Here is a 57,671-nt window from a genome sequence, read left to right on the forward strand (position 1 = left end):
GCAGCCGGGGTGGCGCTTCTGTGACAAGTGCTTCGGCCTGTTCTTCAACGGTGACCCGGCGAAGAAGGGTCGCTGCCCCGCCGGGGACGCGCACCACGCTCAGGGATTCCTGTTCGTTCTTCCGCATCGTCCATTTCCGAACCCGTCAACGAAACTTCACTGGGTAGGGAGTTACGTCGAAGTGGACGGGTCGGGCTTCGAACCCAACCAGCCCGTCCAGATCGACTACCAGTTCAAAACTTCCACCGGTGGCGCGGCAGGCGATCCGCAAAATGTGGCAAGTGGTTCGACGGGGACTTTTTCCCACCAAATCCACGTCTACCCGGACACAAGTTCGGCGCTGGTCCGCGCCATTGATCTTGGATCGGGCGAGATCGTGCTGAACACATTGGAGAACTAAAAAGGGCCATCCCAGATCCTTCACGCTTCGATCAGGCGTGATCGTGGGCTGACCTCCCACCCTTGTTGATGCCGAGTTTTGCCGGTCAGGCCGGGTGCGGCCGTGGCGGGTGCCCCGTTGCCGCGCGGGGCAGACGTCCGGTCCACGCCCGGAACGGCATTTCTCCTGGTCTGCGGGGTGGGAGGTCGGTGGCTTCGGGTTATCCGGGGGCGGGCAGGGCGCAGTGTGTTGATCGCCTGGACGGCGAGTGGCGCCCAGGGGTGGTGGGCGGCGAGGTGCAGCACGGTCTGGAGGGCGTAGCGGGCGTGGCGGGCGAGCCAGCCGGCGAGTGAGAACAGCCGGTGGCAGAAGGCGGGCGATCGGCTCGCCGGCGTTGTCGGGCAAGGTGAACCCGACCGAATAGCCCACCCGGCGCCGGTGCAGCCACTCGACGAAGGCGTGGGTGCCACTTCCCGAGTCCGCGCGGACGAGCACCGCACGGGACCGGCGCAGCCGTCTGGGCAGCTGGCCGAGCGCGGCAGTGGTGCCGCCGACAGATCTTCGAGATGGCAGTGAAATCTGCGGTGGCGCGTGGTGACCTGGACGCCAATCCGCTCGCGGGTCTCGACTGAAGGCCGCCGCGGAGAAAGCCCCGGATCTTGAGGCCTTCTACGCCACGATCTACCATGCCGCGCTCCGACCCGGCGAACTCCAGGAACTGCGTCTCAACCAGCTGACGCTGCCGGCGTCCGGCTGGGGTGAGGCGCTTGTGGACGCCAACAATCCCGAGATTTCGCCCCGCTGGTCCGATGCTCCGGACGGGCCGCGGCAGGCGCGCGAACTCAAGCACCGGGCGAAGGGGGAGGTGCGTCAGGTGCCGTTGAACCCGCCGCTGGTCGCGATCCTGCGCCGCCATATCGACACGTTCGGCGTTACCGCCGACGGCAGACTGTTCCGGTCGGGACAGGACGGGCCGGTGAAGGCGATCCGGTACATCGCCAGGTGGCGGCAGGCCCGCGAGATCGCGCTCACGCCTGCCAAGCAGGCGTCACCGCTGGCGCGACGGCCGTACGACCTGCGGCATGCCGCGGTGTCGGGCTGACTGAACGCCGGCGTCCCGGTCACCCAGGTTGCGGAGCGGGCGGGCCACTCCGTGCGGGTGTGCCTGCTTGTCTACGCGAGGTGCATCGCCGGTGGGGACGAGGCCGCTCGGCGGCGGATCGACGCGGCGCTGGCCGCCGAGGCCGGGACGGCCGACGTGGTCCCGGCCGCGCGGCCGCCACGGTCTGGTCCACGAATAGGCCACGGCGAGCCGGACACGACCGGACCGGGCCGGCTGCAGCCGGACACCAGCCCGCACTCGGCCAACGACGTACCCGCACCCGAATTGGAGCTCTGACCAGCGGCAATGGGCTCTGATCAGGAGCGGGCGAGGTGGCGGCTGATCACCATGCGCTGAATCTGGTTGGTTCCTTCAAAGATTTGCATGATTTTGGCTTCGCGCATGTAGCGCTCGACGGGGTAGTCCTTGGTGTAGCCGGCGCCGCCGAAGACCTGGACGGCGTCCTCGGTGACCTTCATGACGGCGTCGGTGGCGACGAGCTTGGCGATGCTCGCGGCCTTGCCGGCGGGCAGGCCGGCGTCGCGGCGGCGGGCGGCGGCCAGGGTCGTCGCCCGGGCCGACTCGACGGCTGCGGCCATGTCGGCGAGCAGGAAGCCGAGGCCCTGATGGTCGATGATCGCCTTGCCGAACGCCTGGCGCTCCTTGGCGTAGGCGACCGCGTCGTCGAGGGCGCGCTGCGCCAGGCCGACCGCGGCGGCGGCGATGCCGAGCCGGCCGGCGTCCAGGGCCGACAGGGCGATCCGCAGGCCGTTGCCCTCCGTGCCGATGAGCCGGTCGGCGGGCACGGGGGCCTCGTCGAAGCCGATCTGCGTCGTCGGGGAGGCCGTCAGGCCCATCTTGCGCTCGGGCGGGTGGACGTCCATGCCGGCGGTGCCGGCGTCGACGAGGAAGCAGGAGATGCCCCCGGAGCGGTCCGCCGAGGTGCGGGCGAACACGGTGTAGAAGTCGGCGGCGCCGCCGTGCGTCACCCAGGCCTTCGTCCCGGACAGCCGGTAGCCGCCGTCGGGGTCGGGGCGGGCGGCCGTCGTCATCGCGGCCGGGTCGGAGCCGGCGTGCGGCTCGGACAGGCAGTAGGCGCCGAGGAGCCGGCCCGACAGCAGCCGGGGCAGCAGGGCGGCGCGCTGGTCGTCGGTGCCGTGGTAGGCCAGCGGGAAGCAGCTCAGGCTGTGCACGCTCACCCCGACGGCGACCGACGCCGACCGGTAGGCGATCTCCTCCAGCACCTGCAGGTAGACCTCGTAGGGCTGGCCGCCGCCGCCGAACTCCTCCGGGTAGGGCAGCGCGAGCAGGCCGGCGTCGCCCAGGACGTGGAAGACCTCGCGGGGGAAACGGGCCTGCGCCTCGTCGTCGACGACGCGCGGCTCGATCTCCTTCTCGCCGATCGTGCGGACGAGGTCGATCAGCTCGCCGGCCTCGGGGGAGGGGAGTAGGCGGTCGGCCGGCATGACGTGCCTCCAGGGATCGCACCGAGGGACCGGGAGTCGCCCGGGGCTCACCGTGCGACTGGAAACGACAGTACCGCACGGAGTACCTAGGTACTGTCCAGTGCTGAGGTAGATTGATCGATCATGACGGTGAACTGGGACGTCGACACCTGGTCGGCCGCGACGGCCGGTGGACCGAGGACCAGCCGCCAGTCGACCCTGTTCGACGCGCTCGTCGGGATCTTCCTCGCGGAGGGGTTCGCCCGGTTCACCCTCGCGGACCTCGCCGGCCGGCTGCGGTGCTCGAAGTCGACGCTCTACACCCTCGCCCACAGCAAGGAACAGCTCGCGGTCGCCGTCGTTGTGCACTTCTTCCGCAGCGCCGCCGAACGGATCGACGACAGCCTGCGCAGTGCGCCCGACCCGGCCGATCGGCTGCGTCGCTACCTCGACGGGGTCGCCGCCGAGCTGCGCCCCGCCTCCGCGGCCTTCCGCGCCGACCTTGCCGCGTTCCCGCCCGCCCGCGCCATCTACGAGCGCAACACCAGCATCGCCGCGGCGAAGCTGCGCACCCTGGTCGCCGAGGGGGTGGCCGTCGGCGTCTTCCGGGAGGTCGACGCGCGGTTCGTCGGACAGGTCGCCACGCTCGCGATGGTCGGCATCCAGCAGGGCACCATCGAACGTGAGACGGGCCTTGTCGACGCCGACGCGTACGCCCAGCTCGCCGGCCTGCTGCTGCACGGTCTGGCCCGCCGGGACGGCGATGCGGCAAGCGGGCAGCAGATCAGGTCGGTCCCGGCGCTCACCGCGCCCGAGACCGCCGAACAGGCACCGACACGTCCTGCGCGCTCGGCGCCCGCCGACCCGCGCTCGGTGCCCGCCGACGATCGTCTGCGGACAGGCGGCTGAGCTGGGCGGGACGCTCTGGCACCGGATGAGAAGCCGGGCCGGCCCCGCCCTCGCGGACCGCGGTCGCGGGGGCGGGGGCGGGGCCGGTCGGCTCCGGGTGAGCGGGTGAGCGGGTGAGCGGGCGCGGTCAGCTTGCCCGGTCCCCCTTGGCCAGGTGGTTCCAGGTGGTGGGGCCGACCTCGCCGTCGACGAGAGCGTGGACCACTCCCTGGTAGTGCCGCACCCAGGCGGCGGTGCGCGGCCCGAACTCGCCGTCCAGCGCCAGCTTCGGCTGGTAGTGGGGGTCGAGCGTGTGGGAGGCGTCCTGCACGGCGTGGACGGCCTGGCCGCGCGAACCGGAGCGCACCGGCACGATCAGCACCGGCCAGGTGCGCTGGCCGACCTGCCCGTCGGGCGTCAGCCCATGCCGGGTCTGGAAATCGCGCACGGCGGCCGCGGTCCGCGGTCCGAAGGCGCCGTCAACCGGGACGCGCAGGTCGTGCGCGCCGAGAAGATACTGCACGAGCTGCACGGTGAGTCCGGCGTCACCGGACTTCTGAAGGGGCCAGACAAGTGCCATGAGGAGATCTCCCGTGTCGCGTGAGTGAAGGCGGATGGATGGTTTGGAACACTGCCAAGCCTGCGCTCGAAACCAGATTTCCGCCGCATTTCGTCGTGCTCGCGACACGCGGGAATTAGTCCGTACTTCTCCTTTCTTGTGGCCGCCTCGGACGCGCGGGAATGCCGCGACATTCTCGTTCGCACGGCAACGATTTCTTGCCGGCCGGCCGGCCGGCTGAAGCGAAGCGGGCGGGCGGGTTGGTTCAGGTCGGCTCGTACGCGGTCAGCGGCGGCGCGGGATAGGGGTCGAAGCCCGGGCGCCAGCCGGCGGCGAGTTTCCGCGTGGCGATACCGTCGGGCGCCCAGATGTGGCAGGTTCCGGTGAGGGCCGCGGCCTGCCGCCCGCTCACCACGGGACCCGAGCCTCCGGCCCGGTCTCCCGTCTGGGCGTCCGCCGTCTGGGCGTCCGCCGACGCGGGCGCGTCCGGGGGTTCGGCGCCGGGGGTGAGGCCGCGGCGGCGGGCATCGGCGGCGCTCAACGTCGCCTGGATGATGGCGGGGCCGGCGGCGCGGGCAAGCTCGTGCAGATGGGAACAGCCGTGGACGCCGGACACGGTCTCCCGCAGCGCGCGGGTGAACCCGCGGCGCACCGACAGCCCGACGAGGCGGTCGAAGCTCGGCCTGATCAGCGGGCACTCGGTGTGCGGGAAGGCGTTCATCCCCGACTCNACGGCGACGATCGTCAGGTCCGCCGTCCGCACGTGCAGGGCGAGCTGCATGTCGTGCAGCAGCACCCGGGCCGGGTCCGGATGCCAGGGCCGGGTGTCGCGCAGCCTCGCCTGGGCGATCAGCAGGTCGTCGGCCTGGTGGACCTCGATCTCGATCGTCCTGCGGTGCACCGGCGGCACGGCTGCTGGCATCGCGACTCCCCTCGCGCTCGCCCGGCGGCCGGCGCGCGGCCCCGGGGCTGGTCCGGCGGTCGGACCGAGGCCGGCTCACGGTGACCCGGCCCGCCCGGCCCACGCGGACTACGCGGCCTACCCGGCGGCGGCCGGGGCGGCGCCTCGGGGGCCGGGCGGGGACAGGTCGGCGAGCTGGGCCCGCACCCAGGCTGTCACGTCGCTGGCCGCGGGGTCGGCGGTCAGCGACGTGAACAGCACCGGGCGGGGGCCGCGGGCCGCCGCCGCGTCGCGGGCCATGACGCCGAGATCCGCGCCGACCATGGGCGCGAGATCCGTCTTGTTGATGACCAGCAGGTCGCTGAGGGTGACCCCGGGGCCGCCCTTGCGCGGCACCTTGTCGCCGCCGGCCACGTCGACGACGAAGATCTGCCGGTCGATCAGTCCGTAACTGAACGTCGCGGTGAGGTTGTCGCCGCCGNACTCGACGAGGACGAGGTCGAGGGGGCCGGTGTCGGCCTCCAGATCCTCAACCGTGTCCAGGTTGGCGGTGATGTCGTCGCGGATCGCCGTGTGCGGGCAGCAGCCGGTCTCCACCGCGCGGATCCGCTGCGGGTCCAGCACCCCGGCGCGGCGCAGGAAGTCGGCGTCCTCGGTCGTGTAGATGTCGTTGGTGACGACGCCGAGACGCAGGCTTGGCGCGAGGGAACGGCACAGCGCGGCGACGAGTGCGGTCTTGCCGCTGCCCACCGGGCCGCCGACGCCGATCCGCGGCGCCCGCCCGAGCGGCACCGGCCCCCCGCCACCGCCGTGCGCGTGCGGCGGATGCAGTTCGTCGTGACCGAGATGCATCGTCGGAGGCCTCTCAGGTGGGTGCGGTCGGGGCCGGGCGGTGGGCGGTGGGCGTCAGGCGGCGTGTTGCGCCGGGTGCGCCACGCCGAGCTGGGCCTGGTCGAGGAAGGCGCCGGGCATCGCCGCGAGGTCCGGCCGGGACGGCGCGGCCCCCGAGCGGACCAGCAGGTCCCCGAGAGCGGCGATCATCACCCCGTTGTCGGTGCAGCGCTTGCGGGCCGGGATCCGCAGCCGCAGGCCGGCCGCCTCGCACCGCTGCGCAGCCAGGGCCCGCAGCCGGCTGTTCGCCGCGACCCCGCCGACGATGAGCAGGTCACCGATCTCGTGGTCGCGGCAGGCGCGGATCGCCTTGGCGGTGAGCACGTCGACCACCGCCTCCTGGAACGACGCGATCACGTCCCCGGCGGGGACGGCGGAGTCGGGATGGGCCTCCACCCAGCGGGCGACGGCCGTCTTCAGCCCGGAGAAGGAGAAGGTGTAGGGCGCGTCGGTGCGGCCGGTCAGGGGGCGTGGGAACGCCAGCGCCGCCGGGTCGTTGCCGACCGCCTCGCGGTCGACCGCCGGCCCACCCGGGTAGGGCAGGCCGAGGACCCGGGCGACCTTGTCGAAGCATTCGCCGGCGGCGTCGTCGAGGGTGTCGCCGAGATGGACGATCGGGTCCCGGGCCAGGTCACCGACGCGCAGCAGCGACGTGTGTCCGCCGGAGACGATCAGCGCGATGAGCGGGTCGGGCAGCGGCTCGCCGTCGACGAGGTCCGCGGCGAGGTGGCCGGCGAGGTGGTGCACCCCGTAGAGCGGCACGTCGAGGGCGGTGGCGTAGGCCTTCGCCGCGGACACCCCGACGTGCAGCGCCGTGGCGAGGCCGGGGCCCGCGGTAACCGCCACGGCACCGATGTCGGCGGCGGTCAACCCGGCCGACGCCAGCGCCGCGCGCACGCACGGGACCAGCGCCTGCACGTGGGCCCGCGCCGCGATCTCCGGCACCACACCGCCGTAGCGGGCGTGCTGGTCCATACTCGTCGACAGGGCCTCGCCGAGCAGGACGCCGTCGCGGACGAGCGCGACGCCGGTCTCGTCGCAGGACGTCTCGATGCCCATCACCACCGGGCTGGGCTGCACCGGCATCGTTCNTGGCCTCCCTCGGACGGCGGACCGCCACCGTCCCTACCCGCGCTGGTCGGTACGACAGAGCACATCCGTACGCCAGTGCGACTGTGTCCGACAGCATGGCTGTGTCTGAACAGTGGTTCAGCGTCCGACAGGGCGAACTGCCCTGTGGTGTGAGATTACGCCGAGCCTCGGATAGCGAGTCGGCCCAGGTCAGCGTGGGTGGCCCGGCGGATCGGCCGCGGCGGCGCAGGTCCGGCACAGGCCGGTGAGCGCGGCGTGGTCGGGCTGCAGGCGGAACCCGAGCTGGCGGGCGAGCCGATCGGCGACGCCGTCGAGCAGATCGGCGGGTACGTCGCTGATCTCCCCGCAGCGGCGGCAGCGCACGTGCAGGTGGCCGCTGCCGGTCAGGGACGAGGCGAGATGGTAGACGGCGGGCCCGTGGTCGGGATGCACGTGGGTGACCAGGCCGAGCTCGCCGAGAGTCTCCACCGCCCGGTAGACGGTGGTGCGGTGCAGCCCCGGGACGATCTCGTCGGCGCGGGCGAGGACATCGTCGACGGAGAGGTGTTCGCTGGTCCCGGCGAGGACCCGCAGCACCGCCCGGCGCGCCGGGGTGACCCGCTCGCCGAGCGCCCGCAGCTCGGCGATCCCGGCCGCGGCGAGGTCAGGGCGGCCGGGGCCCGCCTCGTGCGCGGCGGCGGCCGGCGCCGCGGCGGTGCCGACGGGCCGGCGGTCCCGCATGACGTCCACCTCCGGACAACGATCGGCCGGCCGGCGGTGCTCCCGGGCGATGACCCCGCCGACTGTACCGATCATCCCTGCCCGTCCCGATCCGGTCGCCACGCGGCCCGGCGGTCATTGTTGCGGGCAGGTGACCGGCGTCTGACCGGCGTCCGGCGGTGGGCTCCCGGCGGTGGGCCGGCTTATGACACAGTGTCCGCCATGGCCGTGCTCCCCATCCGTACCGTCGGCGACCCTGTGCTGCGCACCCCGACGGCGCTCGTGACGACGTTCGACGCCGCCCTGGCGCGGCTCGTCGACGACATGATCGACACCATGTACGACGCGCCCGGTGTGGGGTTGGCCGCCCCGCAGATCGGCGTCGGCCTGCGGCTGTTCGTCTTCGACGTCGGCTACGACCCGCGCGACGTCACGGTGCCCCGCGTGCCCCGCGTCGTGGTCAACCCGGTGCTGGAACTGGGCGCCGACGGCGAGCGGCAGCACGGCCAGGAGGGCTGCCTGTCCGTGCCGGGCCTGCACTTCCCGACGACGCGGGCCCTGCGGGCGAGCGTCCGCGGGGTGGATGTCACGGGTGCGGCCGTGGAGTACGCCGGCGAGGGCCTGCTGGCCCGCTGCTTCCAGCACGAGGTCGACCATCTCGACGGCACCCTCTACCTCGACCGGCTGACCGGCGAGGACCGCAAGGCGGCCGTGCAGGCGTTGCGCGAGCCACCGCCGAGCCCGGAGCAGGTGCGCGCGGCCGGCGAGGAGCTACGCGCCCTGCGCCGCGCGGACCAGTAGACGGGGACGGCCTGGTGACGGGGACGGCCTGGTGACCTCGTGCGGCCTGGTGACCTCGTGCGGGCAGGTGACCTCGTGCGGGCGGTGACGGCGGCATGGCGATGCGGGGCGGGCTATCTTGGCATCCTCCCGCCCACGAGAATCGCGAGAACGCCGTCCGGGAGNATATGCCGCCCGGGAGCACGCCGGTGCATTGACGGTGTCGGCGACGTGACGATGTCGGTGGAGTGAGGAGTGGCAGCGGTGGCGGAGTTCTCCGGCGGGCCGTACAAACGGCCGTTCCGGTTCAACATTCAGTGTTCCTCGCCTGCGCAGGTCGACGCCCGGTCGTGGGCGGACCTCGCCCGGCAGGTCGAGGACCTGGGGTACGCGACGCTGACCGTCTCCGACCACCTCGACGAGCAGGTCGCTCCGATCGCGGCGCTGATGGCGGCGGCGGACGCCACGACCACGTTGCGCATCGGCGCGATGGTGTTCAGCAACGACTACCGGCATCCGGTCGTGCTCGCGAAGGAGGCGGCCACCCTCGACGCGCTGTCCGGGGGCCGGTTCGAACTCGGCCTCGGCGCCGGCTGGATGACGTCGGACTACGAGCGCGCCGGCCTGCCGCTGGACCCGCCGGGGGTGCGGATCAGCCGCCTCGCCGAATCCCTCGCCGTCATCAAGGGCATGTTCGCCGACGGCCCGCTGACCTTCCACGGCACGCACTACCAGGTCGCGGGGCTCAGCGGCACGCCGAAGCCGGTGCAGCGCCCCCACCCGCCGATCGTCATCGGCGGCGGCGGGCGGCGGCTGCTGACCCTGGCCGCACGGGAGGCCGACATCATCGGGCTGAACATGAACATGGTCGGCGGGGTCATCGACGCCTCCCTCGGCCCGAACGCGACGACGGCCGCCACCGAGGAGAAGGTCGGCTGGATCCGCGAGGCGGCCGGCGCCCGGTGGGACGAGCTCACCCTGCAGGTGCGCATCCACCTGGCGATCGTCACCGACAACCGCGGCGAGATCGTCGAGCAGCTCGCCGCCGGCTTCGGGCTGACCACCGAGCAGGCCTACGCCACCCCGCACGCGCTGTGCGGCTCGGTCGACCAGATCGTCGACGATCTCGTCGAACGCCGGGAGCGGTTCGGGATCAGCACCATCGGCGTCGCCCTTGACTCGCTGACCGCGCTGGCACCCGTCGTCGCGCGGCTCGCGGGCACCTGACCCGCCCGCCGGGCACCGCCGCGGTCCCGCCGTCCCCGCGGCCAGCCCCGCCGCCGGTTGCATCGTGAGTCCCGAATCCGTCCGAACGTCCGTCGTCGTCGAGGAGCCAGCGTTGGTCGAGCACATGAAGTGGTGGGGTTGGGGCCGGGAGAGTGTCTCCTTCAGTCACAGCGACAAGCCCGACCTGGCGCCGTTCGTGCGCACGAACATCGGTCTGGACATCACCCGCCCGCCCGCGCAGCCGCCGGCCTTCGCGGACCTGACGATCCCCGCGCCGACGCTGCCGGAGCCGCTGCGCGCGGCGCTCGTCGCCGCCGTCGGCGCCGAGCACGTCCACACCGACGCGCACATGCGGGTGGTGCACGCCTACGGCAAGAGCCTGCGTGACCTGGTCCGGATCCGCAACGCCGACCTCNGCCGGCTGCCTGACGCCGTCGTCTACCCGGACGGCGAACAGGCGGCGCGCGCCGTGCTCGCCGCGGCGCTCGACGCCGACGCGGTGGTCATCCCGTTCGGCGGCGGCTCCAACATCTCCGGCAGCCTGGAGGCGCCGCGCGCGGAGACCCGGCCGGTGATCTCCGTGGACCTGGGGCGCCTCGACCGCGTCCTGGAGATCGACGCCGACGCCCGGCTCGCCCGCATCCAGGCCGGCGCGCTCGGTCCGCACCTGGAGGAACAGCTCAACGCCCAGGGCTGGACGCTGGGTCACTTCCCGGACAGCTTCTCCCACTCCACCCTGGGCGGATGGATCGCCACCCGTTCGTCGGGCATGCAGTCCGACAAGTACGGCGACATCGCCGAGATCNCCCGGGCGGTGCGCGTCGTCNCCCCCGCNGGCGTCCTCGCGACCCGGCCCGTGCCCAGCCAGTCGACCGGGCCGAGCGTGCGGGAGATGATCCTCGGCAGCGAGGGCCGGCTCGGCATCATCACCGAGGCGACGGTGCAGGTCCACCGGGTGCCCGAGCAGCGCGTCATCCTCGGCTACTTCTTCCCCACCTGGGACGACGCGCTCGTGGCCATGCGGGAGATCGCCGAGAGCGAGGCCAGCCCGACCGTCACCCGGGTGTCCGACGCGAACGAGACCCGGTTCTCCTTCGCGACCCGCAAGAAGGGTTCGCTCGCCTCGGGGCTGGTCTCCGCCGGGCTGAAGCAGTACCTGCGCCGGGTCCGCAACTACGACCTGGACGCGATGTGCCTGTCGTTCATCGGCTTCGAGGGGACGCCGACGCACGTCAAGGCCCAGCGCAAGCTCGTCGGCGAGATCGTCGGGCGCCACGGCGGCATCTGCGTCGGCACCGGTCCCGGGCAGCTCTACGACCAGAAGAAGTTCGACACCCCCTACATCCGCGACTTCCTGCTCGGGCAGGGCGCGGTCGCGGACGTGTCGGAGACGTCGGCCTCCTGGTCCCAGCTCGGTCCGCTCTACCGCGGCGTGGTCGCCCGGGCCAACAAGGCGTTCGCGGAGATCGGCGTCGACGGCTGGATCATGTGCCACCTGTCGCACTCGTATCATTCCGGCGCCTGCCTGTACTTCACGTTCGCCTACGCCTCCCCGGTGACCCTCGAGGCGATCGAGGGCTATGACACGGTGAAGTCCGCGATCCAGCAGGGCTTCCTCGACCTCGCGGGCACCCTGTCGCACCACCACGCGGTCGGCGTCGAGCACGCCCCGTGGCTCGACGACGACATNTCCCCGGCTGGCGTGACTCTGCTCTCGGCGCTGTTCGACGGCATCGACCCCGGTCACAACCTCAACCCCGGCAAGATCATCCCGGGTACCGGTGCGGGTGGTGGGCCGGTGGGGGACTAGTCCCGGAGGGATGGTGGGGATGCGCACGATTCTGGTGGTCGGGATCGGGGCTGGGGATCCTGACCAGCTCACGATCCAGGCGGTCAAGGCTCTCGGCCGCGCCGACGTGTTCTTCGTGCTGGACAAGGGGCCGGCCAAGGACGACCTGGTCAGGCTGCGCCGGGAGATTCTGGACCGGCACGTCGGCGCCGGCGGCTACCGGGTCGTCGAGGCCCGCGACCCACGCCGTGACCGGAACCCGGCGGATGCGACCGCCTACGCCGCCGCCGTCGAGGACTGGCATGATCGCCGTGCCGAGCTGTACGAGCGGATGATCCTCGACGAGCTGGCCGACGACGGCTGCGGCGCGTTCCTCGTCTGGGGTGATCCGTCGCTCTACGACAGCACGCTGCGCATCATCGAGCGGGTCACCGCCCGCGGCCGGGTGGCGTTCGACTACGAGGTGATCCCCGGGATCACCAGCGTGCAGGCGCTGGCCGCGAGCCACCGGTTGGTGCTCAACCGCGTCGGCGGCGCCGTCGAGATCACCACCGGCCGCCGTCTCGCCGAGGGGTTCCCACCCGGGGTCGACGACGTCGTCGTCATGCTCGACGCGGACACCACCTTCCGCACCCTCGACGACCCCGACCTCGATATCTATTGGGGCGCCTACCTCGGCACCCCGGACGAGATGCTCATGCACGGCCGGGTCGCCGACGTCGGCAGCTCCATCGCCCGCACCCGCGCCGACGCCCGCCGCCGCAAGGGCTGGATCATGGACGTCTACCTGCTGCGCCGCCGCCCGCCCGCGGCCCCGCCCACCCCTGGCGACCGTCGCCCGTCCGCCTCCGACGCCGCCTCCGCCTCCGACGCCGCCTCCGCCTCCGACGCCGCCTCCGACGCCGCCTCCGCCTCTGACGCCGACGCCGACGCCGACATTCTCGACCAGCGTGCGCCCTGGCGGTGATGACCCCCGAAGGGCCGGAAGGTTCGACCGTGCTCGAACCTCGGCATCATCCCGTGCACATCCGATGGCGAGAATGCCTCAGCTGGCGATGAAGTCGAGCAGTTCCTGGTTGAAGTCCTGCTCGAACCGGCCGGTCAGGCCGTGCGGAGCACCGGGGTGGACCTTCAGCGTGGCGCTGGGCAGCAGCTTCACCGAGCGGGACGACGAGACCTCGATCGGCACGATCTGGTCATCGTCGCCATGCGAGAGGAGGACCGGGATGTCGATCTTCTTCAGGTCCTCGGTCANGTCCGTCTCGGAGAACGCGGCGATGCAGTCGTAGGCACCCTTGACCCCGACCGTCATGCACATCTGCCAGAAGGCGTCCCGGGTACCCTGCGACACGGTCGCGCCGTCGCGGTTGTTGCCGTAGAACGGTTCGCCGAGGTCCCGGTAGAACTGCCCCCGATCGGCGGTCAACCCGGCGCGCAGGCCGTCGAAAACCGCCCTCGGCGCGCCCCCCGGATCGCTGTCGGTGGCGAGCAGGTGCGGNGTCACCGCGCCCCGCAGCACAGCTCTGGCCACCCGGGCGGAGCCATGCCGACCCAGATAGTGGGCCACTTCGCCCCCACCGGTGGAGTGGCCGACCAGGACGGCGTCGGCCAGATCGAGGGCCTCGATCACCTGGGCGAGGTCGTCGGCGTAGGTGTCCATGTCGTTGCCGTCCCAGGTCTGGCTGGACCGTCCGCCGCCACGGCGATCGTGGGCGATTCCGCGGTACCCGTGGTCGGCGACGAGCTTGAGCTGGTTGTCCCAGACATCGGCGGTCAGCGGCCAACCGTGGCTGAACACGACCGGCTGGCCGGAGCCCCAGTCCTTGTAGAAGATCTCGGCGCCGTCCCTTGTGGTGATCGTGGGCACGGTGATCATCCTCCCGTCGGCAGGTCTGCTGTGGCGTCCGCCAGGGCGCGGCCGGGCGCGGTCTCGCCGGGGCTGACAGTAGACGCTGCGTAGCCGATCAGGCCGGTATGGCGACGCGGTGCGCCGGCGCCACGATCGCATCGCACCGTGGCCGTCCGTTCGGCCGACCGGCCGGCCGCCGCCGCCGGGTCAGCGGGCGGGCACGGGGGACTGGGCGGCGGTGTCGGGCTGGGCGGCGGCGAGGCTGAGCTCGTCATCGACGGGGGCGAAGAAACGGTCGATCTCGGCCGGGTCGACCTCGTCGAGGCTGGCCGGTGACCATCGAGGGTTGCGGTCCTTGTCGACGACCGCCGCCCGGATGCCCTCGACGAGGTCCGCCGTCGTGAGGGTCGCCCGGGCCAACCGGTACTCCTGGTCGAGCGCCGCCTCGAGGCTCGTCATCGACCGGGCGGCCCGCAGTGCGCGCAGCGTGACGGTCAGCGACGTCGGACACTTGCTGCCGATCTCCGCCGCGTCGGCAGCCGCCGCCGGCATGGGGCTCGCCGCGAGCGCCGCGACGATCTCGGTGACCTTGTCGCTGCGGTAGAGCTCGTCGATCCACGCGCGGTCGGTGGTGAGGTGCCCGGGCGGCGGGGTGTGGGCGGCGAAGTCGAAGGCGGCGAGCGCGGCGGCCGGGTCGGCGGCGTGGCGCAGCGCGTCGAGCAGCTCGGGGATGCGGTCGGCGGGCAGGTAGTGGTCGGCCAGGCCGGCGGTGATCGCGTCGGCGGCGCCGATGCGGGCCGCGGTGAGCGCGAGATGCGTGCCGAGTTCACCGGGGGCGTGGGACAACAGCCAGGTGCCGCCGACGTCGGGAATGAAGCCGATGCCGACCTCGGGCATGCTCAGCACCGACCGCTCGGTGACGATGCGGACCCCACCGTGCGCCGAGACGCCGATGCCGCCGCCCATGACGATCCCATCCATGATCGCGATGTACGGCTTGGGAAACCTGCCGATGCGGGCGTTGAGCCGGTACTCGTCGGCCCAGAACGCCAGCGCCCGCTCGGGTGTCCCGGCGAGCACCGCCGCGCGGATCGCCCGGATGTCCCCGCCGGCGCACAGCCCGCGCTCGCCCGCACCGTCGATGACGACGGCAGCGACCGTCGGGTCGTCCGCCCAGTCCCGCAGCGCCGCGTCCAGCAGGCCGACCATGGTCCCGGTGAGCGCGTTGATCGACCGCGGCCGGTTCAGGGTGAGCCGCCCGAGCCGCCCGCCCTGGCCCTCCCGCCGCACCAGCACCTCCGGCTCCGGTGCCGTCCCGGGTGCCGAACCGGTGCGGTACGGGGCATCGGCCGCGTGCGGAGACATGGATTCGCCATCCTTCGAGTCGGAGAGCACTGAGTCGGAGAGCACTGAGTCGGAGAGCATGGGGTCGGAGAGCATTGCGTCGGGGAACGTCGGTCGGGCAACGTCGGTGATTGCGGTTCATCCTGCCGGCCCAGGGCCGCACGCGGTAGGGATCGCCCCCAGCGGCCACCGAGCCCGACCAAGGTCATCCGACATCGTGGCCCAGGTTCCGGCGACGATCAGATGATCGTTTCGTTGCCGCGATAAATGGGATGCGACGGGTTGTGGTGGCGTGCCAATCTGACGGCCATAGCTCCTCTCGGCAGCACCGACCTTGACCCGGCGGCCTACGGCGAACACATCGCCGACGTATATGACGAGTGGTATTCCGCGCCGGACAGGCAGCCCGAGGTGGCCGTGGCGGTCGACTTCCTGCGGACGCGGGTCGGCGCCGGGCCCGCGCTGGAACTCGGCGTCGGAACGGGGCGCCTCGCCTTGCCGTTTGCGGCCCGCGGGACGGCCGTCGTCGGCATCGACGCCTCCCCGCGGATGGTCGCCCGGCTGCGGGGCAAGCCCGGCGGGTCCGAGATCGAGGTCGTGGTCGGCGACTTCGCCGAGGTCGACGCCCCGGGCGGACCGTTCGGGCTGGTGTATGTCGTGTTCAACACCTTCTTCGCGCTGGCCGACCAGGATGCGCAGGTGCGCTGCTTCGCGAACGTGGCGGCCGCGCTGCGGCCGGGCGGCGTGTTCGTCATGGAGGCGTTCGTCCCGGACGTCGTCCGGTACGACCGAGGTCAGCGCGTGCAGGCGGACCGTCTGGACGGGGAGACGACGCACCTGAACGTCTCGCTGCACGACCCGGTCTCCCAGCGGGTGCGCAGTCACCACATCGTCCTTGGGTCGGGCGGTGTGGGCACCTATCCGGTCGACATCCGGTACGCCTGGCCGAGCGAGCTGGATCTGATGGGCCGACTCGCCGGCCTGGAACTCGCCGAGCGATGGGCGGGTTGGAACGGCGAGCCCTTCACGGCGACCAGCACGTCCCACATCTCCGTCTGGCGCAGGCCGCAGTGACACATCAACCGGGGGCCGCGCCCCGGCCGGGGACCTCGCATCAATCTGGCGTGGACGGGCCGGCGTTGAACCGGGCGCACTGGGACGAGCGGGTGCCACTTCACCTGAACGGTGCGTTCTACGACGTGGNGGGGTTCAGACGGCGTCCCGACGTGCTTCGGGCCTTCGAGGTGGCCGAGGTCGGCGAGGTGTCCGGGAAGCGGCTGGTGCACCTGCAGTGTCATATCGGGTTGGACTCCCTGTCGTGGGCGGGGAGGGGGGCCGCCGTGGTCGGCCTGGACTTCTCCGCGCCCGCGGTCGAGGCGGCGCGGGCGCTCGCCGTCGAGATCGGGGTGGATGCCCGGTTCGTCGTGGCCGACGTGTACGACGCGGTCGAGGCGCTGGACGGCGAAACCTTCGACGTCGTCTACACGGGCGTCGGCGCCCTGCCCTGGCTGGCGGATCTGCACCGGTGGGCCCGGGTCGTGGCACGCCTGCTCGCGCCCGGTGGGTTCCTCTACCTGGCCGAATCCCATCCGTTCGCCCACACCCTGGACGAGGCCACCGGCACCACGGTGGCCTACGACTACTTCGCCGAGGGGCCATTCGTCTCGACCGACACCGGCAGCTACGCCGACCGCCTCGCCGCCACGACGCAGAACACCACCGTGCAGTACGAGCACCGGCTCGGCAGCGTGGTCTCGGCGATCGCCGCCGCCGGTCTGCGGATCGAGTTCCTGCACGAACACGACAGAGCCCTGTTCGCGCAGTTCGAGTCCCTCGTCCGCGGCCCGGACGGCTTCCGCCCGCCCGAGGGTCGTCACCGTCTGCCGCTCATGTACTCGCTGCGAGCCACCAAGCCCGGCCACCCGGACGCATGATGCGGTTCCGCCNGGAGCCGGAGCCCGGGCGTGGCGCGGTTCCGCGGAACCGCGGCGCCGCGGAACACCATGATCATCGGGGTTGAGGGCGCGCCGCAGGGGTCAGACGACGTCGCGTTTTTCGGGGAAGTGGCAGGCGACCTGGTGGCCGGGGGCGCGTGCGANCAGGGGTGGGGTCTCGGTGCGGCAGATCTCCTGGGCCTTCCAGCAGCGCGGGTGGAAGCGGCAGGCCGCCGGCGGGTTCAGCGGGCTGGGCACCTCGTCGCGCAGGCGGATGCGTTCGCGGCGGCGGTGGCTGGTGGGGTCGGGGATCGGCACCGCGGACAGCAGCGCGTGCGTGTAGGGGTGCAGCGCGCCGGAGAACAGGTCGGTGCGCTCGGCGAGTTCGATGATCTGCCCGAGGTACATGACGGCGACGCGGTCGCTGATGTGGCGCACCATCGACAGGTCGTGGGCGATGAACAGGTAGGTCAGGCCGAACTCGGCGCGCAGGCCGTCGAGCAGGTTGATGATCTGCGCGCGGATGGACACGTCGAGGGCGGACACCGGCTCGTCGGCGATGATGAGCTTGGGGCGGGTGGCCAGCGCCCGGGCGATGCCGATGCGCTGGCGTTGGCCGCCGGAGAACTCGTTGGGGTAACGGTTGTAGTGCTCCGGGTTGAGGCCGACGAGTTCGAGCAGTTCCCGGACCCGGGCGCGGATGCCGCCGCGGGGCACCTGCTTCTGGATGCGCAGGGGCGCGGCGACGATCGCACCGATGGTGTGGCGGGGGTTCAGCGACGAGTACGGATCCTGGAAGATCATCTGGATGTCGCGACGCAACGGGCGCAGCTCGCGCGTGGACAGGTGGCTGATGTCCCGGCCGTCGAAGACGACCGAGCCGGACGTCGGTTCGAGCAGCCGGGAGATGAGCCGACCGGTCGTCGACTTGCCGCTGCCGGACTCGCCGACCAGGCCGAGCGTCGTGCCGCGGTCGATGGCGAAGCCCACCCCGTCGACGGCGCGGACCGCGCCCGCGCCGCGGCGCACCAGCGTGCCGCGGCGCACCGGGAACAGCTTGGTCAGGTCGGTGACGCGCACCAGCTCGTCGCCCCCGCCGGTCGAACGGCTCCGCGGTGCGCTGGCCTCGGCGGTCGCCGCCGGTCCAGCGCCGGATGCCGGTGCGTGGGCGGGCTGGGCTGGCACCGCGCCCTCACCGGCCGGCGGGGACGGCGAGTCCTTCGTCAGGTGGTCGTTCATAGCGTGGGAAGCACCTCCTCGCGCAGCAGGCGCCGGCGTTCCGCGACCGGCAGGTGGCAGGCGACCCGGTGGCCGGGGGAGGTCTCGGCCAGGGGCGGGCGCGTCGTGCTCGTCGCGGGCCCGGCGAGCTCGCGGTAGGTACAGCGGGGATGGAACGGGCAGCCCGGCGGCACGTTGATCAGGCTCGGCGGGCTGCCCGGGATGGTGCGCAGCGTGGTCTCGAGCTGGCGGTCGAGCCTGGTGATCGACTGCAGCAGGCCCCAGGTGTAGGGGTGTTCGGCGTGGGCGAAGACCTCCTCGACTCCGCCGTACTCCATCGCCTGCCCGGCGTACATCACCAGGATGTCGTGGCTGATCTCGGCGACCACGCCGAGCTCGTGGGTGATGATGACGATCGCCGAGTTGAACTCCTTCTGGAGCTCGCGCATCAGGTCGAGGATCTGCGCCTGGACGGTGACGTCGAGGGCGGTCGTCGGCTCGTCGGCGATGAGCAGCTCCGGGTTGCAGGACACCGCCATGGCAATCATGGCCCGCTGTCGCATGCCGCCGGAGAACTGGTGCGGGTAGTCGTCGAGGCGCCGGGCGGGTTCGGGGATGCCGACGAGGTCGAGCAGCTCGGTGGCGCGCCGGCGGGCCGCCGCCTTGCTCACCCGGTTGTGCACCCGGTAGGCCTCGACGATCTGGTCGCCGACGGTGAACTGCGGGTGCATCGACGACAGTGGATCCTGGAAGATCATTGCCATCCGCCGGCCGCGCAGCCCGCGGACCCGTTCGGCCGGCGCGGTGACGAGATCCTCGCCGTCGAGGCGGATCTCCCCGGCGATGCTGACCCGCCGGCCGCGCCGGTGCAGGCCCATGATCGCCAGGCTGGTGACGCTCTTGCCGGAGCCGGACTCGCCGACGATGCCGAGCGTGCGGCCGCGTTCGACGGAGAAGCTCAGCCTGTCCACGGCGTGCACGACGCCGTCGTCCGTGCGGAAGCTGACCGTGAGGTCGCGCACCTCCAGAAACGGCGTGCCGCTCGGCGCCGGCGCCGGCGCCGTGGCGGGGGTCGGGGCTTCGGTGGTGGACGTGGTGTCGGTCATGACGGCCGCACTCTCGGGTCGATGAACGCGTAGGTGACGTCGACCAGGACGTTGGCCAGGATGATGAAGAACGCCGCGAACAGCGTCACCCCCATCGTCACCGGCAGGTCCTGGGTGTTCACCGCGTCGATGGAGATGGCGCCGAGACCGCGGAAGCCGAACGTGTGCTCGGTGAGGATCGCGCCGCCGAACAGCACCCCCAGATCCAGGCCGAAGATGGTGACGATCGGCGTCAGCGCGGGGCGCAGCGCGTGTTTGCCGATCACCGTGCGTTCCCGCAGGCCCTTCGCGCGCGCCGTCCGGACGTAGTCCTCACCCAGAGTCTCGATCATGCTGGCCCGGGTCAGCCGCTGGTAGTTGGCGGTGTAAAGCAGCGACAGCACGAGCCACGCCGGGATCAGGTTCCACGCCCACAACGCCGGATTGTGGGTGAAGTCCACGTAGTGGACGTTGTCGATGATGTGCCATTTGTAGCTGACGAGCAGCAACAGCAGCAGCCCGGTGAAATACACCGGCAGCGACACGCCGGCCAGCGACACCGCGGCGGCGATCCGGTCGAACAGGCCGCCGCGGCGCACCGCCGAGATCACGCCGGTGCTCACGCCGACGACGAGGAACAGCACGGCCGCGCCGATCGACAGCGACGCCGTCACCGGCAGCGCGTCGACGATCTCCGACCACACCGGCTGGTCGTTGCGGAAGGAATAACCCAGGCACGGCGCCGGGCACCAGCTTCGATCCGAGCCGGAGTCGAAGTGGCGGCCGACGAAGACGCCCCGCAGGAAATCCCAGTACTGGTCGACGTACGACCGGTCGAGGCCGAGTTTCCTCGTCACCCCGGCGATGGTGGCGGGGTCCGGGCTGCGCCCGGCGAACAGCACCGCCGGATTGTTGCCCAGCGCCTTCGGAACGACGAAGAACAGGACGAAGGCGAGCACGCTGACCAGCCACAGGATGACGATGCCGCCGATCAGCCGGCCCAGGATGAACCTGGCCACGTCACCTCCCTCGGACAGTGGGTCGGGACCGGGCCCGCGCCGGCGGACACTCGCGGCGGAACGCCGCCGGCGCGGACCCGGTCATTCACTTGACGACGCCGAACTGGGCGAAGTCCGCCATGCCGTACGCGGAGGTGAAGTAGATGTTCGTCGTGCGGTCGCTGAACAGGTTCAGCGCCTTGTCGTAGACCAGCGGAATGTAGGCGGCGGACTTCACGACCGCCTTGTCGGTGTCGGTCCAGATCCGCTGGGCCTTGGCCTCGTCGGTGGTGGCGATGCCGTCGTCGAGGCCGGAGTTGACCGCCGGGTCGTTGAGCTCGGCGTAGTTGCTGTTCCCGGCGGGGAGGATCTTGCGGCCGTCGACGATGGAGCTCAGCATCGCGTACGGCGTCGGCCAGTCCGGGCCCCAGGCGGCCATCGCCAGCCCGATGCCGTTCTTGTGGACGTTCGCCGGGATGCCGATCGTCGAGGAGAAGTACTGCGACGGGGCGCTCTTGTTGATCGTCACCTTCACGCCGATCTTCGCCAGCGACGCCTGGACCGCCTCGGCCTGCGCGACCTCCTTGCCGTTGCTGCGGCTGGCCAGCGTGGTGGAGAAGCCGTTCGGCTGGCCGCAGGCGGTGAGCTCCTGCTTGGCCTTGGCGACGTCGCCCTTGCTGCCCGCGGTCGGGAACAGGTCGAAGGACTTGTAGTACTTCAGCGGCGGGGTGAGCATCGTCGTGGCGACCGCGCCGCCGCCGACCGGGCCACCGCGGGCGAGCTGCTGGGCGGTCTTGTCGAGGGCGTAGGCGACGGCGTTGCGGCAGTGGACGTTGTCGAACGGCTTGACCTGCGTCATCACGGACAGGTAGCGGATGAAGCCGGTGACGTCGTTGGTGGTCCGGTCCTTGCGCAGCGACGGATCGCCGAGGATCTTGTTCTGCGCGCTGATCTGCACGCCGGTCTGGCCGACGTAGAAGTCGGNGCTGTTGGCCAGCAGCCGGTTGTCGACGTCGTCGAGGTCGAGGCCCATCGTGACCTCGATGCGGTCCGGCAGCGCCTTGTTCACCGTGTCCGTCTTCGGGTCCCAGTGCGGGTTGCGGACGAAGGTAATGATCTTGTTCGGGGTGTACTTCTCGATCTGGTACGGGCCGGAGGAGACCGGCTTGAAGGTGTAGTTCGCGCCCGTGTCCTTGGCCTTCGGCACCGGGGTGACGCCCGGCAGCGCCATGACGAAGTTCCAGTCCGCGAACGGCTTGTTCAGGTGGAAGGTGATCGTCTTGTCGTCCGGGGTCTCGACCGACTTCAGACCCAGCTTGTTCGGGTCGGTGTCCTTGTAGGGGCCCGGGTAGGGGGCGCTGGGGTCGTCGAGGTAGTCGATGAGGTAGGTCGGGCCGCCGTTGATGACGTCGGTGGCGAAGACCCGCTCGACGGCGTACTTGATGTCCTTCNACGTGATCGGCGTGCCGTCGGCGAACGTGATCCCGTCCTTGAGCGTGTACGTCCAGGTCTTCAGGTCCGACGAGGTCGGCACCGCGGTCGCCAGGTCACCNGTGAGCTTCGGCGTGCCCGGCTGCGGGGAGTAGGTGACGAGCTGGCGGGAGATCCAGCGCTGCTGGTCCCAGCAGTTCGCGTAGTACGTGCGGGCGGGGTCCCAGTAGTCGCAGTNGGAGTCGTTCAGGGCGCGCAGCGTCCCGCCGGACTTGTCGGACGGGTGCAGCAGCGCGTCGCTGGNCCCCGCCGACGAGGTGCCGTTCGACGAGCTGCTCCCCGAGGATGTGCCATTGGATCCGCCGCTCGAACCGCCGCCCCCGCTGCTGCCGCCGCACGCGGCCAGCACCAGCCCGGCGGCGGCGGCGAGCGCCCCCATCCGGATGAGATTTGCACGCCGTTTCATGAATCTCCCTCACACGTGTGCCGGTCCCGCCGTGTCGCGGGCGGGTCGGCCCGGATGTCCCGCGGGATGACCGGCGCGGGAAGCCGGCAGGCAGCGGCGCGCCGGGCGCCGCGGGTGGAGCGCGATCATCGGCCGCCGCGTGGGTCGAAGGCGTCGCGCAGGCCGTCGCCGAGCAGGTTGAACGCGAGCACGGTGGCGAAGATTGCCAGTCCCGGGGCCAGCATGAAAATCGGCTCGATGCTGTACCAGCCGTGCGAGGCGACGGCCAGCGAATCACCCCAGGAGGCGGTCGGTGGCCGGACCCCGACCCCGAGATACGACAGCGCCGCCTCGTTGAGAATGTTCGTGGGAATGAGCAGCGTCGCGTACACGAGTACCGGCGCGGCGACGTTCGGCAGCAGCTCCCGGAACATCACCGTGAACGTCCCCGCGCCGAGCGAGCGGGACGCCTCGATGAACTCCCTTTCCCGCAGCGACAGCACCTGCCCGCGGACGATGCGTCCGATGTACGGCCAGGCGAATATCCCGATGACGAAGACCAGTACCCCGATCCGCAGCCCCGAACCCGACAGACCGAACGCCTTGTTCGGAATCACCGCCACGATCGCGATCGCGAACAGCACCGACGGCACGGACAGCAGCAGGTCCATGAGCCGCGCGATGATCGTGTCCCACAGCCCGCCGAGATACCCGGCGAGCATCCCGAGAACCGTGCCGATGATCACTGCCGTCGCGGTCGCCAGGAGCGCGACCAGCAACGATACCCGCGCGCCGTAGACGGTCCGGCTGAAGATGTCCCGGCCGTTGACCGGCTCCACCCCGAGCAGATAATGCCAGCTCATCCCGCCGAAACGCCCCCGTGGCGCGGCGGTGTTCGGATCAAGAAGGTCGTAGTGCGGCTCGTTCGGCGGATGTCCCAGCAGCGAGACCATGACCGGCGCGAATATGGCGATCAGTGCAAGGAGGATCAGGAAGACTCCGCTGATCATTGCCGGTTTGTCGCGCCGCNGCCGGATCCAGCCGGATCGCCATAGCGATCGACCCTCCGGCTGAACGACGGCCGGGGCGGCAACAGATTCGACCATCATCTCGCCCGGCGGAGCCGTCATCGTCCTACCACCACCCATCCTGGCCGCGAATTCGTCTTCCCGATGCGGTCGCGGGAACGCTAGCCAGCCGCAGTGGTGATGAATAGCCGTGGACGGTAGTTGACCCGGAAACTTTTCGTCTTCGCTACATGGCGCGCGCCGCCGACATCATCAGATTTTCTTCGGACATACATCGAAGACATCGCTGTAACACCGACACGTCGATCACCTGTGTGGACCCGGTGCCACAACCACCCGTATCGGTCACAACGGGTCAGACCGGACGCCCTCTGGGGCGCTGCAGATCTTGCCGGGGCCGGCGACAGGTCCGGGGCCGGCGACAGGTCCGGGGCCGGCGACAGGTGCCGGGGTCAGCGGGAGATGCGGATGTGCCGCCTACTGCGGTGGCCCGCGGCGATCGTGGCCGATGGCCGGATACCGGTCAGGGCGCCCGCATCGGCCTTGCCCGCATCGGCCTTGCCCGCATCGGCCTTGCCCGCATCGGCCCGAGAGTCGGCGTCGTGACTCTCGGCCAGGGTGGGGGTGCCCGGGCTCTCGACCAGGCCGTCGGGGACGTGGCGGGCCGGGCGGGGGCCGATGGGCAGCGGGTGATCCGGGCGCAGGCTCGCGACGATTCGCCAGACGCCCCGGTAGCCGTGGGTCACGTGGAGGTGGTAGTCGAGGTCGCCGGTGCTGAGAAAGCGCTCGGCGCAGGCGAGGTCGGAGCGCGGGCAGGGGTAGACGGTCACGGGGACCTCCCACGGGCGGATCGCGGTCGGCGGCGCGGATCGCGGTCGCTGCCGCGGATCACGCCTTGGGCGATCACCGTGGGGCCACCTCGGTCGGGGACGCGGCGACGCAATGCTGCTGGTCGGCTACGACAATGTTTCACGGTACGGTCCGCGGTCGGCATGCGCATCCCGGGCGGGGCAGACTGGAGGCATGCCTAGCGCGCCGTCTTCGTCCCCCGACCCGACCGGTGGCATCCGGCTGCCGGTGACCGCACCGGACGCCGAGGGTGAGGTGGTCGAGCTCTGTCGGGACCTGCTCCGCTTCGAGTCGGTCAACCGCGGCAACGGCGACGGCCACGAGCGCCCGATCGCCGAGTACGTCGCCGCGAAGCTCGCCGAGGTGGGGATCGAGCCGACCATCCTGGAGTCGGAGCCGGGCCGTACCAGCGTCGTGGCCCGCATCGAGGGCACCGACCCGTCCCGCGCGCCGCTGCTCATCCACGGCCATCTCGACGTGGTGCCCGCCGACGCCAGCCAGTGGCGGGTGCCGCCGTTCTCCGGTGAGGAGGTCGACGGCTGCCTGTGGGGGCGCGGCGCCGTCGACATGAAGGACATGGACGCGATGACCCTCGCGGTTGTGCGCGATCTCGCCCGCTCCGGCCGCAAGCCGCCGCGCGACCTCGTCGTCGCCTTCCTCGCGGACGAGGAGGCCGGCGGTGTGCTCGGCGCCCGCTGGCTCGTCGAGCACCATCCCGACCTGTTCGCCGACTGCTCCGAGGCCATCGGCGAGGTCGGCGGCTTCTCCTACACCGTCTCCGACGACCTGCGGCTCTACCTCATCGAGACGGCCGAGAAGGGCCTGGCCTGGATGAAGCTGACCGCGTCCGGCCGGGCCGGGCACGGGTCGATGATCAGCGACGACAACGCGGTCACCGCGCTGTGCGAGGCGGTGGCGCGCCTGGGGCGCCACGAGTTCCCGCTCGTGCTCACCCCGACGGTGCGGGTGTTCCTCAACGAGCTGGGGGAGGCGCTCGGCGTCGAGTTCGACCTCGACGACCTGCAGACCACGGTCANCAAGCTCGGCCCCGTCGCCCGGATGATCGGCGCGACGCTGCGCAACACCGTCAACCCGACCCAGTTGCAGGCCGGCGAGAAGGTCAACGTCATCCCCGGCGAGGCCACCGCCTACGTCGACGGCCGCTACCTGCCGGGCCAGGAGGAGGAGTTCATCCGCCAGCTCGACGAGATCCTCGGACCGGACATCCGCCGCGAGTGGGTCGTCCACGACGGGGCCGTCGAGACCGGTTTCGACGGGGCGCTGGTGGAGGCGATGGGCGCCTCGCTGCGCGCGGAGGACCCGATCGCCCGGCCGGTGCCCTACATGCTCTCCGGCGGGACGGACGCCAAGTCCTTCTCCCGGCTGGGGATCCGTTGCTTTGGCTTCTCCCCCCTGCTTCTGCCCGCGGACCTGGACTTCTCCGGGATGTTCCACGGCGTGGACGAGCGGGTGCCGGTCGAGTCCCTGCGCTTCGGCGTCCGGGTCCTGGACCGTTTCCTGCGCGCCTGCTGACCTCGCCGGGTCGCCGCGGTGCGGGGTCTGCTGTTCGTGGAGGCCCAGGACCGTGGTTTCGCCGTGCGTGAGGCAACGGAGTCGGGTGCGGTCGGGTGTGCCGAGNGGCTTTTGTCCTCGGGTGTGCGACTGAGAGTGCGATCTCCATGCCTGTTCCCGTCGACTCGCGCACTTCGGCGCTTCCGGCGCACGCGAATCGGTGGACGGGTGGCGACTGGCAGGAGCGGCGAGACCGGAGGCCGAACGGTNAATGACGCCGCGCCGCAGTACTGAAATCTGTACTTCGGTACTGTGGATATGCCTCGGTGTCGGGACGTCGTGCTGACGGCACCATGTTCCGGCGATTTCGCGGCGACTTCGAGGGTCCTTCCGATGGTTACCTTGTCATCGCGATCATCGTCCTGCGACGACGGAGTCGCGCCGCGACCTCCTCGGCGTCGGCGCTGTCCGTGGCGGGATTCGTCGGTTCATGCCTTTCCGCGGCGATGATGATGGCTGCGCCGGCCAGGCGTTCCCCCCGGGGGTCCCACCAGGCCGGAGGGGGACACGGGTCGGGCGGCGGGTCCGGCGATCGTGCACGCGTAGCCGGCGTGGGCGCCGAGCAGCGGATGGTGCACGGCGGCGCGCTTCCGGTCGTGCCGGTTCGGGGCGACGACGCCGGTGGGCGGAACGGGCTGGCGGTCGCGTCGGCTCACGGCATCCGCCGGCCGCGCAGCACGCTGTCGACGAGCAGGAAGAACGCGCCACCCCACAGGTGGGTCGTCAGGGCGTCGGCGCTCGCCAGGCCCGTGACGAGTAGGACCGCTGCGGCGGTGAGGCCGACGACCACCCGCAGCACGGCGGCAGCCGCCCAGAGCGGTGGCGGTTCCGGGTCGCTCGAGGCGGGCTCGATCGGTTCGTGGAGATCCTCCCTGCCCTCCGGGAAGTCCCCGTTCCCGGGAGATACGTGTTCCCTCGGGGGCGGGGGTTCGTCGTTCCCCGGAGGTTCGTCGTTCCCTGGGGGTTGGCCGTTCCCCGAGGGTTCGTCGTTTCCCGAGGGTTGGTCGTTGCCTGGAGGGTCGACACTGGCTGTGTTGGCCTCGAGAGGGTCCACGTCGTGGGCACAGTGTGCCAGGACGACGACCACGACGACAGGCAGAAGCTGTTGGCGTGGGGTGGGCTGGACCATCGAAGTCTCTCCTTTGATCGATCTTGCTGTGGGTGGCCGTTCCATCGCGGTGGAGTGGCGTTGAGTGCCTGGCTGAGCGGCGTCGAGGTGCTGCCGTCGGGCTGCGGCGACGGACGTCCCCCACCCGAGTGCGCGGACAATGCGGCCGACACGGCACCACAGCGACGATGGAGTAGCTCAATCTAGCTACACCGGTGGCACTATGTGACTAGTACCAGGCGGTGTCAACATCCACTCGCGGGGGAGGGGGCCACGGTGACGTCGGTCCGGGTGCGCTCGGGTCGAGCGGCGCGAGATCGGCGCCCGACCCCGCGCGGTGCCCCCGGTCCCCGTGTGCGGGGACCGATCGTCGGCCGTGAGAAAACACCGGCGCCTTTGCAGGTGCATCACCCTTTACTTCTCCTTCCGGGGGCGGACAGTCGGACCGTACGTGGGATTCCGGCTGGATGTCCACCAGTAAGACCACCCGGGAGAATGCGTGGCAAGATGACGCAACAACGGCTTTGGGGTGGNGCCGTTCGCGATGCGCGTGTGGACCGGGTGCGACAGGCATGTCGCATCCGGAGCCGGCGTGCTACCAGCCCTGTCGTCGCGATGCGACTGGGTTTCCGCATTCCGTCGTCACTCGAAAGAAGGACCGATGCCCGGGGCTCCACAGCGGTCCCCTCGGCAGCTCGCCGACCCTGACCTGGCCGCACTCATCGAATACCGACACGATCTTCACCGGCGTCATCCGGTGCCCGCCGACCAGATCGCCCGCTGGATCCTGCCGGACGATCCCTGGAAGAACCAGCGGAGTCTGTCGAGGAAGATTCTCCGTCTGTTCCAGGATGGAATAGGAAAATCGTCTGCCCAATGGATCTATTTTCAGGGGCAGATCCAACTCGGGGTCCCGCCCGAGGATCGCGACACCGCGCTCGACGAGTGCGGCCGCCTCTACCGCAAGGCGTTTCCGCAGGCCACCGACTGTCCGTACCCGGCGNCCGACCCCGTCGCCGCGGGTTTCGACCCGCTTCGAATCGTCATCCGCACCCAGGACAGGCTGTTGGAGAACGCCCTGCACGAGCTCAGGCAGATGCAGGCGTTACTCGAGGAGACGCGGTGGGAGGCGCGGACGCGTGAGGCCGGCCTGAGCGCCGCGATCGACTCCCGCGACCACATCCTCGAGGTCGGGTCCAGGGAGTGCGACCGGGCGCATCGCGAGGCCGCCGCGGCCCGCGACGCGCTACGTGCCGCCACCGAACGGGCCGCGGGGCTCGAGGAAGAGGCGCGGGCCCTCACCGCGCAGAAGCAGGAGCTCGCCGCACAGGTGGCAGAGCTCGCCGTGCAGATGACGGAGCTCGCCGACCAGGTGCAACGGTTGCGACAGCAGGTTGCGACTCCCGCCGACCGTCCAGGACACCCCGCCGCGACCACCTGCGCGGTGACTGTCGCATCAGCGCCCGAGCCCCCGGCGGCGCCCGAGCCCGAGCCCCCAGCGGCGTCAGCATTCGCGGCGGTGCCCGCATCGCTCGCGGCGGTGCCCGCATCACGGCCGGCCTTCGACGCGCCGTTACCCGCCGGCGGGTGGCTTCCGCGCGGGCTGCCGCTCGCGGACTGGAAGGCCCGCCACATCCTGGTCTGCTGGATCCTGGCGCTGCATCTGCCGCTGATCGCCGGCTACGCCTGCTACCAGGGCGCGTCTGTCGGCCACGCCCTGGTCGCGGCGCTGCCGCCGCTGCTGCTGCTCGCCGCCGCGGGGCTGCCGGGGGGACCGCGAATCCGCACGCTGGCCGCGGGCGCCGGACTGCTGTGCTCCTCGACGATCCTGATGTTCCTCGCCGGNGGCGCCTGCCAGCTCGTCCTGCACTTCGTCGTCGTCACCGCCCTGCTCGCCCTGTACGAGGACTGGACGACCCATCTGCTCGGCCTGCCCGTCGTGTTCATCGCCGACCCCGTCGTGCGACACACCGTCGCAGGCGGCCGTGATCCGTTCGGACCCGTGTGGATCGTCGGCGGGTTCGTCGTCGCGCTCACCGGCGTCCAGCTCGTCCTGCGCCGTCACGGCGAACAATCCCGCCAACGGGCCGCCCATTACCGCGGCCAGCTCTACGAAGGGCAGGAAAGCCTCATGGCCCGTATCGAGGAGACCGACCGGCTCCGTAGCGAACTCGTCACGACCGTCAGCCACGAGTTCCGCGCACCGCTGGCCGGCATCCGCGCCACCCTGGCAACCCTGCGCAGCGAGCGCGACCGTCTGTCCGACGCCCGGATCGACGAGCTGCTCGACGACGCCGCCGGGTCCTCACGACGCCTGCATCGCCTGCTGGAGAACATGCTCACCGCGGCGACCGCCACCGCCGTCGTCGACGACGACGTCCGCACCGACCTGCCGTCGGTGCTCGCCGAAGTCGTCGAGACGCTGCGGGCCGCCGTCCCCGCCCGCGCGAGCAGCGTCATCATCGACGCCGCGGGCCGCCTGCCCGTTCGGATGGCCCACGGCGCGCTGCACCAGCTCGTCACGAACCTCCTCGACAACGCCGCCACGTACGCCCAGCCTGGCGCCCCGATTCGGCTGACCGCCGGGCAGGTCGGCGACGAAGCCGTCCTACGCGTGCGCAACCCCGGACCCGACCTCGACCCCGACACCATCCGCGGCCTGTTCGAACCGTTCGGCCGTCACCCCGGCGCCGAGGGCCGCCCCGAGGACGGCGCCCAACTCGGCCTGTATGTCGTGCGCCGGCTCGTCGAGGTCCACGGCGGCCGGCTACGGATGACCGCCCAGGACGGCGAGATCGTCGTCGAGGTCAACCTCGCCACCGCCTCCACCGCGGGCACCGCCTCCACCGCGAGCACCGCCACCACCGCGAGCACCGCCTCCACCGCGAGCACCGTCGGCACCGTCGCGCCAGCACCGCCCGTCCCCCGGTCGCACCCCACTCCACCGGCCGCCGTGCCCGCCCAAGCCCGTGCTCACGCCCGCGCCCGTTGACGCAGACTCGGGCCCGGCCCATCGCGGCGGCTGGGAGGCGCACGTGCCGCCGAGGCGGCCCATGGGTCAAGGATGACAGGTGGCCCGGGTCACTCCTGCGCCCCCGGCGGGCGCGGTTTCCTGGACAGACACGTCCCGTGCCGCTCGTCCGTGAAGTGTCACCCGTCGTGTAAGTGTTGCCGTCGCTGCGTGACATCATGGCGGATGTGACCGACGACGCAGTGTCCGCCGCTGGCCTCGGGCCGTCCGCCGAGGTCCCGGCGGACGGCCCGTCGGTCACCTTCGCCTATCTGGTGCAGGTCAGTCTGGACGGCAGCCGGTGGGTGGCTGATCGGACGGAGCCGTCCGGCGGCTTCGAGCACAGCCCGGGTACCGCGGCGCAGGTCGCCTGCCAGGTGCTGCGCCGCCGTTTCGTCCAGTTGCGGGCCGACGAGGACGCCCGGTGGCGCGACGTGTGGTTCCGCGCCGACGTCTGGTCCCTCGACCGGCCCACCGGCTCGGCGCAGGCTGGCCAGCCGGGTTCGCCGGGGGTCCCGCTGACCGGCTGGGCGCTGTCGGGGCGGCATCTGCAAAGCCGTGGGATTGCCCCGGACGCCGTGGAGGTGCGCACGCCCGCCCAGGTTCGCCGCGAGGTCGGCCGCTGATCGGAGTCGGGCCGCGGCGGTGAGGCGCCCGCGCAACATGCTGGGCGGGGGGCGGTGAGGCGCCCGCGCACCGTGCCGGGCGGCGGGGCCCGTGGTGGGCGGAGCGGCGTCAGGTGGGCAGGTAGCCGGGCAGGCCGCCCGGGCGCCGGCGGCGGCGCAGGACGACACGGCGCGACCCGTCGGGGAACAGGCGCAGGCGTTCCAGCTCCCAGTCGCCGAACTCGGCGTGCATCGTCAGGATCTGCACGGCCGCCCGGCGGTCCGTTCCTGGCGGCATGTACAGCTTCTGGTATTCCAGCTCGACCCCAGCCAAAGCGACCTGACCTCGACTTTGCGGACGATGGGACGGTTTGCCGACAATGGGACGGTTTGCCGACGATGGGACGGTTGCCGACGACGGAATGTGGCGGACGGTGCGACGGGCACGGGCGCGAGGTCCGGATGCTCCGTTACGGCGGGGGACAGGGCCACCGTTCGGCCCCACCACGTTAACCGTCCCGCTACCTCCCGCAAGGGACTGCGGCGCGTTGGGGGCCCGGCTGTTGCGGGTTCGTACCGGCCTGCCGATCATGACACGGCGGGCTGGCCGGCGCATCGGCGACGGGCGGGACTTCGGCGCACGCAGAGCGCCCCGGGGGAACGTAGGCCACGGGGCCGCATGGAGGAGGGCGCATGGCGGACTTCAGGACGCGGCGGGCCTCAGGGGACGTAGGAGAGGGTGAAGGCCAGCGTGGCGTAGAGCGTCATCGCCGCGGTCGAGGCGACGAGGGCGAACGTGAAGACTTCCCGGCGGGNGGTGACCAGCGCCGCGACCAGCAGGAACGGGAAGGCGCCGTAGACGTAGCGTTCCGCCGAGTCGAGGTTGCTGCCGGTGAGCACGGCCGCGAGCACCAGCGCGCTCCACAGCACGTAGGAGACCGGCAACCGCCGGGCCATCACCACCAGGCCCACCAGGGCCAGCAGCAGCCACGGCACGTGCAGGCCCGTGCCCAGCTCGCCGGAGAAGGCCCCGCGGGCGGCGTGCCACAGCACCGACAGGGGGTTGCCGGTGCTGCCGTGGCGGGCCTCGTCACGTTGGAGGGTGAACGGCGCCAGGCCGTCGCCGTAGGTCCGGGCCGACCAGAGCACGTAGATCGCGGCGCCGGCCGGTGCCGCGAGCACTGCCACCAGTCGGCGTAGCAGGTCCCGCGGGCCGATGCCGCCCGCCGGCGCGGCCCGTCCGGATCCGCTCGCCGCGGCGGCCCGCTCCGCCTCGTTCGCCGCAGTGGCCCGCTTCGTCCCGTTCGTCCCGTTCGCCGCGGTGGCCCGCCTCGCCCCGTTCACCGGGGTGGCCGTCGGGGGGCCGAGGCGGCGCAGACCGGGCCAGGGCAGTCCGCGGGCCGCCTCCACGGCGACGGGGACGGCCAGCAGGACGCCGAGCGGCCGGCACAGCCCGCCGAGCAGGGCGGCCGCGGCCGCGAGCTCCCACCGGCGGCTGCGCGCGCCGAGGAACACCGCCACCGCCAGCAGCCCGGCCAGCGCCTCGGCGTATCCCATGACCAGGACGAACGCGGGCGGCGCGAGGGCAGCGAACCAGATCAGCCGGAAGGTCGCGTCCGAACCGAGCCCCTCGAGGCGGGCCAGGCGGACCAGCGCCAGGGCGAAGCCGACGGCGCACAGGTTGACCACCAGCAGCAGCACGATGCCGACATGAGCACCGGCGCCCGGCAGGTGGGACAGGACCCGCACCAGCGTGGGCAGCAGCGGGAAGAAACGGCGGCTTTCACTGCCGGCGCCGCTGTAGCCGACCTCGGCGATCGTCTTGTACCAGCCGGCATCCCATCCGAGCAGGTCGGTGGTCTGCAGCCGGGCACCCTGGTCGCCGCGGGCGTTGTCGGCGATGAACTTCGTCATCGCCAGGGCGGCGCCGACGACCAGCCGGGCGGCGAGCCAGGCGAGTACGACCTCCCGCAGGCACCACGGGTCGTCCCGGCGGACCAGCGCGCGTCGCCGGCCCGCGGTGCGTCGGCGAGACGCGGATCGGGTGCCGTCGAATGGGACGGTGCCACCGGGTGGGACGGTGCCACCGGGTGGGACGGTGCCGGCCAGTGGGGCGATGCCTTCGAGTGGGGGAGGGGGGTCGCGCGGGATGGTGGAGTCGCCTGGGGCGGCGGGAACGGGCGGGGGGACGGCGGGGTCGTGCGCGGGGGGCGTCCCCGGCTCGGATGCCGGGCCTGGGCCCGGCTGTGGACCGGGGTGGGCGGACGTCCCCCGCGCGGTGGTCACTGCGCCTGGAAGCGCAGCAGCGAGTAGTTCTCGTACACCTTCGCCGGCAGGCCCTGCTCCATGACCTCGTCCGCATGCGGGCGGGCGTTCTGCAGGGTCCCGCGGACCTGCGTGCACAGCACCTCGTAGGTCCGGTAGGAGCCGGAGCCGGCGAGGAAGACGGTGTGCTGCGGGCCGGCCTCGGTCAGCGCGCGCCGTGCGATCGCCTGGCCGTCGGCCTTGGCGTTGCGATCCTCGTAGTCCACCCAGTCGACCCGGTCCGGTGGCGCGTAGGTCGGCACCACGTACACCTTCAGCCAGGACGGGACGGTGCGGGCGAGCCCCGGGCCGAGCTGGTCGGGGCAGACCAGCATGACGTCGCCGGGTCGCGCGAGCCGCTGGAGCACCTGGGCGGCCTCGCCGGCCTGCGACCGTTCCCGCCGGATGTCGGTGGTGCCGGCCAGCAGGCCGACCAGGGCCGCGACGGCGACGACCCCGTGGAACACCCGCCGGTCCCCGATGATCGTGGCACCCAGGCCGATGACGAGCAGGAACGGAACGAAGGCGGTAGCGGTGTACCGGTCGGCCCAGGCGTTGCCGACGAGCTTGCCGGCCGTCACCGCGACGACGAGGGTGCCCGTGGCCAGGAAGAACATCGTGCGGCCCGGTTCGAGACCGCGCAGGTCGATCAGGATGAACCGGCCGCCGGGACTGCGCCCGGCGATCCCGGCGGCGGCCAGGCCCGTGATGAGAAACAGCAGCAGGCGGCCGAGGGTCGTCGGTCCGCCGGCCCACTGGCCGTAGGCGTGGGAGATCGCCGCGTAGCTGGCCGGCTCGCCCCAGGGGGTGCCGGTGTGGGCGAGCTGGTTGAAGAAGTTCGGCAGCCACGGGGAGAAGACGATCGCGCCGCCGACGATGCCGAGCAGCCCGTAGACCGGCCCGCGCCGTTGCGGCGTCAGGTATCGGCTGGACGACGGGGACCGGCCGGACGACGGGGACCGGCCGGACGAACGATGGCTGCGCGCGCCGGGCGGGCGGCCCGTCGGGCCGCCGTTGACCGCCCCGGCTCCCGGCCGAGGCATGGCGGCGGTCGCCGGCATCGAGGAGACCGGCCCGCTCGGCGGCGACACCAGCCCCGGCGGCGACACCAGCCCCGGCGGCGACATCGCGGCGGTCGGCGGCGCCGCCGCGGTCGCCGAGGCCACGCCGAGCTGGCGGGCGCGGCGCGCGCGGTACCAGGGGCGCAGGGTGAGCAGCCCGGTCAGCCACACGGCGACGGTGAGCAGCAGGTACAGGCACCAGTAGTGGGTCAGCGCCAGGCAGCCGGCGGCGAGGGACAGTCCGATCACCGAGCGCACCGACGGCGCCCGCAGCACCCGCTCCAGGGCGAGTCCGCCGAGCGCGGTGAGCAGCACGATCAGGCTGTACATCCGGGTCTCGGTGCCGAAGTACAGCGCGAACGGCGAGGTCAGGTACAGCACGACGGTGACCTTCGCCGCGCGGGCGTTCACCACCCGGCGGGCCAGCACGAACAGCGGCCATGCCGCGGCGATGTTGATCACGGCGGACAGGGACCGGACGGCGAGGTTGGTCTCCCCGAACACGGCGATCCACCCGTGCAGCACCAGGTAGTACAGCGGCGGTGAGCCGTCCTGCAGCAAACCGTCCCACATGGTCACGCCCGACCCGCCGAGGGGGAGTCGCGCGATGGCGACGCTCTGCGCCTCGTCGAGCCACAACGCCTGGTTGGCGGTGAAGCGCACGATGACCGCGGCGGCCACAAGCACCCCCACGACCACCGCGAACATCCGCCCCGCGCGGTCGGGCGCGTTCCCGACCCGGTCGACCGGCCCGGGGAGCTGCTCCGCCGGCCGGACCGCGACATCCGTCACGGTCAGTCCCTTCCGTCCACGTTGCCCGCGGTGCGGCGGGGTCAACCGGGCCACGATCCGGCCGACCAGGCAGGTCCGCACCCGGTGCAGGTCTCGTGCGGCAGCCCCCGCGCCGCGGCGATGCCGGGCGGGCGCGGGGGGCAGACCGCGGATTGCATGCCGGGGCGGTGGGCTGGCCACCGAAGCCGCCGCCAGGGCGCGCCTGGCGGGCGCGGAGCGTACCGTCCCGCATTCTGGCCGGGTCGGCCGCCGACGGCACGTCGAAGGCACCGCGCGCCGACGACCGAAGATCCCGGCCAGGTTCTTCGTCGGCGGTCGGCGGGTTCGACCCGGCCGGATGTCCCGGCGGGCCGAGCCGCCGCGCTCAGCAGGTCGGTCCGGGCGTCAGCGCTTGGCCGCGCCGCCGGACGACACCTCCTCGTGGTAGTCCTCCTCGACGTTGACCTCCCACACGTCGTGCTTCGTGCCGTCGATGATGTTCTCGACGGTCAGCATGGCGGTCAGCATCGAGTGGTCCTGGTTGTTGTACCGGTGCATGCCGTTGCGGCCCACCGGGTGCACGTTCGGCGTGTTCTCGGNCAGCCAGGCCCGAATGATATCGACGTTGCTCTTGTACTGCATGTCGTAGTACGGGTACGCCTTCGGCATCCGCACGACGTATCCCTGCTCGACCTGGGACGCCCGGATGAGCCCGAGCTCGACGAGTTCCTTGGTGGCCAGCTTGACGAGGTCCTCGTCCGAGCTGCTCCACGTCTCGTCGCCCTCGAAGACGAAGTACTCCAGCCCCAGACAGGTCCGCCCGTCCTTCACCAGGAACGGCGACCAGGAGGCGAAGTTCTGGATCCGGCCGACCTTGACCGTGGGGGAGTGGATGTAGATCCAGTTGTCCGGGAACCCGGCCGACTCCGGCACGACGAGGGCGACGGTGAGGAAGTCGCGGTATTTCAGCGCGTTCGCCGCGGCCAGGACGTGGTCGGGCACCGGCGGGTCCATCACGCGGACCAGCGACGAGAACGACATGGACGAGATGATCTCGTCGGCGGGGTACTGGTACTCGCTGCCGATGTCGGTGCGCGACGACTCCGGCGCGCCGGCGCCCGGGCCGTAGCCGCCGGTCACCGTGGTGGTGACGCCGGTCGCGCGACCGCCCTCGTGATGGATCTTACGGACCTTCTCCTCGAAGACCACCCGACCGCCCTGCTTGACGATCTTGTCGGTGGCGGTCTCCCACATCATTCCGGGCCCGTACTTGGGGTACTGGAACTCCTCGATGAGGGAGGTGATGTCGGTCTGGTTCCGCTTGGGCAGCACCGAGTTCACGATGGCATTCATCATGGACAGGCTCTTGATGCGCTGCGCCGCCCAGTCCGACGGCATCTCGCTGACCGGAACGCCCCACAGCTTCTCGGTGTAGGTCTTGAAGAACGTGCGGTAAAGCCGCCAGCCGAAGNGGGCCACCAGCCAGTTCTCGTAGTTGCTCTGGTCGGCCGGCGGACGCACGCGGGCCGCGGCGTAGGAGGCGATGCAGCGCGCCGCCTCCACCAGGCCCAGCCCGCCGAGCGCGTTCGTCGCCTTCAGCGGGTAGTCGAAGAACTTCCCGTTGTAGTAGATGCGGCTCGATCGCGGCCGGAGCAGGAAGTCCTCGTCCGGCAGGATCTCGTGCCAGAGCTTCTCGACCTCAGGCACCTTCGTGAAGAAACGGTGGCCGCCGATGTCGAAACGCCAGCCGTCCCGCTGCGCGGTACGGCTGATTCCGCCGACGACCGAGTCACCCTCGATAATCGTCACGGGCACGTCCCGTTTCACCAGCTCCCAGCCGGCGGACAGACCTGCCGGCCCGGCTCCGATGACGACTACCTCTGGCTTTTCGGTCACTGTGCCGGACCTCTCCTCAACACACCTTCATGGTCACTCCCGCGGCCGGATGCGGGGCATCGGCCGCCGGGGGCGCCGGACCCTGGGACCGGCCTCGGGGGGAAGTCTCGCATGCGGACGGGTGTGACCCGCCCGCACCCCCTCGCGGTCACCGGCTCGATCATCCGTGGTACATCCGGACTATTCCCCCTGTCCCCCCGGCGATCGGGTGAGTCCGTCGGCCGTGCCCCGGCCCGCCTCTGGCATCGTGCGGGCATGGGTTTGCCTGCATCCGGCCCGCGGCGGCCGGTCGCGGCGCGGCCCGAAGGTGCTGACCCGGGTCCGGACCGGACGCTGCCGGCGATCCTCGTCGGCTGGTGCGCCGTCGCCTGGGGCATCGCGGCGAAGGACGGCCGGTATGGCGCCTGGGCGATGGCCGCCGTCCTGCTCGGCACCGCCGCCGCCGCGTTCGCCACCGTCCGTCACCGCCCGCCGTCCGAGTCCTCCGTGTCCGCGTCCGCGGGCGTCGCCGCCGGCCGCGGGCGGGCGTGGGGCAATGCCTGGCTGCTCGTCGCGATCACCGTCGGGTTGGGCCCGATCGTGCGCCATCCCCGCTACTACGCCGCCGGGCCGCTGGCCGCCGCGGCCGACGCGCTCGCGATCGTCGCCGGTCTGCTCGCCGCCGCCGTCCTGGTGGCGCTGTCCGCACGGCCGGCCCGCGGGAGACCGGTGCCGGCGGGTCTCGCGGCGGCGCGGCGGGTGCTCGGCTCGCCCGCGCTGTTCTGGGTCGTGCTCGGCCTGGCGGGAGCCGCGGGGGTCGCCACCATCCGGGCGGCGCCCGCGCCCCGCATCGACGTGTTCCACCTGCTGCAGGTCTCCACGTCGGGGCTGGCGCACGGCGCGGACATGTACCGCCAGCAGTGGGCGCCGAGCCGGGCCGCCTACCCCGTCGACGGCCTGTTCGACGTCTACCCCTACCTGCCGCTGACCTCGGTGCTGCTCGCGCCGTCGCGGCTGCTGCTCGGCGACGTCCGCTACGGCCTGCTCCTGGCGCTCGCGGCGGCGGCGATCTGCGCGCGCCGCCTCGCCACCGGCCCGCGCGGCGGAGACGGGACGGTCCGCGACGGCGGTGCCGGCGATGCTGGTGCCGGCGGGGCTGGTCGGGGCGGCGCGGACGGGAGGGTGGTTGCGGTCGCCGTGCTGCCGCTGCTGGTCGTGATCCTGCCCGAGTCGATGTACGCGTTGCAGCAGTCGTGGACCGAACCGCTGCTGGTCGCCTGCCTGGCGGCCATGGTGCTGGCCGTCCGGGGCGGCCACGGGCGCACGGCGGTCGTCGCCCTCGCCCTCGCGCTGGCCACCAAGCAGCACATCGCCCTGCTGCTGCCGGTCGCGGCGGCCTGGCCGCGGTTCGGCCCGCGCCGCACGGCGGTGGCCGCGGGCGCCGCCGCGCTGCTCGTCGTCCCGTGGGTGCTGGCCGGACCGGGGGACTTCGTCGACGACGCCGTCTGGACGAACCTGCACTACCGGGTGCTCGGCCATTCCCTGTCCGTGCCGGGCTGGGCGTCGCACTTNGGGGTCACGCTCGGCTTCGCGCCGGCCGTGGTGGCGCTGGTTGCCGCGTATGCCGCCGCCTGGCGTGCGCGCGGCGACGCCACCGGATTCTGCCTCGGGGCCGCGCTGGTCCTGCTCGCCGTGGACCTGATGAACAAGCAGACGTTCTTCAACCACTACACGCTGCCGATGGGCCTGCTGGTCCTGGCCGCCGCGGCCCTCGGTTCCGGCCGCGGCGGCCAGGTCGCGGGCGTGCCCGCCCAGGCCGCCGCCGGTCAGGGAAGCGCCGCCGGCGAGCCCGGCGCCGCCGGTCAGCGCAGGGTGGAGAAGCGTTCCAGCGACGCGCCCTCGTAGAGATTGCGCCGCTCGACCTGGACGGTCCGGTCGCGCAGGGTCGCGAGCTGGTCGGACAGCACCGCGCAGGCACCTTCCAGGAACCGGTACCCGTCGGCGCGCACGAGCAGCACCGCGTGGTCGGGGCCGGCGAGCTCGTTGACCTCGGCGGCGAACGTCGTGCCGTTCGCCCGCTGCATCCGGTCGGCGTAGTCGACCCAGTCGACGAGCGCCGGGCCGGTGTTGTCCGCGTACACGATCTCGCGGACGGTCAGNGGGCCGTGCCGGACCAGCGCCCGGTGCACGGCCGGGCCGAGCTGGTCGGGGCAGAAGGCGACCACGTCGCCCGGCCGCGCGAGCGCGCCGATCCGTCCGGCGATCTCCCCGGCCTGGGTGCGTTCGGTGCGGGCGAGCTGCCAGCCGCCGACCAGCCCGCTGAACACGGCCACGACCAGCACGATCGCCCGCACCCGTGTGCCCGGAAGCTGGGCGATGCCCAGGGAGGCCAGCAGCAGGCAGGCCGGCAGGGCGATGCCGGTGTACCGCTCGGCGTACGCGCTGCCGCCGAACATGTTCACGAAGTACGCCAGCACCAGCGGCAGCAGCCAGATCGCCGCCAGGTAGCGGCCCGGCACCCGGCCGGTCACCCGGACCGCGAGTTCCCGCCTGCCGACCGGCCGGGCGGTCAGGCCGATGAGCGCCCCGCCGAGCAGCACCACGCCGAGCAGCGCGCCGGTCGACTGCGGCCCCGCCCAGTCGAACACCGTGTCGAGCAGCACCTGGGCCTGCACCTTCGGCGCCCACGGGGTGCCNGTGTGCAGCATCTGGAACAGGAACGACGGCATCCATGGGGCGAACAGCGCCGCCGAGGCTGCCATCGCCGCGAACGCCCGCAGCGTGACCCGGCGGTAGTGCGGGCGCCGGTGAGCCTGCACCAGCAGGAACGCCGCCACCGTGAAGATCACCAGGAACGTCCAGTAGTGGGTGTAGACCAGCGCCGCCGTGGCCAGCGTCAGCGTCGCCAGCCGGGGCAGGGTCGAGCGTTCCAGCGCGCGCACCGCCGCGAACCCGAACACCAGCACCAGCAGCACGACCAGCGAGTACATCCGGGTCTCGCTGCCGTAGCGGATGGCGTACGGGGAGCAGGCGAACATCAGCAGCGTCGCCACGCCCACCCACCTCGGGGCGTCCCGCTCGCCGTTGCCGGCGGCGAAGGCGATGCGCCCCACCCGGCGTCCAGCGAGCCACGCCAGCGGCAGCGTGAGCAGCGACAACACGCCCGACAGGGCCCGGACCGCGATGTCGCCGTCACCGAAGACGCTGATCCAGCCGTNCAGCAGCAGGTAGTACAACGGCGGTGAGCCGTCGTGGCGCAGCGCGTGGAGCAGGTCCGGCACCGGCCGGGAGGCGATCGCGACCGTCAGCGACTCGTCGAGCCACAGGTGGCTCGGCGTGGCGAACCGCATGACCGCGCCGACCGCGACCGCGACCGCGACGGCGGCCACCAGCAGCCGCGGAACCTGCGGCACGATCCAGGCCCCCGCCGCGCGCCCCAGCCGCTCGACGCGCCCGACCCGACGCCGCCGATCCACCGGTGCTCGATCCCCGGGCGCCGCCCCGCCGGAGGGCGCTGCTGGTGGCGGGGTCGTCGTCGGCGTCGTGGCTGGCGCTGGAGGCGGCGGTGCGGGCGTCGTGGTCGGCACCGTCGCCGGGACTGCGGCGGTCGCTGTACCGGCGGCGGTCGGCGCCGTCGCCGGAACGGCGGTGCTGCCCGTGTCGGCGGCGTTGGCCGGGGGGACGGCGGTGCTGGCCGTGTCGGCGGTGCTGGCCGTGTCGGTGGTGGTGGTGGCCGTGTCGGCGGTGACGGGGACGGTCGCCACGTCCGCGTCGCCCACGGGGCTCTCGGGCGGGTCGCCGTCCGGTGCCTGCCGGGGCGCGCGCGGACCGGGCAGAACAGTCGGGCCGGACCCGGCCTCCCGGCCGGCGGCTGCCGTTCCGGGTGCGTCTGCGTCCACGATGGGAACGCTACCCATCCTCATACTGCACGATCTTGCCTCCCATCGGGGACCCCCGGCTCGTCGGGGGTGGCGCTGGCTCTCGCGGCGACGGCGTCCACCGGCCATCGGCCCGCCGTCAGCCTGTCATCCACCCGTCACCCCGGCGCCGGATGCCTGCGCGCGCAGTGCCGCGACCCGGGCCCGGAGACGTTCGAGGTCGTCCCCTGCCCCCGCCCCGACGGACCCGACGCCGCCGCCGGAACGGGCGACGTCCGGGCCCTCGCGCTTTAGTTCTGCGCGCTCCAGTCCTGCGCGCTCCAGCTCTGCGTGTTGCGGGCCTTCGCGTTTCGAGTCCTGGCCGTCGAGCTCCTCGTCGTCCAGCTCCTCGTCGTCCTCGGCGAGCTGGCCGGCGATCTCCNCGGCCAGCAGGGCGGCGAGTGACGTCAGGCGCCGCCGGCCGCCCGCGTTGCGCACCGCGTGGCGCACCGCGGGGCCGTTCACGGCGACGATCGACAGGTGCGTCGCCGCCCGGGTGAGCGCGGTGTAGATCAGCGGGCGGGTCAGCATCCGGCCGGCCTCCGGGGGAAAGACGGCGACGACCGCCGGCCACTCGCTGCCCTGCGCCCGGTGCACCGTCACCGCCCAGCCGTGCCGCAGATCGCCGAGGATCCCCGCGGGCACCTCGACGACCCCCCCCGGGAAGGCGACCCGCAACGCCCCGCGTTCGCCCGCGGCGACGACGGTGCCGATCTCGCCGTTGGCGAACCCCACGTCGATGTGGTTGGCCGTCGCCACCACCCGGTCCCCGACGTCAAATCCCGACACCGCGCCCGCGCCCGGGTTGAGGACGCGTTTGAGCGCCGCGTTCAGCGCCCCCGTGCCGGCGGGCCCGGCATGCACCGGCGTGACGACCTGGATGTCGGCGACGGGGATTCCCAACGCCCGCGGAATCGAGTCGGTGACGAGCTGCACGGTGCGGTGCGCGGCCTCCCCGGAGCTGCTCGAGGGGACGACGACGACCTCGCGGCCGGGGCCGGGCGGGGGCGGCGGCAGCTCCCCGCCGCGCACCGCGGCGGCCATCAGCGCGATCGCCCCGCCGTCGACCTGCCGGTAGAGCCGGCGCAGCTCCGTCACCGGGACCTCGCCGGACTCCAGTAGATCGGTGAGGACCTGGCCCGGTCCGATGCTCGGCAACTGGGCGGGGTCCCCGACGAACATCAGGTGGGTGCCCTCGGCGCAGGCGTCGAGCAGCGCGGCGGCGAGTTCCGCGTCGAGCATCGACGCCTCGTCGACGACGACGAGATCGGCGTCGATCGGGTTGTGCTCGCCGCGGGCGAAGCCGCCGCCGCGGCCCTGCGCGCCGAGCAGCCGGTGCAGGGTGCTCGCCGGCGCCCCGCACAGCTCCTCCAGCCGCTTGGCGGCCCGACCGGTCGGCGCGGCGAGCGCGACCTCGGCGTCCGCCGCCCACGCCAGGCGGACCACGGCGGCGACGGTGCGGCTCTTGCCCGTCCCCGGCCCGCCGGTCAGCACGCTGACCCCCGACTCCAGGGCCGCCCGGGCCGCGGCGAGCTGGACCTCGTCCAGGCCGCCCACCGGGTCGTCCCCGGACCCGCCGGACGATCCCTGCAGGCCGGTCGGGCCGGTCGGGCCGGTCGGGCCGGTCGGGCCGGTCGGGCCGCCGGCGTCCGCGGCCTCGGACGTCCCGTCCGGCCCGGCGTCGCCAGTCGCCCGGTTCCCGCCGCTCGGCGGGTCGTCATCCGCGGCGTCCTCGTCGTCGAACATCAGCGCGGTCGGCGGCGGCCCGGCCGCGGCGGCCACGGCCTGCGACCCGTCGTCATCGTCGTTGTCGTCGTCCTCGTCCGGGCGGCGGCGGACCCTCGGCGCGCCCGCGCGCAGCGGCTCCGCGGTGGCCACCAGCCGTTCGATGCCGTCGGCGATGGACTGCTCGGCCATCGCGTAGCGCTCCAGCGCGATCCGGTCGCCGACGGCGATGATCCGCCCGTCGTCGAGGGCGGCGTCCAGCGCCCGGTGCGGATCGGCCACCCCCTCCCGAGCCGCGGCCTGCAGCACGGCGTCGACCGGGCCGGCGGTGTCCCCCGCCCGCGTCGCCGCCCGGCCCAGCAGGTGGGTGAGCACCGCGGGGCCGCGGCGCGGGTCGTCTCGGCGCAGCCCGCGGCGGCGGGCGAACCGGTCGGCCTGGCCGATCTCGGCCTCGGCGGCGGTCAGCAGCATCCACGGGTCGGCCCGCAGGGCCTCGGCGGCGGTCGGGCCGAGCCGCTCGGTGGCCCCCCGGGCGAGGCGGGCCGGGAGGTCCGCCGCGACGAGCAGTTCGACGACCGCGTACGTGCCCGCGGCAGCGCGGAAGCTGTCGGCGAGCCGGCGGGCCCGCGGGCCGGTGACCCCCTCGACGGCGCCGAGCCGGCCGAGGTCGACGTGTTCGGGCCGGGTGATGCCGGCGGCGGGCAGGCGGGCGGCCGTCGTACGGCCCAGCCCCGGCCACAGCGCGGCCTCGCAGAACGCTGCGAACACCGTCGTCGGGTCCACGGCTGCGTCGGCATCGACCGGGTCGGCTCCCGGGGCGGGACCGGCGGTGTGGGCGGCTCCCGGGACGGGATCGGGTCCCGGAGCGGCGGCGGTCGGGTACTCGTCGGGCATGCCGGGAAGCGTAACGACGCACCACTCGGCGCCCGGCGAAGCCCGCTGGGTAGCGTGGTATCACCGGTGGCCGTGCCAGGGCGCGCCGTGGTCCGGACCCGGCGTGTCCGGCGCCACGGCCTCGCGTCGCGCCTGGTCGGCCACCCGCGGGTCCGGTGGCGTCGCGGACCCGTCCGACCTCGAAGGGACCGACCGGTTGACCACTGTGTTGCTGGTCCGCCACGGCCTGACCGCCGTCACGGGCAAGATCCTCCTCGGCTGGACCCCCGGCGTCAGCCTGGACGAGCGTGGCCGGCGGCAGGCCTCGGACCTGGCGGGCCGGCTCGGGGACATCCCGCTCGCCGCGATCGTCAGCAGCCCGCTCGAGCGCTGCCGCGAGACGGCGGGCACGATCGCGGCCCGCCGCCCCGACGGCCCGACGGCTCCCGGCGGGGTCCAGCCGGTCGCCGTCGACGAGCGGTTCGGGGAGTGCCGCTACGGGGACTGGACCGGGCAGGAACTCGCCGTCCTGGCCAAGGATCCGCTGTGGGCGGTGGTGCAGAGCCATCCCAGCGCCGTGGTCTTCCCCGGGCCCGAGGGTGAGGCGCTGCGCGACACCCAGGCCCGCGGCGTCACCGCGGTGCGGGAGTGGAACGACCGGCTCGGCCCGGACGCGACCTGGCTGCTGTGCTCGCACGGAGACGTCATCCGCACGATCGTCGCCGACGCCCTGGGCATGCACCTCGACATGTACCACCGCATCACCGTCGACCCGTGCTCGCTGACGGTGATCCGCTACGGCGAGCGGCGACCGTTCGTCCGGCGGATCAACGACATCGGCGGCGACGTCGCCGAGCTGCTCCCGCCGCCGCCCAAGCCCGAGGGGGAGGCCGCTGCGGGCGACGGCGGGGACGGCGGGGACGGCGCCGCCGGGCCGCCCGCCGGGGACGGTGCGGCGCCCCGGCCGGCGCTCAGTCCCGACGAGGTCGTCGGCGGCGGCGCCGGGTCCTACCCGCCCCCCGCCGGCGGGGGAGCGGTCTGAGCGGCCATGGCGCGTCGGATACACGTCTTCGACCCGCCGGAGCGGTTCGTCGCGGGCACCGTCGGCTCGCCCGGCGCCCGAGGGTTCTACCTGCAGGCCCGGGACGCGGCGAGGCTCGTCACGGTCGCGGTCGAGAAGGCCCAGGTCGCCCTGCTGGCCGAGCAGCTCACCGAGCTGCTCGACGAGCTGGGCCGGCGCGGGGTCGCGATGGGGCCGGCCGAACCCGTCGGCGCGCCCGACACGTCGCCGCTGGAGCAGCCGATCGAGGCGGAGTTCCGGGTCGCCACGATCGCCCTCGGGTGGGATCCGCGCGGCAGCCGGGTCGTCGTCGAGGCGCAGGCGGCCGGCGGCGAGGAGTCGGCGTCGGGGTTCAGCGACGACCCGGACGGCCCCGACGCCCTGCGGGTGCTGCTCGCGGCGGGCCCCGCCCGCGCCTTCGCCCGCCGGGCGGGGCGGCTCGTCGCCGCCGGGCGCCCGCGGTGCCCGCTGTGCGGCCTGCCGCTCGACGAGGACCACGTCTGCCCGCGGCAGAACGGGCACCGGCACTGATGCGCGCCATGCGCCCGCACGGCCTGCGGGACAGGCCTGGTCGGGCGCCGGTCTCGGGGCTCGGCCGGGGGCGCGGCGTGCGGGTTCGCCCCGGAGAGACCCCGGTCACCACCCGGACCCGGCGACAGAGCCGGCGCGTAGCGGACACACTGGGCTGATGGGCGTTCCCGCGGCGGGTCCCCCTCCGGGGCGGCGGCTGCCACTCGATCCGATCGACGGCGGCGGCCTCGACGCCCCCGCCGCGCTCGACCTGCTGCGTCGCGGCGAGCTGGCGGTCAGCGCCAGGCTCGCCGACGCCAGCAACGCGACGCTGTACTGCGACATCACCGCGGGCGACGTCGCCGGCCGCTGCGTCTACAAGCCGGTGCGCGGCGAACGGGCGCTGTGGGACTTCCCCGACGGCACCCTCGCCGCTCGCGAGCTGGCCGCCTACGAGGTCTCCGCGCACCTCGACCTCGGGATCGTGCCGCCGACGGTCCTGCGCGACGGCCCGTTCGGCGAGGGCATGGTCCAGCTCTGGATCGACACCGACGTCACCGTCGACCTGGTCGCCCTCACCCGCTCCGACGACCCGCAGCTACGCCGGATCGCGTTGTTCGACGCCGTCATCAACAACGCCGACCGCAAGGGTGGGCACCTGCTGCCCGCGCCGTCGGGGCGCATCCACGGCATCGACCACGGCGTCACCTTCCACACCGAGGGCAAGCTGCGCACGCTGCTGTGGACGTGGCGGGGCCGCCGGCTGGTCGCCGAGGAGACGGCCCTGCTCGGCTGCCTGCGCGAGGCACTCGCCGGCGACCTTGGTGACCGGCTCGCCGAGCTGCTCACCGTCGCCGAGTCCGGCGCGCTGGCCGCTCGGGTGGAGCGGCTGCTCGACGAGGGACGCTTCCCGCTGCCCTCGGGGGACTGGCCGCCGATCCCGTGGCCGCCGTTCTGAACCGTCGCCGTTCGGAACCGCCTGCGTTCCGCATCGTCGGTTTACTGACGGTGATGTTGCGATCTGTGTCCGTTTTCGCAGGTCGGTTACGGGATGGTTACCCGTCTTGTGCCCGCCGGCGGAACGGTTCGCGGTTACTCTGACACGCATGNAGGCGTGGCCATCTCCTCCGATACGTCCACTTCCAGGCTCCGGCCGGCCCTTGCGGATCTTCGACACGGCCACGTCGAGTGTGCGGGCCCTGGATTCCGCGCCCACGGCCCATCTCTATGTCTGCGGCATCACGCCGTACGACGCGACGCATCTGGGTCACGCGTTCACGTACCTGACGTATGACCTCGCGCAGCGGGTTCTGCGGGATTCCGGGCATGACGTCCTTTATGTGCAAAATGTTACGGACGTCGATGACCCGTTGCTCGAGCGTGCCGACCGGGACGGTCTGGACTGGCGCGACCTCGCCGCCCGGGAGATCGCGCTGTTCCGCGAGGACATGACCGCGCTGCGGATGCTCGCCCCGGACTCCTACATCGGCGTGGTCGAGGCGATCCCGATGATCGTCGACATGGTCGCCGAACTCGTGGACCGGGGTGCGGCCTACCACGTCGACGACGACCTGTACTTCTCCGTTGCCGCCGCCCCCGCGTTCGGTGACATTTCCCACCTGTCCCGGGCCGAGATGCTCGCGATCTGCGCCGAGCGCGGCGGCGACCCGCACCGCGCCGGCAAGAAGGACCCCCTCGACCCGCTGCTGTGGCGGGCGCAGCGCCCCGGGGAACCGTCGTGGCCGTCCCCGTTCGGCCCCGGCCGGCCGGGCTGGCACATCGAGTGTTCGGCGATCGCCCGTCACCACCTCGGCGGCGTCGTCGACATCCAGGGCGGGGGCACCGACCTGTCGTTCCCGCACCATGAGTGCAGTGCCGCGCACGCCGAGGTCGCCGCCGGTGCCCGCCCGTTCGCCCGCAGCTACGTGCACACCGCGATGGTCAGCCTCGACGGCCACAAGATGTCGAAGTCGCGCGGCAACCTGGAGTTCGTCTCCCGGCTGCGCCGCGCCGGGACGGACCTGGCCGCGCTGCGCCTCGCTCTGCTGGACCACCGCCACACCGCGGGCTGGGAGTGGACGGCGGGCCTGCTGGCGGACGCGGTGACCCGGGTCGAGCGGTGGCGGGCGGCCGTCGCTCTGCCCGCCGGCCCGGACGCGGCGGGGGTGCTCGCCGCCGTCCGGGAGCGGCTCGCCGACGACCTCGACGCCCCCGGTGCCCTCACCGCGGTCGACGCCTGGGTCGACGCGGCGCTCGCCGACGCCGGCGGTGGTTCTGCCGGCGGCGGTTCTGCCGGCGGCGGTTCTGCCGGCGGTGGATCTGCTGGCAGTGGTTCGGCTGGCGTCGGTTCGTCTGGCGGGTCCCTTCGCGGTTCCGGCGGTGCGGCGGGTGCTGGGGGGGAGGCGCCCGCACTGGTCGCGAGGCTCGTTGACACACTGCTCGGTGTAGACCTTGAACCCGTCCGACCCAGAGGGAGCTGATGGATGGGGGCTCACCACCGCAGTACAGATCCCGGAGCAGCGACCGAACGGCCCGCCTTCGACGAGGTCGCCCACGGCTACGACCCGCGCCAGGTCGACGACTACCTCGCCACGCTGTGGCGGTACGCCAGNCAGGTGACCTCGCGCGCGGCCGCCGCCGAGAGCGCGCTGAGGCACGAGCGGGAGCGCAACGTGGGCGTCACCGGCACCGAGGCGTTCGCCGCCCAGGCCGGCGGTCGGATCGGGCAGATGCTCGCCATCGCCCAGCGGGAGGCCGACGAGATCATCGACGGCGCCCGCCGGATCGCCGAGTCCGCCCTGGAGGAGGTGATCGAGGACGCCGGGGCGAATCATCCGATCGTCCGCGAGGCCCGCGAGCAGGCCGAGAAGCTGCTGCTCGACGCGGTGGAGGAGAGCCGTCGGCTCGCCGTCGAACGCCACCGGGAGCTGGCGGACGAGATCGCCCGCAGCTCCGCGTCCCTCGACGCGCTTCGCCACCAACAGGGCGAGATCATCGGAGCGGTCCTGCGGCTGCGCCGCATCCTCGGCTCCGACGATGTCGACCGCGCCCTCACCGACCTCGCCCGGGCCGGCACGGCCCCGCCGGAGGCGGGCGACGGCGACCCCGCCGCCGGCGGCGCGCGGCAAGGTTTCGTCCCTGGCACCCCCACCGCGCAGGACGGTGCCGTCCCCGGCGCTTCGGCCGCGCAGGCGACCGGCGGCGGCTTTCCGGGCGGACCGGACACGACGGCTCCGACGGCTCCGTCGGTCGTGGACGGGCCGTCGATGCCGTCCACGCCCCCCGTGGGCGTCCCACCCCGGCCGCCCAGGGTGCCCGGTAGCCCCGACGGTCCCGGATCCTCAGCCGCTCCCGGATCCTCAGCCGCTCCGGGATCCTCAGCCGCCCCGGGCCAACACGGCGCCGCCCCGCAGCACGGGACCGGTCAGCAGCATGGGACCGGTCAGCACGGTGCCAGCGATCACGGCGGCGGATCGTACGGCGCAGGCCGGGGCGAAGCCGGGCCGCACGGCACCGGTCAGCACGGCCCGGGCTGGCCGGCGGCCGCGGGTGCAGATGGGGCGGACTGGGACGCTGCGGGCGCCTTCGGCTCGCACGGCGGCACCGCCGGGAACGGGTCCGCCGGAGATGCTCTCGGCCCGGCCGTCGGCGCAGGTGCTGCCGCGGCGGCCGGTCGGGTCTCGGGCCGCCTGGGTGCCGCCGGGCTCGGCCGGCGCCCTCCTGGCCGGCATCGGCAGGGTGAGGTCGCCGACGCCGAGCCGTACCCGGCGAGCGCCGCGCAGTGGGAGCCGGCGGCCAGCACCGCCGGCGTTCCCTTCCGCCGGGGCGCCGACGAGGACATCATCGACGCCGAGATCGTCGAGGAGTAGGGCACCGCCCCTGTCCGCACACCCCAGTCCGCGGCGGCGGCACCGAGTTCCACGCGCCGCTCCGCCCGACCGGGACCCTCCGGGCCCGGCCACCCGGCCACCCGTGCCACAGCCAGGGCCGACCGTGTGGCGGGCCGACCACGCTGGCCGCCCGCCCCGGCCGACCACGCTGACGGCGGTCGGCCGGGGCGGGTCGGACCGTGCGACGGGCCGGCGGGCGGAGTCAGGGCATGAGAGAAATCACTGCCCGCGGCGCCGCAGGTAGCGCTCGAACTCGCGGGCGATCGCGTCGCCGCTGGCCTCCGGCAGCGCGGTCTCCGGCTCCCGGGACTCCAGCGAGCGGACGTACTCGGCGACCTCGGTGTCCCCGGCGGCGAGCTCGTCGACCTGACGCTCCCATGCCTTGGCCCGCTCCGGCAGATCCCCGAGCGGAATCTCGATGTCGAGCAGGTCCTCCACGCGCCGCAGCAGGGCGAGCGTCGCCTTCGGGCACGGCGGGTTCGCGACGTAGTGCGGCACCGCCGCCCAGAACGACACCGACGCCAGCTCCGCCCGGGCGCAGGCGTCGCCGAAGACGCCGACGATGCCGGTCGGACCCTCATAGCGGGACGGCTCCAGGCCGAGCCTCGCCGCCGTCGCCGCATCCCCGGCCGTCCCGCTGATGGGCACCGGACGGGTGTGGGGAGAGTCCGCGAGCAGCGCACCGAGCGAGATCACCATGTCGCTGCCGAGGGCATGCACCGCCTCGATCAGCTCATCGGTGAAGCCGCGCCAGCGCATGTTCGGCTCCAGCCCGCGGATGAGCACCAGGTCCGTCTCCGACTTCGGCGGCCGCGCCACCGACAGCCGGGTGGTCGGCCAGGTGATCTTCCTCGACGCCCCGTCGGTTCCGCTCACCGTCGGCCGGTTCACCTGGAAGTCGTAGTAGTCGTCCGGGTCGATCGCGCCGATCACCCGGGCCTTGAACGCCGTCTCGAGATGCTCCACGGCGGCGGAGGACGCGTCGGCGGCGTCGTTCCAACCCTCGAAGGCCGCTACCACGACCGGCGACCGCAGTTGACCGACGCCGGAAAACTCGATCACCTACCACCTCCTGCCGCCCAGCGGCGGCCCACTGCCCCCGTGACAGTGCAACGGTACGTCCTCACGGAGACGACTCCTGCCCAGAGCCGACATCCGTTACGTCAGCCCTCCTTGCATCCGGTGGGGAACCTGCCCTCGCCCGCGGCGAACCTCCGCGGGACCAGTCTGCCGGTGTTCTCGTGGGAACGCCTTTCCTCGGTCTGTCGATGGCAAACGACGCCGGGCGGATCGGACATCCGTTCCGGATCGACGCGGTGGCTGCACCGTACCGGCTCCTGACGAGTACCCGCTGTCGCGGGAAGGCCAACGGCCGCGGCGAGCACTGTCCACGTTGCGACACCCGCCCACTCCCGTCTCCCGGCCCGCCCGCCGGCTCTGGCGGCCGCCGCGTCCCCGTCCGCCCCGGCGGCGGCGCCGCGGGCCCGCGGCGCCGTGCCGCACCGGCTGCGGTGACTTCCGCGCCGCCCGTCCTACCACCTTCCTGGATGTTCCCGTTCACCCGGCCATCTCTGGCGGAGTTCACTCGGCCACCGGTGGCAGCGTCGTCGCCAACCGACGCCCGGGCGATCACATTCNCGGCCGCGAACGCCGGCCCGAGGGCGGCTGCGGGGCTGCCGCGATCGGCGCCTGCAGCGGACTGCCCCGGAGGGGCGCCCGCCCGCACCGGGGGAGACGGCGCCGGGGTTCGCGGCGGGGTCGCCGACGGATTCCCGACGGTCCGCTGTCCGTGCTGTCGCGACGTGTGCCGGGGGCCTCTGGCGCCATGGTCACCATGTTGCCGGGCCCCGCCCCCTTCCCGCGCGGCATTCCCGCCGAAGGGCGGTGTAACGAGGTCCTCAGGTCTCGGCCGCCCGGACGGGCCGAACCCCGCGTTCCGAGCCCGCTGGGCCGCCCGCCGCCCGCTGCGCGGCCGCGATCCGGCAGCATACGGGCAGGACCGGTCCGTACCGGGCAGAGCGGCGCCTCTCCAGACCGGAGGCCGGTCCCGCCCGGGCGGGACCGGCCGGCGTGGGCAGCCGGCGGCCGGCAGCCGCGACCCCGCGTCCGGGCAAGGCACGTCCGACCCGCGCACCCGGAACCGTCCGGAGCGCACCGATTCGAGCTGGGAGCACAACGTGGGAAGCCTCGCGGCGGTCTTCTTCGACATGGACGGCCTGCTCGTCGACACGGAGCCGATCTGGACCGTCGCCGAGCACGAGGCGGCGGCGCGGCTCGGCGGCGAGTTCACGTCGGCGATGAAGCGGGCGATGATCGGCCACGGCATCGACACCGCGGTGCCGATCATGGTCTCGATGCTTGGCCGGCCGCCGTCCGACGTCCCGGCCACGGCGCGGTTCCTGCTGCGACGCTCCGCCGAGCTGTTCCGCGAGCCAGGCGTGATCGTCCCGCAGCCCGGCGCCGTCGAACTGCTCGCCGTCCTGCGAGAGCGGGGCGTCCCGGCGGCGCTGGTCTCCTCGTCCTTCCGGGACCTGATGGACCCTGTGCTCGGCGTCATCGGTCGGGAGCTGTTCGCGACGACGGTGGCCGGCGACGAGGTGAGCCGCCGGAAGCCGGATCCCGAGCCCTACCTGACCGCCGCCCGCATGCTCGGCGTGGACCCGCGGCGCTGCGTCGTCCTGGAGGACAGCCCCTCGGGCGCGCGCGCCGGTGTGGCCGCCGGCTGCGCGACCATCCTCGTCCCCTCCATGCCCGATCTCCTCGACCCCACCACCACCCCGCCCACCGCCACCCCGCCTGCCCCGGCCCCGCCCACGGCCACCCCGCGTCCCACGGCCACCCCGCCTGCCGCCGTCCCGCCTGCCGCCGTTGCGTCGGATGGAGCGCCGTCCGCCCTCGCGGGGTCCGACGCGGCGTCAGCGGACGCCCTCGAAGTGCCCGCAGGCCTCGCCGCGATCGTCGCCAGCCTGCACGACGTCACCCTCGACCTGCTCGACGAACTGCTGGGCGCCCATCCGGTCGGAACCTGACCGTGACCTCTGCGAGCGCGAGCGCGCGGCGCACCATCTCGGCGACGCCGGCCGGACCGCCCAGCACATCGGCCCAGGTGAAGCGCAGCAGGGTCCAGCCAGCCGCCAGCAGGTCGTTCTGCCGCATGCGGTCGCGGAACAGCGCGCGTGGCTGGCGGTGATAGGCGGCGCCGTCCGCCTCCACGGCGACCAGCCGGCTCGGCCAGGCCAGGTCGAGCCGGGCAACTGGACGGCCTCCCAGCGTCGGGACCCGGTCCGGCGGCTCGTCCGGCGTCCCTTCGAGGGGATCGACGCTCGTGGACCCCGTCGGCCTGCCCCGCTCCGTCGGGCTGGCGGGGTCCCACACCTGCCACTGCAGCTCCTCCGGCGGCAGGCCGGCGTCGAGCAGCAACAGGCGTAGCCGCGTCTCCAGAGGTGACTCGGCCCGACCGTCGGCGAGCGCAAACCAGTGCCGGCGGGCGACCACTCCCCGGCGGCCGGCTGCCGGCCTGAGTACGGCGCCGATGTCCGGGACTCGCCCCTGGTGCAGCGCGGCGTCGAGCAGGCTGACGGCGGTCTCCCGATCGCTGTCCAGGACCAGGTCCGCCAGTGTGCGCTCGACGGTGGTGACCGGGATGCCTCGCCGGAGCTGCCGCTCGTCGGGGCGCAGGGCACCGAGATGCCGGATGAGGTTGTCGATGCCGGCGGCCGCGTGAGCGGACCGGGGGAGCAGAAGGTGAACCGGCTCGCGCGCCGTGCCTGTCTGGTCGAGCCCCGGCAGGCCCAGGAGCCGGGCGGCGGTCACGCCGCAGACGACTGCCTCTGGCCGGCCGACCAGCGCGGCCCGCACCGGTCCGCGCAGCGGGTGCGCACCCGGGAGCAGGACGGTACCGCGGAACGGCGTGGAGCAGCCGGCGCCCCGGACCAGGCGATCGAGTTGCCGGCGGGTCAGACCCGCCTGCCGGATCTGGGTCCGGGTGAGCATGCCGTCCTGGCGGGCGGCGAGCCGACGCAGGGAGAGCGGAAGCGCGGGAAGGTCCACCCGGCCAGCCTGGCGGGTATGTCGCCTTCTGGGCAGCGGCACTCGGCCAGCTGTGGATGAGCCGGAGGCCTGTGGACAAGGGCACCTGCGGACGAGGATTTCGCGGGAAGGCTCCTTCGGTAATCGTCCGTGTACATAATCGTGCCGAGGGTTCGGTACGGTTTTTCGCCCGAAAACCGTACCGAACCCTCGGCATGATGTGGCAGCAATCTGGCCGCGCCGCGCTCGGGGTGGGGCGACGACGGGCTGGGTCGGCTCGGCTTGGCCTGGGATGTTCCGGCCATGTCGACGGTCGCGTGGACGGGTGCGTGGACGGGTGCGTCGACGGTCGCGTGGACGGGTGCCGGCTGGCTGTCGCGGTCCGGTGCGGGTGCCTGGCCTCCCGCGAGTAGGAGGGCCGTGGGCGCCGCAAACCCCTGGGCGAGGTCGCGGGTGCGCCTGCCGCGGCTCTGGCCCAGCTCAGGTGGCGGAGATGGCGCGCAGGACGTCCATGCGGGCGGCGCGGCGGGCGGGGAAGANGGCCGCGAGGATGCCGAGCAGGACGCCGACGATGATGACGATGATGATCGTCTGGACCGGGTAGGCGAACGTGCTGATGCCCTGGGAGGCCAGGGCCTTCGTGAGGGCCCAGCCGAAGATGCTGCCGACGACGACGCCCAGCACGGCGCCGAAGACGGAGATGATCGTCGACTCCATGACGACCATGGCCCGCATCTGCCCGCGGCTCATGCCGACGGCGCGCAGCAGCCCGATCTCCCGGGTCCGTTCGATCACGGACAGGGCGAGCGTGTTCACGATGCCGAACAGTGCGATGATCACCGCCAGGGCCAGCAGGACGTAGATGAAGCCCAGTAGCTGGTCGATCTGCTTCTCCTGCTGGGCGACGAACTCCGACTGGTCGCGTACCTCCACCGTGGCGTACGGCTTGACGATCTTGTNGATCTCGGCGCGCACGGCCGCGGGGTCGGCCCCGTCGGCGCGTTTGACCAGCACGAACAGGTCGAGGTCGTCGGTGGTGTGCCGGGCGAACTGGCCGGTCGAGATGATCCACGAGCCGGCCACCTGGCTCTTCTTGTACGTCCCGGCGACGGTGAGGTCCTGGGTGCCGTTGGGGAAGGTGACGGGGATCTTCTGCCCGACGCCGAGGTGGCGGTCGGCGGCGACGCCGTCATCCACGAGGATCGTGCCGTCGCCGAGGGCGTGGAGGTCTCCGGCGACCTTCTTGAGGGCCAGCACCTTGGGCAGGCCGGCCGGATCCCCGGCGAGCACCTGGGCGTCGCGCCCGCCGATCTTCGCCAGGCCACCGCGCAGCCCGGTCGCGACCTCGATGCCGGGCTTCCCGGCCAGATCGCGTGCCACCTGGCCGCTGAAGCCCTGGCCGAAGCCCTGGGCGGTCAGGAAGAAGTCGGCGCCGAGGCTGTCCTGCACGGTCGTGCGCACCGACTCCTTGATCGACTGTCCGAGGATCGAGAAGGCGCTGACCAGCGCGAGTCCGATCATGAGGGCGGAGGCGGTCGAGGAGGTGCGTCGCGGGTTGCGCATCGCGTTCTCCCGGCCGAGCCGGCCCGTGGTGCCGAACAGCGAGACGAACGGCGCGCCGAGCACCCGGATGATCGGGNCGGACAGCAGGGGCGACAGGGTGGCGATACCGAGGAAGATTCCCGCGGCGCCACCCCCGACGGCGGCGGCTCCCGACTTGCCCGCCGACGCGGTCCCGAGGACGAGCAGCAGCACCCCGAGCGCCGTGAGGGCGGTCCCGGCGACGGCCCGGGTGCGCAGCGAGCGCGTCGGCAGCACGTAGGTCTCCCGCATCGCCGCGATCGGCGGCACGGACGCCGCCTTGCGCGCCGGCACGAAGGCCGCGGCCGAGGTGATCAGGATCCCCACGCCGTAGGCGGCGATGATCGTGCGCGCCTCGAAGACCAGCGAGCCGCTGGGCAGATCCACGCCGAACGCCCCGACGGCCGCCCGGAGCAGCACGGCGAGCCCCGCGCCGAACAGCAGCCCCACGCTTGCGCCGGCGAAGCCGACCAGAGCCGCCTCGACCTGCAGCGAGATCTGCACCTGACGCCGGCTGGCGCCGATCGNCCGCAGCAGTGCCAGCTCCCGCACCCGCTGCGCCACCAGCATCGTGAAGGTGTTGAAGATGATGAACGCCCCGACGAACACCGAGATCGCCGCGAAGATCAGCAGGAAGGTCGAGAAGCCGCTGATCGCCTGCTGCACGGCGCTGGCGTTCTCCTCCGAAAGCTGCGTGCCGGTGATCGCCTCGATGCCGGCGGGGAGCACGGCGGCGACCCGCGCGCGCAGCTCCGGCTGGCCGAGGCCGGGGACGGCCGCCAGGTGGATGGAGCTGAACTGGCCGGGGGCCAGCAGCACCCGCTGGGCGGTGGCGGTGTCGAACGCGGTCACGGCGGCGCCGCCGAGGCTGTCCTGCCCGGCGACCCGGAACGTGCCGACCAGCGTGTATGTCGCCGGTGCACCCTTGGTCTGCACGGAGATCCGCGTTCCGAGGGCGAGATGAAGGTCCCGCGCCGTCGCCCGATCCACCGCGATCTCGCCGGGACCAGGGGCGCGGCCCTCGGCGAGCTGCTCGGACGCGGTCGGCTGGCCGCCCGTCCAGTTTCTGCCCAGCCCCGGCGCCCCGCCCTCCTTCGCCGGCTTGCCGGTGCGCGGGTTGATGAGCACCGCCTGGCCGTTGACCGACCCGACGGCCGCGCGCACCCCGTCGACCCTGGCCACGGTGTCGAGGATCGACGCGGGCAGCGGCGGTCGGCCGGAGTCGCTCGTCGGGTCGATCTGGTTGACCGCTCGGACCGCGACGCTGACGTTCTTGTTGATGTCGGCGAACAGGCTGTTGAACGTCCGGTTGAGCGTGTCCGTCAGGACCAGGGTGCCAGTGACGAAGCTCACGCCGACGACAACCGCCAGCATGGACAGAGCGAGCCGGACCTTACGGGCCAGCAGGCTCTTGAGGGTGGCGCGCAGCATCGACTCAGGCCCAGCCCGCCGACCCGGGCCCGTCCGCCCGGTAGCCGCCCGGGGCGCCGTAGCCGTCCGGGGCGCCGTAGCCGTCCGGGGCGTCGTCATCGCGCGGGCCGGTGGGGCGCGGCACCGGCCGGCGCCGCGGGTTGCCTGCCGGGCCACCGTAGCGGCCGCCGCCCGGCCCGCTCCCGTCCAGCGGTCCGGTCGCGCCCAACGGCCCGGTCTCGGGCCCGGGGACGGGATTGAACTCGCCGGTGAACGGCTCGCCGTAGCGGCCGTCGTAGGGCGCCGGCCGCGCCGGCCGGCCATCGTTGCCGTAGCGCTGGTCGGGGTAGTCGTAGTCGCCGTACCGGTCGTCGCCCTCCGGGTAGCCCCGTGGGCGGGGCGCCGCGCCGTAGTCGTCGTGGCGGGCGCGGTCGCCCTGAGGCTCGCGGTCCGCGGGACGCGCGCGGCGGGCCCGGCCGTCGCGGTCGTCCCGGCTGTCATGGCGGTCCCGGCCGTCCCGGCCGTCGTGGCGGTCCCGATCGTCGTGGCGGTCCCGGCCGTCCCGGCCGTCCCGGACGTCGTCGTAGGCGTCCGCTTCGCCGGCCGCGTCGGCGCCGTCGGGGAGCAGCCCGCGCTGGGCGGCGTCGAGGTGCTTCATCCGGTCGAGCACCTCGTCCGCGGTCGGCTGCTCGATCGCGTCGACGAGCCGACCGTCCGCGAGGAAGATCACCTCGTCCGAGTAGGAGGCGGCGGTGGCGTCGTGCGTCACCATGACGATCGTCTGCCCGAGCTCGGTAACCGAGTCCCGCAGGAACGACAGCACCTCGGCGCCCGAGCGGGAGTCCAGGTTGCCGGTCGGCTCGTCGGCGAAGATGATCTCGGGCCGGGTGACGAGGGCGCGGGCGCACGCGACCCGCTGCTGCTGGCCGCCCGACAGCTCGCTCGGCCGGTGCCCCAGCCGGGGGGCGAGGCCGACCGCGTCGACGACGGTGCGCATCCACGCCTGATCCGGAGCGCGGCCCGCGATGCTCAGCGGCAGCGTGATGTTCTCCGCCGCGGTCAGCGTCGGCAGCAGATTGAACTGCTGGAAGATGAAACCGATCCGGTCCCGGCGCAGGCGGGTGAGCTCCTTGTCCGACAGCCGGGACAGGTCGACGTCGCCGATGAACACCCGCCCGCGGGTCACCGTGTCCAGGCCGGCCAGGCAGTGCATGAGCGTGGACTTCCCCGAACCCGACGGCCCCATGATCGCCGTGAACCGGCCGCGTGGGAAGTCCAGGTCGATCCCGCGCAGCGCGGTGACGGTCGTGTCCCCGGTGCCGTAGACCTTCGTCAGACGGTCGGCGCGCGCCGCCGGGACCTGGCCGCCCGTGCCGCCGGGATTGCCCGCGATGCCGGCGGCGGGCTGCTCGCGGCGGTCGTCCCCGCGCTCGGTGGTCCGCGCCACCCGCTGCGGGCGACCGGGCGGAGCGCCCCTGCCCGCGTCCCGCCTCCCGCCTGGGGATGATCCGGTCCGTCGGGCCATCGTGACGTCCTCTCCTCGCGCGCTCGGCGCGTCTGCCGATGCCCCTGCCCGCCGCCGGGTACAGGGCCGTCCCATCGTCCTACGTAGGTGTTTCGGCGCGCGGACTGCGACTGCCACGCTCGGCGGGGTCCGCCCGCCGGCCGCCCGGTCCGGACGACCCTCGATCGCACCGTCGGAGTCCCCAACGATCGAGGAATGATCCGCATCTCGGGATTGATCCGGAATCCCCGGACAACCCGCGTCCCCTCGACGTTCCCGGCCTCGCCCGTGGGCGGCGTCCTGCACGGCGGGAGTCAGCCGTCCGCCTCGCAGACGGCCGGGGCCGCGTCGTCGAGGGGCACGGCGGGGGCCGGCCGGGGCAGCGGCGGCGGCGTGCCGCCGAACGCCGGGCACAGCGCCTGGTGGTGGCACCAGGAGCACAGGCGGTTCGGGGTGGCCCGCCAGTCCCCGCTGCGGTGGGCCCGGTCGATCGCCGCCCACAGCGCCTCGATCCGCCGCTCGGTGGCCCGCAGGTCCGCCTCGTCCGGGGCGGCCCGCAACCAGGTGCGGTCACCGAGGTAGTACAGGCGAAGCTCCCGGGGGATCACGCCGCGGATCCGCCACAGCAGCAGGGCGTAGAACCTCATCTGGAACATCGCCGAACCCTCGAACGCCGGCCCGGGCGAGCGGCCGGTCTTGTAGTCGACCACCCGCAGGGCCACGCCCTGCGGAGTCGTCGCCTCGTCGAGCCGGTCCACGTAGCCGCGCAGCCGCAGCCCGGAGTCGAGCACATGCTCGACGTAGAGCTCGCGGGCCGAGGGGGCGAGCCGGGCCGGGTCCTCCAGCGCGAAGTACCCCGCGAGCAGTTCGCGCGCGGAATCCAGCCAGGCGGCGAGCGCGTCCGGGCCGTCGAAGAGCGCCTCGACCGCCGGC

Annotated in this window: 36 protein-coding genes and 30 pseudogenes (1 of these 66 running past the window's edge); 22 read left to right on the plus strand and 44 right to left on the minus strand. The window is 73.0% G+C overall.

Going from position 1 to position 57,671, the window contains the following annotated elements:
• Positions 1-400 (plus strand): annotated as a pseudogene (locus FF86_RS34655) (hypothetical protein); the annotation flags it as partial.
• 348 nt (positions 401-748) lie between these two features.
• Here the strand turns inward: FF86_RS34655 and FF86_RS31645 are convergent.
• Positions 749-922: pseudogene (locus FF86_RS31645) on the minus strand (IS1380 family transposase); the annotation flags it as partial.
• A gap of 226 nt (positions 923-1,148) precedes the next feature.
• Between FF86_RS31645 and FF86_RS41905 the strand changes: the two are divergent.
• A complete protein-coding gene (locus tag FF86_RS41905) occupies positions 1,149-1,481 on the plus strand; it encodes a hypothetical protein (RefSeq protein WP_052681067.1) in 333 nt (110 codons plus the stop codon).
• A gap of 317 nt (positions 1,482-1,798) precedes the next feature.
• On the opposite strand, the gene FF86_RS06560 is transcribed toward FF86_RS41905, so the two are convergent.
• Positions 1,799-2,947, minus strand: a complete 1,149-nt coding sequence (locus FF86_RS06560; RefSeq protein ID WP_044885180.1) for an acyl-CoA dehydrogenase family protein — start codon at positions 2,945-2,947, stop codon at positions 1,799-1,801.
• 123 nt (positions 2,948-3,070) lie between these two features.
• Between FF86_RS06560 and FF86_RS06565 the strand changes: the two are divergent.
• A pseudogene (locus tag FF86_RS06565) lies at positions 3,071-3,676 on the plus strand (TetR/AcrR family transcriptional regulator); the annotation flags it as partial.
• 286 nt (positions 3,677-3,962) lie between these two features.
• On the opposite strand, the gene FF86_RS06570 reads toward FF86_RS06565, so the two are convergent.
• From FF86_RS06570 to FF86_RS06590, 7 genes and pseudogenes are all read right to left on the minus strand, one after another.
• Entirely contained in the window at positions 3,963-4,394 is a 432-nt protein-coding gene (locus FF86_RS06570; RefSeq protein ID WP_052681069.1) for a peptidoglycan-binding protein, read from the minus strand.
• Between the two features lie 244 nt (positions 4,395-4,638).
• The coding region (locus tag FF86_RS06575; RefSeq protein ID WP_242418297.1) for a DUF2889 domain-containing protein at positions 4,639-5,103 on the minus strand (465 nt) is incomplete at its 5' end.
• A gap of 1 nt (position 5,104) precedes the next feature.
• A pseudogene (locus FF86_RS41910) lies at positions 5,105-5,295 on the minus strand (DUF2889 domain-containing protein); the annotation flags it as partial.
• A 117-nt stretch (positions 5,296-5,412) separates the two neighbouring features.
• The coding region (locus FF86_RS41915; protein WP_304438102.1) for a GTP-binding protein at positions 5,413-5,755 on the minus strand (343 nt) is incomplete at its 5' end.
• Position 5,756: 1 nt separating this feature from the next.
• Positions 5,757-6,126, minus strand: a pseudogene (locus FF86_RS41920) (GTP-binding protein); the annotation flags it as partial.
• 54 nt (positions 6,127-6,180) lie between these two features.
• Positions 6,181-7,251, minus strand: a complete 1,071-nt coding sequence (gene tsaD, locus FF86_RS06585) for a tRNA (adenosine(37)-N6)-threonylcarbamoyltransferase complex transferase subunit TsaD (protein ID WP_044885183.1) — start codon at positions 7,249-7,251, stop codon at positions 6,181-6,183.
• 195 nt (positions 7,252-7,446) lie between these two features.
• On the minus strand, positions 7,447-8,052 hold the full coding sequence (locus FF86_RS06590; protein ID WP_236706120.1) for a Fur family transcriptional regulator: 606 nt from the start codon (positions 8,050-8,052) through the stop codon (positions 7,447-7,449).
• A 126-nt stretch (positions 8,053-8,178) separates the two neighbouring features.
• Between FF86_RS06590 and def the strand changes: the two genes are divergently transcribed.
• The 7 genes and pseudogenes from def to cobF all read left to right on the plus strand — a co-directional run.
• The gene (def, locus tag FF86_RS06595; protein ID WP_044885184.1) at positions 8,179-8,757 is read left to right on the plus strand and encodes a peptide deformylase; all 579 of its coding nucleotides are present in this window, start codon (positions 8,179-8,181) and stop codon (positions 8,755-8,757) included.
• A gap of 243 nt (positions 8,758-9,000) precedes the next feature.
• Entirely contained in the window at positions 9,001-9,963 is a 963-nt protein-coding gene (locus tag FF86_RS06600; RefSeq protein ID WP_236706119.1) for an LLM class F420-dependent oxidoreductase, read from the plus strand.
• Positions 9,964-10,087: 124 nt separating this feature from the next.
• Positions 10,088-10,378 (plus strand): annotated as a pseudogene (locus tag FF86_RS41925) (FAD-binding oxidoreductase); the annotation flags it as partial.
• 1 nt (position 10,379) lies between these two features.
• Positions 10,380-10,768: pseudogene (locus FF86_RS41930) on the plus strand (FAD-binding oxidoreductase); the annotation flags it as partial.
• A gap of 30 nt (positions 10,769-10,798) precedes the next feature.
• Positions 10,799-11,652: pseudogene (locus FF86_RS41935) on the plus strand (FAD-binding oxidoreductase); the annotation flags it as partial.
• Between the two features lies 1 nt (position 11,653).
• Positions 11,654-11,773 (plus strand): annotated as a pseudogene (locus FF86_RS41940) (hypothetical protein); the annotation flags it as partial.
• Positions 11,774-11,792: 19 nt separating this feature from the next.
• Positions 11,793-12,557 (plus strand): annotated as a pseudogene (gene cobF, locus FF86_RS06610) (precorrin-6A synthase (deacetylating)); the annotation flags it as partial.
• Between the two features lie 240 nt (positions 12,558-12,797).
• Here the strand turns inward: cobF and FF86_RS41945 are convergent.
• The 4 genes and pseudogenes from FF86_RS41945 to FF86_RS06620 all read right to left on the minus strand — a co-directional run.
• A partial coding sequence (locus FF86_RS41945) for an alpha/beta fold hydrolase (protein WP_242418299.1) occupies positions 12,798-13,006 on the minus strand: 209 nt, incomplete at its 5' end.
• Position 13,007: 1 nt separating this feature from the next.
• Positions 13,008-13,250: pseudogene (locus FF86_RS41950) on the minus strand (alpha/beta hydrolase); the annotation flags it as partial.
• A 1-nt stretch (position 13,251) separates the two neighbouring features.
• A pseudogene (locus FF86_RS41955) lies at positions 13,252-13,619 on the minus strand (alpha/beta fold hydrolase); the annotation flags it as partial.
• A 189-nt stretch (positions 13,620-13,808) separates the two neighbouring features.
• On the minus strand, positions 13,809-14,966 hold the full coding sequence (locus FF86_RS06620; RefSeq protein WP_242418300.1) for an enoyl-CoA hydratase/isomerase family protein: 1,158 nt from the start codon (positions 14,964-14,966) through the stop codon (positions 13,809-13,811).
• A gap of 261 nt (positions 14,967-15,227) precedes the next feature.
• Between FF86_RS06620 and FF86_RS06625 the strand changes: the two genes are divergently transcribed.
• Both FF86_RS06625 and FF86_RS41960 read left to right on the plus strand, forming a co-directional pair.
• Positions 15,228-16,019: a class I SAM-dependent methyltransferase gene (locus tag FF86_RS06625; RefSeq protein ID WP_242418301.1), complete on the plus strand. Its 792-nt coding sequence runs from the start codon at positions 15,228-15,230 to the stop codon at positions 16,017-16,019.
• Between the two features lie 206 nt (positions 16,020-16,225).
• The gene (locus FF86_RS41960; protein WP_255355726.1) at positions 16,226-16,879 is read left to right on the plus strand and encodes a bifunctional 2-polyprenyl-6-hydroxyphenol methylase/3-demethylubiquinol 3-O-methyltransferase UbiG; all 654 of its coding nucleotides are present in this window, start codon (positions 16,226-16,228) and stop codon (positions 16,877-16,879) included.
• A gap of 102 nt (positions 16,880-16,981) precedes the next feature.
• Here FF86_RS41960 and FF86_RS61950 read toward each other — a convergent pair.
• The 10 genes and pseudogenes from FF86_RS61950 to FF86_RS41980 form a co-directional block, all read right to left on the minus strand.
• The coding region (locus FF86_RS61950) for a hypothetical protein (RefSeq protein WP_255355727.1) at positions 16,982-17,043 on the minus strand (62 nt) is incomplete at its 5' end.
• Position 17,044: 1 nt separating this feature from the next.
• Positions 17,045-18,118 (minus strand): annotated as a pseudogene (locus FF86_RS06635) (ABC transporter ATP-binding protein); the annotation flags it as partial.
• Positions 18,115-19,203, minus strand: coding sequence for an ABC transporter ATP-binding protein (locus FF86_RS06640; protein ID WP_044885187.1), 1,089 nt, complete (start codon positions 19,201-19,203; stop codon positions 18,115-18,117). The gene FF86_RS06640 and the pseudogene FF86_RS06635, both read right to left, overlap by 4 nt.
• Entirely contained in the window at positions 19,200-20,201 is a 1,002-nt protein-coding gene (locus FF86_RS06645; protein WP_044885188.1) for an ABC transporter permease, read from the minus strand. The genes FF86_RS06640 and FF86_RS06645 overlap by 4 nt, the downstream gene beginning before the upstream one ends.
• Before the next feature lie 85 nt (positions 20,202-20,286).
• A complete protein-coding gene (locus tag FF86_RS41965; RefSeq protein WP_242418334.1) occupies positions 20,287-21,138 on the minus strand; it encodes an ABC transporter substrate-binding protein in 852 nt (283 codons plus the stop codon).
• 27 nt (positions 21,139-21,165) lie between these two features.
• Positions 21,166-21,631, minus strand: a pseudogene (locus FF86_RS41970) (ABC transporter substrate-binding protein); the annotation flags it as partial.
• 1 nt (position 21,632) lies between these two features.
• Positions 21,633-21,726: pseudogene (locus FF86_RS41975) on the minus strand (ABC transporter substrate-binding protein); the annotation flags it as partial.
• Between the two features lie 476 nt (positions 21,727-22,202).
• The coding region (locus tag FF86_RS06655; RefSeq protein WP_255355721.1) for an ABC transporter permease at positions 22,203-23,085 on the minus strand (883 nt) is incomplete at its 5' end.
• A 1-nt stretch (position 23,086) separates the two neighbouring features.
• A pseudogene (locus tag FF86_RS64000) lies at positions 23,087-23,204 on the minus strand (hypothetical protein); the annotation flags it as partial.
• A 332-nt stretch (positions 23,205-23,536) separates the two neighbouring features.
• Positions 23,537-23,914: a hypothetical protein gene (locus FF86_RS41980; protein ID WP_242418302.1), complete on the minus strand. Its 378-nt coding sequence runs from the start codon at positions 23,912-23,914 to the stop codon at positions 23,537-23,539.
• 193 nt (positions 23,915-24,107) lie between these two features.
• Here FF86_RS41980 and FF86_RS41985 point away from each other — a divergent pair.
• Positions 24,108-24,969: M20/M25/M40 family metallo-hydrolase (locus FF86_RS41985; RefSeq protein ID WP_242418303.1), on the plus strand; the 862-nt coding region annotated here is incomplete at its 3' end.
• A 1-nt stretch (position 24,970) separates the two neighbouring features.
• A pseudogene (locus FF86_RS41990) lies at positions 24,971-25,466 on the plus strand (M20/M25/M40 family metallo-hydrolase); the annotation flags it as partial.
• 467 nt (positions 25,467-25,933) lie between these two features.
• Here the strand turns inward: FF86_RS41990 and FF86_RS34660 are convergent.
• Both FF86_RS34660 and FF86_RS34145 read right to left on the minus strand, forming a co-directional pair.
• A complete protein-coding gene (locus FF86_RS34660; protein ID WP_044885192.1) occupies positions 25,934-26,161 on the minus strand; it encodes a hypothetical protein in 228 nt (75 codons plus the stop codon).
• Positions 26,158-26,304 (minus strand): hypothetical protein, encoded by a 147-nt coding sequence (locus tag FF86_RS34145; RefSeq protein WP_157866931.1) that lies wholly within the window; start codon positions 26,302-26,304, stop codon positions 26,158-26,160. The genes FF86_RS34660 and FF86_RS34145 overlap by 4 nt, the downstream gene beginning before the upstream one ends.
• Before the next feature lie 1,066 nt (positions 26,305-27,370).
• Here FF86_RS34145 and FF86_RS35530 point away from each other — a divergent pair.
• The 3 genes from FF86_RS35530 to FF86_RS06685 all read left to right on the plus strand — a co-directional run.
• On the plus strand, positions 27,371-27,616 hold a 246-nt coding region (locus FF86_RS35530), incomplete at its 3' end, for a hypothetical protein (RefSeq protein ID WP_206778908.1).
• Between the two features lie 1,128 nt (positions 27,617-28,744).
• Positions 28,745-29,605, plus strand: a complete 861-nt coding sequence (locus FF86_RS65525; protein ID WP_396229800.1) for a sensor histidine kinase — start codon at positions 28,745-28,747, stop codon at positions 29,603-29,605.
• Between the two features lie 197 nt (positions 29,606-29,802).
• On the plus strand, positions 29,803-30,249 hold the full coding sequence (locus FF86_RS06685; RefSeq protein WP_044885243.1) for a hypothetical protein: 447 nt from the start codon (positions 29,803-29,805) through the stop codon (positions 30,247-30,249).
• A 109-nt stretch (positions 30,250-30,358) separates the two neighbouring features.
• Here the strand turns inward: FF86_RS06685 and FF86_RS06690 are convergent, their stop codons facing one another.
• The 10 genes and pseudogenes from FF86_RS06690 to FF86_RS06720 all read right to left on the minus strand — a co-directional run.
• On the minus strand, positions 30,359-30,562 hold the full coding sequence (locus tag FF86_RS06690) for a DUF5703 family protein (RefSeq protein WP_009737761.1): 204 nt from the start codon (positions 30,560-30,562) through the stop codon (positions 30,359-30,361).
• A 1,948-nt stretch (positions 30,563-32,510) separates the two neighbouring features.
• A complete protein-coding gene (locus tag FF86_RS06700) occupies positions 32,511-34,385 on the minus strand; it encodes a glycosyltransferase family 39 protein (protein WP_044885244.1) in 1,875 nt (624 codons plus the stop codon).
• A gap of 384 nt (positions 34,386-34,769) precedes the next feature.
• Positions 34,770-34,963 (minus strand): annotated as a pseudogene (locus tag FF86_RS42000) (FAD-dependent oxidoreductase); the annotation flags it as partial.
• Position 34,964: 1 nt separating this feature from the next.
• Positions 34,965-35,835: pseudogene (locus FF86_RS42005) on the minus strand (FAD-dependent oxidoreductase); the annotation flags it as partial.
• A gap of 1 nt (position 35,836) precedes the next feature.
• A pseudogene (locus FF86_RS42010) lies at positions 35,837-36,260 on the minus strand (NAD(P)-binding protein); the annotation flags it as partial.
• A gap of 1,841 nt (positions 36,261-38,101) precedes the next feature.
• A pseudogene (locus tag FF86_RS42015) lies at positions 38,102-38,398 on the minus strand (hypothetical protein); the annotation flags it as partial.
• 1 nt (position 38,399) lies between these two features.
• A pseudogene (locus FF86_RS42020) lies at positions 38,400-38,935 on the minus strand (hypothetical protein); the annotation flags it as partial.
• Between the two features lies 1 nt (position 38,936).
• A pseudogene (locus FF86_RS42025) lies at positions 38,937-39,456 on the minus strand (hypothetical protein); the annotation flags it as partial.
• A 1-nt stretch (position 39,457) separates the two neighbouring features.
• A pseudogene (locus FF86_RS42030) lies at positions 39,458-40,156 on the minus strand (hypothetical protein); the annotation flags it as partial.
• Between the two features lie 383 nt (positions 40,157-40,539).
• Positions 40,540-42,775, minus strand: a pseudogene (locus FF86_RS06720) (AAA family ATPase); the annotation flags it as partial.
• Between the two features lie 196 nt (positions 42,776-42,971).
• Between FF86_RS06720 and FF86_RS06725 the strand changes: the two are divergent.
• The 4 genes and pseudogenes from FF86_RS06725 to mshC form a co-directional block, all read left to right on the plus strand.
• The gene (locus FF86_RS06725; RefSeq protein WP_044885247.1) at positions 42,972-43,796 is read left to right on the plus strand and encodes a histidine phosphatase family protein; all 825 of its coding nucleotides are present in this window, start codon (positions 42,972-42,974) and stop codon (positions 43,794-43,796) included.
• A gap of 6 nt (positions 43,797-43,802) precedes the next feature.
• Positions 43,803-44,345 carry a DUF3090 family protein gene (locus FF86_RS06730; RefSeq protein ID WP_044885197.1) on the plus strand — a complete coding sequence of 181 codons (543 nt, stop codon included), beginning with the start codon at positions 43,803-43,805 and terminating at the stop codon, positions 44,343-44,345.
• A gap of 157 nt (positions 44,346-44,502) precedes the next feature.
• Entirely contained in the window at positions 44,503-45,282 is a 780-nt protein-coding gene (locus tag FF86_RS06735; RefSeq protein WP_044885198.1) for an SCO1664 family protein, read from the plus strand.
• Positions 45,283-45,434: 152 nt separating this feature from the next.
• A pseudogene (gene mshC / locus FF86_RS06740) lies at positions 45,435-46,804 on the plus strand (cysteine--1-D-myo-inosityl 2-amino-2-deoxy-alpha-D-glucopyranoside ligase); the annotation flags it as partial.
• Between the two features lie 1,629 nt (positions 46,805-48,433).
• Here the strand turns inward: mshC and FF86_RS06750 are convergent.
• The gene (locus FF86_RS06750) at positions 48,434-49,276 is read right to left on the minus strand and encodes a PAC2 family protein (RefSeq protein WP_011604006.1); all 843 of its coding nucleotides are present in this window, start codon (positions 49,274-49,276) and stop codon (positions 48,434-48,436) included.
• A gap of 1,145 nt (positions 49,277-50,421) precedes the next feature.
• Between FF86_RS06750 and FF86_RS06755 the strand changes: the two genes are divergently transcribed.
• Complete coding sequence (locus FF86_RS06755; RefSeq protein ID WP_370657258.1) at positions 50,422-51,243, plus strand: HAD family hydrolase; 822 nt, start codon at positions 50,422-50,424, stop codon at positions 51,241-51,243.
• Here FF86_RS06755 and FF86_RS06760 read toward each other — a convergent pair.
• The 8 genes and pseudogenes from FF86_RS06760 to FF86_RS06775 form a co-directional block, all read right to left on the minus strand.
• Positions 51,191-52,264: a type IV toxin-antitoxin system AbiEi family antitoxin domain-containing protein gene (locus FF86_RS06760; RefSeq protein ID WP_052681074.1), complete on the minus strand. Its 1,074-nt coding sequence runs from the start codon at positions 52,262-52,264 to the stop codon at positions 51,191-51,193. The genes FF86_RS06755 and FF86_RS06760 overlap by 53 nt on opposite strands.
• 459 nt (positions 52,265-52,723) lie before the next feature.
• Positions 52,724-52,782, minus strand: a 59-nt coding sequence (locus tag FF86_RS61960) for a hypothetical protein (RefSeq protein ID WP_255355728.1), incomplete at its 5' end; no start/stop codon positions are given.
• A 1-nt stretch (position 52,783) separates the two neighbouring features.
• Positions 52,784-53,202, minus strand: a pseudogene (locus tag FF86_RS42040) (FtsX-like permease family protein); the annotation flags it as partial.
• Between the two features lies 1 nt (position 53,203).
• Positions 53,204-53,882, minus strand: a pseudogene (locus FF86_RS42045) (ABC transporter permease); the annotation flags it as partial.
• Between the two features lies 1 nt (position 53,883).
• Positions 53,884-54,351: pseudogene (locus tag FF86_RS42050) on the minus strand (FtsX-like permease family protein); the annotation flags it as partial.
• Position 54,352: 1 nt separating this feature from the next.
• Positions 54,353-55,255 (minus strand): annotated as a pseudogene (locus FF86_RS42055) (ABC transporter permease); the annotation flags it as partial.
• A gap of 4 nt (positions 55,256-55,259) precedes the next feature.
• Positions 55,260-56,759: an ABC transporter ATP-binding protein gene (locus tag FF86_RS06770; protein ID WP_044885200.1), complete on the minus strand. Its 1,500-nt coding sequence runs from the start codon at positions 56,757-56,759 to the stop codon at positions 55,260-55,262.
• A gap of 293 nt (positions 56,760-57,052) precedes the next feature.
• Positions 57,053-57,671, minus strand: the 3' portion of a protein-coding gene (locus FF86_RS06775; protein WP_044885201.1) for a PD-(D/E)XK nuclease family protein. It continues 332 nt past the right edge of the window; only the last 619 of its 951 coding nucleotides appear in the window; the start codon falls outside the window, past its right edge; the stop codon is at positions 57,053-57,055.

It is taken from the genome of Frankia sp. CpI1-P (assembly GCF_001421075.1).
Lineage (GTDB): Bacteria > Actinomycetota > Actinomycetes > Frankiales > Frankiaceae > Frankia > Frankia torreyi.

Coding starts and splice junctions, on each gene's coding strand:
- tsaD (WP_044885183.1), bottom strand. CDS start 7,251: ATGCCGGTGCAGCCCAGCCCGGTGGTGATGGGCATCGAGACGTCCTGC.
- FF86_RS06590 (WP_236706120.1), bottom strand. CDS start 8,052: ATGATCGGTACAGTCGGCGGGGTCATCGCCCGGGAGCACCGCCGGCCG.
- FF86_RS06730 (WP_044885197.1), top strand. CDS start 43,803: ATGGCGCGTCGGATACACGTCTTCGACCCGCCGGAGCGGTTCGTCGCG.
- FF86_RS06685 (WP_044885243.1), top strand. CDS start 29,803: ATGGCGGATGTGACCGACGACGCAGTGTCCGCCGCTGGCCTCGGGCCG.
- FF86_RS06770 (WP_044885200.1), bottom strand. CDS start 56,759: ATGGCCCGACGGACCGGATCATCCCCAGGCGGGAGGCGGGACGCGGGC.
- FF86_RS06755 (WP_370657258.1), top strand. CDS start 50,422: ATGGACGGCCTGCTCGTCGACACGGAGCCGATCTGGACCGTCGCCGAG.
- FF86_RS06570 (WP_052681069.1), bottom strand. CDS start 4,394: ATGGCACTTGTCTGGCCCCTTCAGAAGTCCGGTGACGCCGGACTCACC.
- FF86_RS06620 (WP_242418300.1), bottom strand. CDS start 14,966: ATGTCTCCGCACGCGGCCGATGCCCCGTACCGCACCGGTTCGGCACCC.
- FF86_RS06560 (WP_044885180.1), bottom strand. CDS start 2,947: ATGCCGGCCGACCGCCTACTCCCCTCCCCCGAGGCCGGCGAGCTGATC.
- FF86_RS06735 (WP_044885198.1), top strand. CDS start 44,503: ATGGGCGTTCCCGCGGCGGGTCCCCCTCCGGGGCGGCGGCTGCCACTC.
- FF86_RS65525 (WP_396229800.1), top strand. CDS start 28,745: ATGGCCCGTATCGAGGAGACCGACCGGCTCCGTAGCGAACTCGTCACG.
- FF86_RS06640 (WP_044885187.1), bottom strand. CDS start 19,203: ATGACCGACACCACGTCCACCACCGAAGCCCCGACCCCCGCCACGGCG.
- def (WP_044885184.1), top strand. CDS start 8,179: ATGGCCGTGCTCCCCATCCGTACCGTCGGCGACCCTGTGCTGCGCACC.